This window comes from Terriglobus sp. 2YAB30_2 (genome assembly GCF_052114765.1).
Lineage (GTDB): Bacteria > Acidobacteriota > Terriglobia > Terriglobales > Acidobacteriaceae > Terriglobus.
On sequence record NZ_JBFRFJ010000018.1, the window covers coordinates 1 to 57,671 of the forward strand.

A 57,671-nucleotide genomic window follows, 5' to 3' on the forward strand; every position below is an offset into this window, starting at 1 on the left:
CCGCCGCCACCGCCTACAACCTCAAACGCATCTACATCCTCCAGAAATCCCACTAAAACAGCTCCCATCCACACTCAACAATGAAATCCTCCAACAACGGCTCACTCATCCAGAGAGATGATGCCTCTCTCACACAGACTCTTCAGCCCTTGATCTCTCAATGTGCCCGATACCTGGGGCCGTTGCCCCAGGCTGGTATAGAGCGCGCCTTTCCACCCCAATGAACAAGTTCATTGGGGACCCCGGCCTTCAGCGCTCAGAGCGGTGGCACCTTTTGATTTGTCATTTCGAAGCGTAGCGGAGAAATCTGCTTCTCATCTCTGCCGGGTGCCCACCCTCACGGAGTTAGGGTGGGTTAGGAATGCCCAAAAATCCTAGCAAAACAGCAGAACGAATTTGTCGATACAGCTTAGATCTTGGTATGCACAAAACACATATTCGATATTCGCACTATGTATTGGATTTATATTCTGGGCCGGCGCATTCTTCATTCATAAGTCAGCTTCGAGCAACGAAGCTGCCTGGAAGAGGAGAACGATCATGGCAAAGACAGCAATTGTTACTGGAGCATCCCGCGGCATTGGCCGCACGATCGCGAAGCGGCTGGCCGCCGATGGATTTGCAGTGGTAGTGAACTATGCGGGGAACAGTGAACTAGCGCAGGAGGTTGTGAACGAGATCCGCAATGGCGATGGCGAGGCTCTGGCAGTGAAGGCGGATGTGAGCAACGCTGACGATGTGAAGCAGTTGTTCGACAAGACGATTGAGGCTTATGGACACGTCGATGTGGTGGTGAACAACGCCGGCATCATGCCTCTGTCACCAATCTCGAAGGGCGATGTGGAGACCTTCGACAAGGTGATCCAGACCAATCTGCGCGGAGCCTTCCTGGTGCTGTCGCAGGCGGCGCAGCATGTGGCGGAGGGTGGCCGCATCATCGCCTTCTCGTCGAGTGTGCTGGCGAAGTCATTCCCGACCTATGGACCGTACATCGCGTCGAAGGCCGGTGTAGAAGGCCTGGTGCCGGTGCTGGCGAATGAGCTGCGCGGACGCAACGTCACGGTGAATGCGGTGGCTCCGGGGCCGACGGGAACTGATCTGTTTCTGAATGGCAAGACGCAGGAGCAGATTGCGCAGCTCAGCAAGCTGGCTCCGCTGGAGCGGTTAGGGCAGCCTGAGGATATCGCCAACGTTGTCTCGTTCCTTGCCGGACCAGACGGCGGCTGGGTGAATGCACAGGTGCTTCGCGCGAATGGCGGCTTCGCCTGAGATGCGGCCATAACGTACAGGTCATCACCAACGCAACAGGAACAGAAAGGGAACTGCGATGAAGAACGTTATTGTGATCACGGGAGCATCGAGTGGGTTTGGAGCGCTGATGGCGCGCGCTCTGGCCAAGGCAGGACACACCGTCTACGCGAGCATGCGCGACACCGCCGGACGCAACGCACCGCAGGTGGAGGCGGCGAAGACGTTCTCTGAGGAGAACGGAGCTGACCTCAGGACGATTGAGCTGGATGTGGCCTCACAGGAGTCGGCCGATGCGGCCATCGCCAGGATCGTGGCAGAGAACGGGCGCCTGGATGTGGTGATCCATAACGCCGGTCACATGGTCTTCGGGCCTGCGGAGGCATTCACACAGGAGCAGTTGGCGGAGCTGTATGACATAAATGTGCTGAGCACACAGCGTGTGAACCGGGCAGCGCTGCCGCAGTTGCGCAAGCAGCGGAAGGGGCTGGTGATCTGGATCTCCAGCAGCAGCGCCGCGGGTGGCACGCCTCCGTATCTGGCGCCGTACTTTGCGGCGAAGGCGGGGATGGATGCGCTGGCGGTGATCTATGCTCGCGAGCTGACGCGCTGGGGCATCGAGACCTCGATCGTGGTTCCGGGAGCGTTTACAGGTGGGACGAATCACTTCGCGCACTCCGGGCGACCTGCCGACCAGGAGCGGGCGGCGGAGTACGAGGCGGGGCCGTATAAGAACTTCGGCGAAGAGGTGATGAAGGGCTTCGCGGCTATCGTTCCGGAGGATGCCGATGTCGCTGCGGTCGGCGAGGCGGTGGTGAAGATTGTCGATGCACCGTTCGGTAAGCGTCCGTTCCGTGTCCATGTCGACCCGACCCAGGATGGAGCCGAGGTGGTGAACGGCGTGCTCGATCGTGTGCGGGCGGAGATGCTGCACAGGGTCGGACTTGCGGACCTGTTGACGCCTGCCAAGGTTGGCTGACGAATCGGCGTACCCGGTTGGGGGGGAGCATGGAGGGAAGCCTGCTGGCCCCAGCCATTTATGTCAGGCATCCGGCACAGGTCGAGTGCCGCTCGTTAATACGAGTGCCGCTCGTTAATATAAGAGGCGCCTGTTTCCGTCCCCAAAAAAATGCCCTAGATAGCGAACTATCCAGGGCCCAATGGAAGCTTGTTGATCGGACAGTGGGGTTTGTCCGAGATATCGAGAACGGCGGCAGATTGGCCGATCGGACGCGCCGGTGAGCCAAAGAGGGGTGGCCGGCGACTGCGGGCGAACGGGAACCAGGAACGCAGCCCGCCAACCAGATACACCGTAGCTGTCTCGGTTGCGAGACTTCCAGACAATTCACCGAAACAGAAAATTTGCCCTGTGTTTTCAAGGAGATGTGCGATGTTAAATCACCCGTTATTGCGACCAAAATAGACGTGTATCCGTCATTTAACGGGCTGGCGTAGGATAGCGATATCGCCGAACAGTTATCGCCAGGCTGTAATCGCCAGGCAAGGGAAAGGTCGATCACCCGGTGTCAGATCTCGAAGCAGTGCCGCCGCTTGCGAAGCGTGAATTGGTCAGCCGGATTATTGCTTCGAAGGACTTCCATCGATCGGAACGCCTCTCGAGCTTTTTGCAGCACATCTGCGAGCTCGAGATCCAGGGAAGGGTCTCGGAGATTAACGAGAAGGACATCGGGCGGACGGTCTTCCAGTTGCCGACCGACTACGACCCCAGTATCGACGGCATTGTGCGATCCCATGCCAGCCGTCTGCGCCGCAAGCTGGAGACGTATTACCAGCACGAAGGCCGTGAGGAGACGATCCGCCTGGTAATTCCGCGCGGCGCCTATCAGCCTCGCTTTGAGTTGTGCGTTCCAGAATGTGTTCCCGGAGACGGTCCGAGACACGGTCCAGCAGAAGCGGGGGTGCCCTCGGAGGAGCAGGAGATCGAGGATGTCTCGGCGGACGATGCCGACAGCCGGGACGATGCCTGGGAGAAAGAGGCTGCTTCAGGCCTAAGAATGCTCTGGATCGGTGGCGCCGCGGTTGCTCTGTTTGTGGTGCTATCGCTTGCCGGTATCTGGTTCTACCGCGCCCACCGTGGAAATCTCGCCACGGAGCGCGGGTTATGGCCCCAGATCTTCAGCAGTCAGCGCCCGACGATCCTGGTGCCGAGCGATAGCAGCCTCGCCGTGTGGCAGGAGTTCAAGCGTACCAACCTCACTTTGGCGGACTATCTGACCTTTCCCTATGGGAAGGAGGATGGGCCTTCCAGTCCGGAGCAGCACCTGGCATCGACGGTGTTCGCGCGGCGTTACACCTCCGTGGTGGATCTGGAGATCATCCAGAAGCTTTCGCACGTTGCGCGAGGGCAGAACGTCGAGCCGTCGCTGCGTTATGCGCGCGATGTCAGGCCGAACGACCTGAAGCAGAGCAACGTTGTGCTGATCGGGAGCAGTGAGACCAATCCATGGGGCTTGATGTTCCAAGGCGGCATGAACTTCATTCTGAAGAAAGACTGGGAGCGGGGAATCTACAGGATCGAGAACCGAAAGCCGTTGCCGGAAGAGGCCGCGGAATGGATCTCAGACCCCAATGAGCGAACCCGTACGGTCTACTGCAAGGTCTCGTACCTGGCCAATCCCAGCGGAGCGGGCAACATCCTGATCCTGGAAGGAACCTCCATGGCGGCTACGGCGTGTGCATGGGAGTTTGTCTCGAACCAGGAGCGTCTGAGGCAGTTCTGGCAACAGGCGAAGGTGACGGGCGACAGGTCGCCCCACTTCGAAGTTCTGCTTAAGACGAGTAATCTTGACGGCGATGCGTCCGCGAGTTCCGTGGTCGCATGGCGTGTGAACCCGTAGGTGAGAGATTGTTCGAAGATGGTGGGAGCAGCCCCCAACGACTCCCATCCCTAGGTGCATCGATGGCTTGGTGGACCTGAGACAGCCCAGAGCTCGAACCGTTCACCCAACCGAACCAAGCCCACTGAGGACCCGGAATATCCCACCGCGTCGTTTGTCATTCGCGCGAACAAATTCGCCGGTGATTGTTTGCCGATTAGATGTATTCCGTGTTTATGAATTATCGCTAATCTTCGTCGCAGTAACAGCCGTACGTTGATGAACTTAACGCGAGATGTAAGAGCTTTCATTCGAACGACTTGCCGGCATCTTCACGGTAACTTCACAGTGAAATCGCGCTATCACGGTGAAATACTTTGCCAATTATTTTTGACCTGCCGATACTCCCTAACACCCGCCCCGTAGCGCATGACCGGCAGGCCAGGAGGTCATACATGAACCGAAGAAAGGCAAACCTGATTAAACAGATTCTCGAGGGCTTGGCACTGCCCCCGTTGAGTCTGGCATTCCTAAGCGGGAGGCATCTTCTTGCGCATGATATGACCGCAGCGTTTGCAGCAAGCCTGACGGGTCGCGGCGGTGTAAGTGTTACCGATGCGACCGTGACCATGACGCACACTGGTACCAAAATTGCAGGCGGCCGTCACCATCGTCATAGTCTATGGATATACGACTTTCATCGCGCTGCCGAGCGGGAAGTCATTGGTTCCACGCATTTCGTTGCGAAGGATAGTCACCGTTTCCTTCGAGCTGCACTCGATACAGCGTTCGACATGCAATCGCCACAGTTCAAAGGCATTACGTTGCTGATGGGCCAGGCGAGGGAGCTCGTCACTTTTCCCGTCCGCAACACGATTGAGGTTACGCCGGCTATCAAGTAATAGCTCGCGAACCTCCGTTCCTGCACGGCAAGACATAAGTGCACTATAGCGGATACACATAAACATTTTTCTCATTGTTTCAAATCTGGAAGCGGCCCCTATGACCCGAAAGAATAGAATTCGCAAAACAGCTACTCCCTGGTATGCCAGCGGCAGATCCCCGAAACTAACCCAGATAATGGAGAGACTCCATATCCCTCACGATTACGAGCTGCAGATCTTCCATAACGAACAGGTCTTTGCTCACGAAGGCCCGGATGACTGTACTGCTTGGATCGTAGAGACGATGCCGGATGATATCTCTTGCAAGGCAATCTCCAGTTTCGAGACCATCCTTCACACTCTGGAGCACAAGCTGGGAATCCCAGACTCATCTCTCATTCAGATCATGGATGACTATGTGAGATTTGGATGTTCCAGTTTGAGACTCAAGACCACACCGGCCAAGCTGCATGACGCGGGGCTTCTAGTTATCCATTGATGGGATATCTAGTTCAACAGCCTTTTTGTTTGTCATTTCGTAGCGGTCGGAGGAAGCGGAGAAATCTGCTTTTCTTCCCATGTATTTTGGCGCCCATAGGTAAGAAAAGGCGGTCGCGCGCGGCTCTATAGATCGGGCCTTTTAGCCCTGGGCCTTTATCTTCTTCGGAAGGAAGGGTCAGGGCTATAGCCGCTGCTCCCACCCATCCCATCCAATAGCGACATCGTTAACGCAGGTGGAGTATAAAAGACGTCTGTGATGCGACATCTTTTCCGCAATACTCTTGTTTTTGTTTCGTGTATGTCTGCCGCGTTGTGGGCGCAGAAGGCTTCTGAGATCGATCCCATGTTGGGCGCCGATAAAGGCGGGAATGTTTTCGTGGGGCCTACGCTGCCCTTCGGCATGGCGAAACCCGGACCTGACTATGGGACCAACCAGGGCAACGCCGGATGGGCGGCTACGGGTAATCTGAACGGCTTCTCACAACTGCATGTTTCAGGGACGGGCGGTGGGCCGAAGTATGGCAATATCTCGGTGCAGCCGATGTTGGGTAAGGCTGATCCGGCGCACAGCTCGGTGCCGCGCAAGGATGAGCATGCCGAGGTTGGTTATTACACAGTCGGTCTAGGTGACACGGGCATCCGTGCGGAGATCACGACGGCGCGACGTACGCCTGTGTATCGGTTTACATATCCTGACGGGCAGCAGCGCACGTTGCTGGTGGATGTTGGCCATCTGCTGATGAAGCTGCATGATTCGCCTCATCGTTATGACGAAGGCCAGATCGTTTCTTCGACCGAGGTGCAGGTGTTATCGCCGACAGAGATCGCCGGCGAACAGGACTCAGTGATCGGATGGAATATCCAGACCACGCCGATGCGGGTGTACTTCTACCTGGTGACCGATACCCCTGCAGTGACCAGCGGCATCTGGGAGGACGGCAAGGCTCCACAGGATGGCGCGAAGACGGCGAGCTACAAGATGCCGTTCACGATGAAGACGCTGCCGAAGCCTCCGGCGCCGATCGTCAGCACGGGAGCGTATCTGACCTTTGCCCCTGGCGCAAAGCCAGTGATCGTGAAGGTGGGTGTTTCGTTTGTCTCGATCGAGCAGGCGAAGAAGAATGCGATGACTGAGGTTGCCGGCTTCGACTTCGACGGCACACGCAAGGCAGTGGTTGCGGCGTGGGACAAGGAGCTATCGACGACCAAGGTGGAGGGCGGCACAGCGGATGAGCGGCAGCAGTTTGCCACGGGGCTGTATCACTCCATGCTGATGCCGGTGGATCGCACTGGTGAGAATCCGCTGTGGAAGAGCACTCTTCCGTACTACGACGACTTCTACTGCATCTGGGATACCTTCCGTTCTTCGACGCCGCTGCTGACTCTGATCGCGCCGAAGCGCGTGGCCGGCATTCTGCAGTCGCTGCTGGAGATTCAAGACCACGACGGTTTCTTCGTCGATGGCCGCTCCGGCAACTTCGCGGGAAGAACGCAGGGCGGCTCTGACGCAGAGATGATGTTCACCGACGCCTATCTAAAGCATGTTCCGGGCCTCGACTGGGAGCGTGTGTACAAGGCCATGCGGCATGACGCCGATGTGGAGTCGACCGATCCCATTCGCTTCGGCCGCGGTGACATGGACGAGTGGAAGAAGCTGGGATATCTCTCAATCGAGCACTCCGACCCTGCCGGCGGAGCGGACCGTCCAGGTTCACGCTCAATGGAGTACGCGGCGAACGACTATGCTGTAGCGTTGCTGGCGAAGGGGCTGCAGCACGATGCCGATGCGAAGCTCTTTGCGGAGCGCTCGAGCAACTGGAAGAAGCTGTGGTATCCCGAAGCGGTGGACCACACCGAGGGCGGCGACATCAAGGGCTTCATCTGGATGAAGCATGCGGATGGAAGCTGGAAGGCGCAGTTCAATCCGCGCCTGGTGGGCACCTGGTATACGGATAACTTCTACGAGGCCAGCACCTGGACCTACTCTCTTTATGTACCGCAGGATGTGCGTGAGCTGATCAAGACGATCGGCGGCGATGCGGCCTTCAAGAAGCGGCTCGACCTGTTCTTCTCTGAGGCCGGAGAGCATCGCTTTCGCTATCGTTACGATGTAGGCAATGAGCCCGGCTTCCTGACGCCGTATCTCTATAACTGGATCGGCGAGCAGAGCAGCACCGCGAAGACGATTCATGCGGTGCTCGATGCCAGCTATCACTCCGGCAAGGCCGGGTTGCCAGGTAACGATGACTCGGGCGCGATGGGCTCGTTCTATGTCTTCAACCGTATGGGCTACTTCCCGGTCGCGGCGCAGGATGTCTATCTGATCGGCTCGCCGTCGTTTCCGCGTTCGACGATCACGCTGGGTAACGGCAAGCAGTTCTCGGTCCTGGCGGAGAACCTGTCGTCGAGCAATATTTATATTGCGAGCGCGACGTGGAATGGTAAGCCGTATCAGCGTTCGTGGTTCACGCATGAACAGCTTGTTGCCGGCGGAGAGTTGAAGCTGGTGATGACGGATAAACCAACGCACTGGGATACGGGTGAGGCGCCGCCATCGATGTCGGACAAGTAGGAAGAACGAGGGCCGGACGACTGTCCGGCCCTCGTGTTTGTACGGCATGGATGTTCGGGCGTATTGAATTTGAACCTCAGCGGCTAAGGCCGCGTGTCTCTCGAACGTTGTACGGGACGGCTAAAGCCGTCCCCTCAAGCAAGACAATCGCACTTGGGTGCGATTGGTTGCGCTACGCACAACGGTTCAATAAGTTTTCTCGTGAAGCGATGCGAAACAAAAGCATTGTCTTTCTTCGCGCTTCGCGCGAATGCTTTGCTTAAGGGCACGGCCTTAACCGTGCCGAACAAGCGCCTAACACACGCGGCTTTAGCCGCTGAGGGCTTGGTATCGGAGAAGCAGATCTTCCCGCTGACGCCACGAAATGACAAACAAAATATATTCGGAGCAACGAAGATGCTCATCGCAGCCACTATCGCGTCTGCGACGGCTCGCTCGCAAGAAATTCGAATTCTGCATGTGTTGTGTCTAGTGTGACCGTTATCGGGTCGTCAAGGTGAATCAGCTTCTTCTCTTTGTCGTAGCGGGGCCACGTCGGTAGACCGTTGCCGTTTGGGTCGCCGGTGCGAGCGAAGTTGGTCCAGTAAATAACGACTTCATCGCTCAGCTTGCGGTCGGCTGACTGCCATGTCGCTCCCTGGCGCACGTCGAGCGTGCCGAAGACATACTCAAGCTCGGTGGAGTGGAAGGCGTATTTGCCCGTGGGGTGCAGAGGCTCGGCCGGGGCAGGGCGGTCGAAGCGGAAGCGATAGACCGGTGACTGTCCTGTCTTACTTTGCGCCTCGGCCCATCTCCATGCGCCCATGGCAATGAAGCCGTTGGTGGTGAAGTCGTCCGCCGAGCGAATGGCCTGCTCGTCGGTGCTTGCCGGGAAAGCTGCGAGGAACTCATCAGCCTTTGCGCCATAGTGCTCTTTGGCGTAGGCCTTCCATTTTTCAGCGGTCATGTCTTTGGAGAGCGTGCCGGCGCGTTCGTCACGATTCCAGCCGATGATGGAGGGCACATGCGTCTGCCGGCCTGCGGCGTAGGCATCTGGCAGGGACTCCGGAAGGAAGGCTCCGTCGACAACGGCGGAGAAGCCGATGCCGCTCTGCTTCTGTGTGGCTTCCAGAATCTTGCCGGCGGGTAGGGCGCGAAGTTCTTCGAGATTGTTTGCGCCGAGTGCGGCGACGAAAGCCTGATCGCGTTTGGCGCGTTCGTTGGCCGCGGTCATTGGAATGGTGCTACCGAAGAAGGCTCCGCTCTCTCCGATGACTTTGTGAAAGAGTCCGCGTGCCGAGGGCGCTACGGTGAGCGCGCTCACCGCAAAGGAGCCGGCGCTTTCACCGAAGATGGTGACGTTGTTTGCATCGCCGCCAAATGCTGCGATGTTAGCCTTCACCCAGCGCAGTGCGGCCACCTGATCCATAAAGCCATAGTTACCGGCGTGGCCGCCCTGTTCTCTGGCCAGGTCTTCACTGGCGAGGAAACCGAAGACGTTCAGGCGGTAGTTCAGCGTGACGACGATGACACCCTTTGCTACGAGCGCGGGATTGGTATAGCGCGGCTCAGAAGCTGCACCGGCGAGGAAGCCTCCACCGTGGATCCAGACCATGACGGGGAGTTTGCTGCCCTGCTTCGCCGCCGCAGGTGTGTAGACATTGAGATAGAGGCAGTCTTCGGAAGGACCGGCGTCAGTAAAGATGTAATCGTCCCAGATATGCCATTGCTGACAGCGATGGCCGAACTTCGTCGCATCGCGAGTGCCGCTCCATGCGGAGGGCGGCTCAGGAGCTTTCCAACGAAGATTGCCCACAGGAGGCGCGGCGTAGGGCAAACCGAGGAAGGCCTTCTCTTTGCCGTCGTGAATCCATTTACCCACGGCTTCGCCCTGTGCGGTTTTTACTTGCGGTGCTGACGCCTGCGCGTGAACTAATCCCGCAGAGAAGCAAGCGAGAACGCCACCAAGCAATGTAGTACGGATTTTCATGTCTTACCTCTCGCGGGTCGTGTCAACGATAGAGCATTTTTCCTGTAGGTGTCGTGTAGGTTTGCGCATCGATGGGCGTTTTCCGTAGTGAACCCGCTGCACGTTCCTCCCGGGATACTTTTGTTTGTCATTTCGGAGCGTCAGCGGAGAAATCTGCTTCTCCGATACATTGCCCTCGGCGGCTAAAGCCGCATGTCTTTTGACCTTGATACGGTACGGCTAAAAGCCGTCCCCTCAAGCAAGGCATTCGCACCTGCGGTGCGAAATGGTTGCGCTACGCGCAACGGGAGGACGGAGCTGAGCACGATCCGCCCTGTATCCGTTCGCGCGTAGCGCGATGTCGTGCTTAAGGGCACGGCTTCAGCCGTGCCGATACAAAGGTGAAAGATATGCGGCTTTAGCCGCTGAGGTGCGATCTGTTGGAGAAGCAAGTCCTTCTTATTACGAAATAGCAAAGAGTTTTTATAATCATGGTTTGAAGACACAAGTTCGCAGCAGTTCCACCAAGACACACGCACTGGCCGTTGCCACGGGCATTTTGCTCAGCCGTGTTGTCGGATTAGTCCGCGACCGGATCTTTGCCCATTATTTCGGCAACTCCGACGCCGCCGACGCCTTTCGCGCAGCATTTCGCATCCCGAACTTCCTGCAAAATCTCTTCGGAGAGGGCGTGCTTTCGGCGTCGTTTATCCCGGTATACGCGCGCCTGAATGCGGAGGATCGGCACGAAGAGGCCTCCGAGCTGGCCGAGGCCATTTTTTCTCTTCTGCTGTTCGTTGGAACGATCTTCGTCGTTGCCGGAGTCCTGATTACGCCGTGGCTCATCGACCTGATTGCGCCCGGTTTTCATGGTGAGAAACGGCTGCTGACCATTCACCTGGTACAGATTCTCTTTCCCGGTGCAGCGCTGCTGGTGCTCTCTGCGTGGTGCCTTGGCATTCTGAACAGTCATCGCCGGTTCCTGTTGTCTTACGCTGCTCCGGTGATGTGGAACGTTGCCCTGATCGCAACGCTGCTCTGGGGAGGCGGTCATCACTCCGAGTCCCGTCTGTCCGTGCTGCTCGCGATTGGCTCGGTTGTCGGCAGCGCGTTGCAGTTCGTGGTGCAGCTGCCGACGGTGATCCGCTTGCTGATGCCGTTGCGTCTGCAGCTCAAGCTGGCGACGGTACACGTCCGCACCGTCGCGAAGAACTTCTTCCCGGTCTTTCTCAGCCGCGGCGTTGTCCAGATCAGCGCCTATATCGACTCCTGGCTGGCCAGCTTTCTCGGCACCGGAGCCGTGGCTGCACTGGGGTACGCGCAGACGCTTTACACGCTGCCGGTCAGCCTGTTCGGAATGGCAGTGTCGGCGGCGGAGCTGCCGGCTATGTCCAGTGCTTTAGGCACGCAGGCTGAGATTGCGGAGGCTCTTCGCAATCGCCTGAAGCAGGGGCTGCAACAGATTGCGTTCTTCGTCATACCGTCCGCGGTGGCGTTTGTTGTGCTGGGAGACGTTGTGGTATCGACCATCTACCGCACCGGCCATTTTCAGGGTGGCGATGTTCTCTTCGTTTGGGCAATTCTGGCAGGGTCCGCGGTAGGTTTGCTCGCCTCTACTTCCGGACGCCTTTATTCCTCTGCCTTTTATGCTCTTCGGAACACGCGCACGCCGCTCAGATTTGCGCTGGTTCGGGTGACGCTCACGCTGGCCCTTGGGTATCTTTGCGCGCTGAAATTGCCACCTCTGATTGGCATCGACCTGCGTTGGGGCAGCGCGGGCCTGACTCTTTCTGCCGGCATCGCCGGATGGCTGGAGTTCCTTTTACTGCGCCGGGCGCTGCACCGTCAGATCGGCGCCGTTCCCTCGTCCAGATCGCGGACCGCTAAGTTATGGCTGGTTGCGATTATGGCTGCGGTTGCCGGCTGGGGACTTAAGCGGGTTCTGCCTTTCCATGCGCCGTTGCTGGTTGGGCCGACTGTGCTGGGGACGTTCGGGGCGATTTACCTGGCGGTGACCCAGTGGATCGGTGTCGGCAATATGGGCGCGGTTAACCGGATCATCAAACGTCGCGGATAACTATAATCAGCAGATGCCGCCGCGGAGTCTGTTAAAAGGTCATTCGCTCATCGATGGTTCTCTGGGCCTTGAGCTCGATACGGTATCGCCTCATCCGGTTCACAAAGTGCCTACCTACTTCTTCCGCATGGTTGATCTCAATACGGGAGGCGAGGTTGGGAGAATCAATCTGAGGGCAGGCTTTGGAGAGCACGTCGAACGGTATGCCGGGCACGTTGGCTATTTTGTCGAGCCTGCATATCGCGGTCATGGCTATGCAGCGCGCTCCTTGCGTCTCTTAGTGCGTATCGCTCGTGGATTGGGAATTGATCCACTGTGGATCACCTGTGACCCGGACAATATTCCATCACGCCGCACCTGTGAGCGTGCAGGAGCGAAATTCATCGAGATCGTCGATGTTCCTGCCGATTGCGTTATTTATCAGGGTGGTCATCGCAGAAAGTGCCGCTACCGGCTGGACCTGAGGGAAACAGGCCAGCCCCGTCCTACTCGTACGGAATAGCAGAGGGGGCTCGTCTCGACTGTCTCGATCTCAGCGGCTAAAGCCGCCGTCTTTGGGGCGCTTGTACGGGACGGCTGAATCGAGAATGGATTTGCTCCGGTTTCTCTTCCCATGAAAGAGGTTCCTGTGTTTGACCGATCTGTGCTGGGTGGCGTCTCTGCCTTCGCGAACCTTCCTGATGACCAGCTTGAGTGGTTCCTGGGTCATACGGAAGAGGTTCATCTTCAGGCGGGAGAGCCGTTCGTGCGGCAAGGCGATCCTCCGGCCTGGCTGTTTGTGCTGCTGGAGGGACAGTTCCAGTGGCGAGGAGCGTTCGGCGGTGACACGGTTGTACTGCCTGCTCCTGCCGGCGATGTCGTTGGGGTATATCCCTTCTCACGCATGAAGGAGTTCACCGTCACCGGTTTGGCGCTGACCCAGGGAAGGCTGTTGCGATTTCCTGCTTCGTTGTATTCGGAGCTGATTCCGAAGATGCCGGAGTTTACGGCGCGGCTGGTTGCGATGATGTCCGACCGGATCAGGGAAGGCACACGCATCGAGCAGCAGAAAGACCGGCTGTTTTCTCTGGGAAGATTGTCGGCAGGTCTGGCGCATGAATTGAACAACCCGGCAGCTGCGGCTGCGCGTGCTGCAAGTCAATTAGAGGAGCATCTGGACCGGCTGAAGTTCGCTTCCTTTGAGCTTGGCCGGTGCGCGCTCTCTGAGGAGCAGCGGTTGGACCTGGTGCAGCTCGAGAAGCACCTCGTACCGGGGTTTGATCCTGATCCGCTGGCGCTGGGCGATCTGGAGGACCAGATTGCATCGGTGTTGCAATCGCTGGGAGAGCACGAGACCTGGCAATCCTCTTCCGCACTGGCAAGGTGCCAGGTCCAGCCGGAGGCGTTGCGGTCGATCCTGCTCAGGCTTGATCCCGTCGCCGTGCATGCGGCTGTGACGCGGCTGGCCGCGACGGCGGAGCTTGCTGTGCTCTCCCGCGCGATTGTGGCCAGCACCACGCGCATCTCGGAACTGGTGGGCGCCGTCAAGGAATACACCTACCTGGATCAGGCGCCCGTACAGGATGTCGATATCGTCCGCAGCCTGGAATCGACGTTGGCGATCTTCGATCACAAGGTGAGGGAAGGGATTACGGTTGTACGCGACTATCAGCCGCTTCCGCTGCTGGTGAACTCGTTCGGAAGCCAGCTCAACCAGGTATGGACGAACCTTATCGTCAACGCCATTGAGGCGATGGCCGGCAAAGGTGAGCTGCGCCTGCGGACATTAGTGCAAGGCGAGATGGTCATCGTCGAGATCGGTGACAACGGTCCAGGTATTCCGGCGGAGATTCGGTCGCACATCTTCGAACCGTTTTTCACGACCAAGGCTATTGGCGAAGGAACAGGACTCGGGCTTGATACGGCGCTACGAATTGCCCGGAATCACCAGGGTGAGATCCATGTTGAGTCCTGTCCTGGGGATACACGTTTTCAAGTGTGGCTTCCGTTGGTGGCCGAAGGAGAGGGGTTGTCTTAGGGGTTTTCCAGTTCAGCCTCCCCAAGCCAGGGGTGGTGTAGCTCTTGCCTTCGTTCGCGCATCGCGCGAATGTATTGCTTAAGGGGACGGCTTTCAGCCGTCCCATATGGAGTCTGAGAGCAACGCGGCTTCAGCCGCTGAGGGCAGGGTTAGGGAGCGTCGGCGAATTTGCCCTTTACTTTGGAACTATAGAGCGGGCCTTCAGCCCTTTAACATCTTGTGGGCACTGAAACCTGGGGCGTTGCCCCAGGCTGGTATGGAGCGCGCCTTTCCACCCCAACGAAACAAGTTCGTTGGGGACCCCGGCCTTCAGCGCTTTAACCACCCACCTTTAGGGAGATACGGACTCCCAAATATCTGGCGAAAAGAGCCCGAATTTCAAGAGTTCCTCAATTGCCCAAAAGCTTGATTTTCACCATGTAAGCGGCGCACAATTACGGCCTCGAAATACGGTCCCCGAAGTAAACCGCTACTGCTCCCGATCTCTCATCGCAAAAAGGAGATTGTTATGGCGACGACACAGGCTCCTGTCATCAATATGGATCAACTAAACGCCTTCTTGGGAAAATTCATCGACGATCTGGGTGCATCCGTGCATGCCGGCATGGTTGTGATCGGCGAAAAGCTCGGGCTATACAAGGCACTTGCCGGTGCACCCGCAACGTCGGCTGAGCTGGCAAAAAAGACGGGAACAGACGAGCGATACCTGCGCGAATGGCTGGCTTCACAGGCAGCAGGCGGATACATCACATACGACGCATCGACTCAGCAGTTCAGCCTCAGTCCGGAACAGGCGTTCACGCTCGCCATGGAGGATAGTCCGGCGTATCTGCCCGGCGCCTTCGAACTGGCACTAGGCTCGTTGGCTGCCGTGCCGCGAATCGCGGAATCTTTTCGCACCGGGGCCGGCATGGGCTGGCATGAGCATGCTGATGGCGTGTTTCATGGGTGCGAGAAGTTCTTCCGGCCAGGCTATGCCGCGAATCTCGTCAGCTCCTGGATTCCTGCACTTCAGGGCGTCCAGGCAAAGCTTGAACAAGGAGCCCGGGTCGCCGACGTTGGGTGTGGCATCGGATCATCAACCATCCTGATGGCCAAAGCCTTTCCGAAATCGGAGTTCTTTGGATTCGATTACCACGACAAATCCGTCGAAGCAGCGCGCGAAAAGGCGCAAAAGGAAGGTCTGTCCGATCGGGTTCACTTCGAGGTGGCCAAAGCCAAAGAGTTTCCTGGCAACAACTACGACTTTGTCGCCGTGTTCGATTGCCTCCACGATATGGGCGACCCCATCGGGGCAGCCAAACATGTGCGGCAGTCTCTGGCTCCAGGGGGTACCTGGATGATTGTCGAGCCTTTTGCCAACGACGAACTCAAAGACAATTTGAATCCAGTCGGCCGGGTCTATTATTCCTTTTCGACGCTCCTGTGCACGCCCTGCTCCCGATCACAGGAGGTCGGAATGTGCCTTGGCGCACAGGCCGGCGAGGCACGAATTCGCGACGTGGTGAGCACCGCGGGGTTCACACATTTCCGGCGGGCCACGGAGACGCCGTTCAATATCGTCTACGAGGCAAGAACGTAGGTCTTTCGACGAGTTCGTTGGGAACTCGAGGCGAGGCGTGTGGTCGATATATAAGCGCTGAAGGCGCGTTCTATACCAGCCTGGGGCAACGCCCCAGGTTTCTTGGCACATGAAATGACAAGGGCTGAAGGCCCGCTCTATAGTTCTGCAGTCGGTTGTTGTCTTGAACGGTATGGGTAGAGAAGCAGATTTCTCCACTTCCTTCGGTCGCTACGAAATGACAAATCAAAAAGGCATTCGCGCTACGCGCTACCGTCCCATGTCCCCGAGGGACATGGGGCACCCAGTGCACGGTCAAATAGCCCAGACGTCCATCGCAACTGCTATGAGAACGCAGCAGCGCGTACCCACGGTAACATCTCCCACCCGTCCTGCTGCCGCTGGAGTGCAACCCACATCCAGTTTCCGGAGAGAGAGCCGCACCAAATGCCTTCCTCTACAAGCGCCAGCGTGTGGTTTGCGTTGAAGAAGACCTCTGTGAACTGATCCGCATCTATGAGCGTTTTCATCGCGGAAAGCGCCCATAGCTGCGAAAGTCCTACACGATACCTAAGGAAAAATAGACTAGCGGCGCCGCACGACTAAAAGGGTTACATCATCAGCGGCTGGAGTTGCTCCGCGGAATTGTCCGAGATCGTGTAGCACGGCATCACACATGGCTTGTGCGCCGTGCGGGAACCGTTGTCTGAGGGTCTGGATCAAACGCTCATGCTGGTAGTCGTCTCCCGATGGACACGTGGCCTCGGTGATGCCATCGGAGTAAAAGACGAGACACTCTCCGACACGTGGAGCGTGCTGCGTCACGGTGTACTGAGCGCTGGGGGAGATACCCAGGGGGAGACCGTTTGAATCCAGACATTCGGTTCCATGATGAAGCAGAAGGAGGGGCGGACAGTGCCCGGCGTTGCATATCTCGATTCCGTCCGTGGTAGCTCGACCGCACACCAGGGTTGCATAGTGCGCCGGCCCAGTGCTTTCGCAGAAGAGGCGGTTCGCTCTTGTGACAAGCTCTGCAAGTGAGAGGTTCATCGACAATAAGCTGCGAAAGATGGCGCTGAGGTGCATCATCAGCAAGGACGCCGCGACTCCTTTGCCGGCCACATCGCCAACTGCGAAAAAGAGGCACTGGTTGCCACTGGCGGCGTCGCCCTGCAGGCTTACCTCGCAGTAGTCGCCTCCCACGGCCCCTACAGGCTCGTAGCGGTACTGTGCCTCCCATCGTTCCAGTGTGAGATTTCTCGGCGGCAAAAGCTGAAATTGGATCTGTGTTGCCAGATCAAGGTCTTTTTGATGCTGTGCCCGTTCTTTGTCGTCCAGGTGATCGAGACAGAATCGGCAAAGAGGGTCGAGCTCCAGCCGATCTTTTTCAATAGAGTCATTACATGTCTCACACAAGCCGTAACGTCCGACCTCAATCTTCGCGAGAGCAGTATCTACTTCCGCAAGAAGCTCTCGAAGATAGTCGTCAGGTACCGATCCTGAAGCGGCCTGGAGTCGAGCGCGACGCTCGACAAGCTGAGGCCGGATTATGTATGGCGCCGTTGCCATAGCGTATTTCTACCTCGTAGCGAGCAATAAAGTATTTCTTCAGCAACAGGGAAAATGCTCTTGCCGGCAATCGCATCAAACCACGTTTTTGATGCTGCCAATAAGGGCAAGTACCAGAATTATTTCTGGTTCCAGCTTGTGAGTTTACGTCGGCAAGACGGTCAGGTGAAAGGGGGCTGCGAGGTGTTTTAGACAGATCAGGACTTCCGCGAGGGCGGTCTATGAGCGTTTTCCGCAATGAAAACGCCGCTGCGCTCCTCTATCGGGATACCCAGCAACAGGAGAAATGCTCTAAGGGTATTCCGAACCCACCCTAGCGTTGCGAGGGTGGGGCACCCAGGTAGGATAAGCGCTGAAGGCGCGCTCTATACCAGCCTGGGGCAGCGCCCCAGGTTAGGTGCCAAGAAAGCGTTAAAGGGCTGAAGGCCCGCTCTATAGTTCTACAGTGAGGGAAGGCGCCCTAATCTTGACCTCAGCGGCTAAAGCCGCGCCTCTTTTGGGAGCTGGTACGGCATGGCTGAAGCCATGCCCTTAAGCAAGGCATTCGCGCGTAGCGCGAACGGCTTCGCTCGAATCTCCCACCCATCGCTATCGCGATGGATGGGGCACCCAAGTGTATTGCCTAATCCTTCGGCAGTTGCACTGAGTTCCAGCCGCCGCCGATGGCGATCTGCAATCCGACGCTCGCTACGATTCTGTCCGCGACCAGTCCGGCGGCGACACGCTCGTTGGAAAGTTGGATCGTCTGGTTGGTCAGCACCTCGAGGTAAGGTGCGAGGCCGCGCTTGTAACGAAGGATGGAGAGCTCAGTCGAACGCTCGGCGCTGGCGACGGCGCGCTGCTGCACCTGGGCTTCGTCTGCAAGGATGCGCAGAGACGAGAGCTGATCTTCCACATCGCGGAAGGCCGAGAGGACCTGCTGCTGGTAGAGAGCCGCTGCCTGTTCCCGCTGCGCCACTGCAGCCTGTACATTTGCCTTCCTGCGGCCCGCATCGAAAAGAATCTCGCTTGCCGAAGGGCCTGCGTTCCACAGCGTTGAGCCTGTATTCATCAGCGTGGTGATGTCGCTGCTTTCAACGCCGCCGTTCGCGCCCAGGGTGATGTTTGGGTAGTACGCCGCTTTCTGAACGCCGATCAGTGCGTTCGCTGCCGCGACACGGCGCTCGGCTGTGGCGATGTCCGGACGGCGCTGCAACAGCTCTGAGGGGATACCGACAGGAACCGCGGGCGGATCACCGGCTAACGGTTTTTCTGCAAGCTTGTAGGCCTGTGCCGGAACGGCGATCAGAACGGCGATCGCATGCTCCAGCTTTGCGCGCTGCACGCCGAGATCGATCAACTGTGCGCGTGTCTGTTCCAGTTGTGTCTTCGCCTGTTCGACATCGCTCTCTGATGCCAGACCGCCCTTGCGTCGGTTCTCTGTCAGACCCAGCGTCTCTGTGTATGCATCCACGGTCGATTGCAGCAGCTTGGTCTGCAGATCGATCCCGCGAATCTGGAAGTAGGTTGCTGCAAGCGTTCCCTGCAGGCTGAGGCGCGTGTTCGCGAGGTCCGCTGCCGAGGCCTGAGCCGTGGCGGAGGCAGACTCAATCTGGCGGTGGACACGGCCCCAGATATCAGGCTCCCAGCTTATAGAGAGAGGGATCAGGAAGTCCCAGTAGTAGTTCGGAGCTGTTACCGGACGCAGCGGCCTGTACGACGAGATCCGGTTGCGCGTAGCCGAGGCTCCGATGGACACAGAAGGGAAGAGCGCCGAGTGAACGCTCTGCACCAGCGCGTGCGACTGTTCATATGCCTGTGAGGCAGCGGCGATGCTCAGGTTGGCATTCGCGCACTGTTCCTCCAACTGGTCCAGAGTGGAGTCGCCATAGACCGTCCACCACTGGCCGCGGCTCTTATCGTCGGCTGGGGTGGCGGCGCTCCAGTTACCCTTGGGCGCGCCATTAGCTCCGTTCTCCGAGTAAGCAGGAGGAGCCTGCACCGCCGGCGCCTTGTAGGCAGGGCCGACCTTGCAGCCGCCCATACCCAGGGCAGCGCCAAGCATTCCTGCGGCAGCGAGACTTGCCCTGCGCTTCACTTGGCGCCTCCCGCGTTGTTCTGCTTCGGCACGACAACGCGAACGACATCGCCTTCAGCGAGTGAGTCTGTAGGATTAGAGACAACCTTCTGGTCTTCTCGCAGGCCGCTCAGCACTTCTACGTTGGCTCCGAAGTCACGGCCGGTGGTGACTTGCACCATGTGGACCTTATTCTGCGCATCGACGGTGGCTACCTGTTGTCCGTCCGCGTTAAGAATGAGCGCGGTTACAGGAATGAGCAGCACCGGAATCTCGCCACTCGACTTCAGATGAACTTCGGTGTAGCTCCCCGGCAGCAACTCACCGGTTTTGTTGTCGACATCTACTTCCACGAGTAAGGTCCGCGTGCCAGGATCAACGGCACTTGCCGTGCGCACAAGCTTACCGGTGAAGGTCTTTCCGGGATACTGAGGCAGTGTCAGCGAGGCTGTCATGCCAACAGCAGCATCGGGCGTGTACATCTGGGGAATGTTCACGAAGACGCGCAGCTTGCGAATATCTGACAGGTCAAAGGCCTGCCGGCTGACAACGTTAGTTCCTGCGCCGGCGGTCACGGTGCTTCCCGTGGCCGTGATCAGTTGTCCCACATCCAGGTTGCGAGCCGTGATGACTCCGTCAAAGGGAGCGATGATGCGCTCAAAACCGACGAGTTCCTGCAGTCTGCGAACATTCGCTTCGGCCGATTGCACAGCGGCGTTTCGTTGCTGCGTCACGCTGACTGCACTGTCGGTATCCTGCTGCGAGACGGCGTTGCTGGAGACCAGGTCCTGATATCTATCCGAGGTGACCTTCGCGATACTGGCATTCGTCTTCGCGCTTTCCAGATCGGCCTTCGCCTGTGCAAGCTGCTGGTCGAGCTCCGGAGTCTCGATGACTGCAAGCAGCTCGCCCTGCTTTACATGGGAACCGATGTCATGCGTCCACGAACGAACGTAGCCGCTGGTTCTGGCGTAGATAGGCGCCAGCGTAAACGCCTGCATATTACCTGGAAGAACGATCTCTTTGCCCGCACCTTGCCGCTTTGGAGCGACCAGGTCTACGGTGGGCGCGGCGTTGTCTGCGGTGTATCTCTCCAGCTCTTTGTTGTCTTTGCCGCGCGTGAGCACACCCGCCACGGCGCCAATCACCAACAGCAGCAGGACGAGGATCAGACCGAGGACGACGTTGCGGGAGCTCCCTCGCTGGGGAATCTGCTCCGGATGCTGCCCGCCACCGATTTCATTGTGCTTTGATTCGCTCATATCTCACTCTCGTCCAGCGTTGCTTCCACCACTGGCTTGTCGTTGCGATGCATGAAGGAGAAGAACATTGGAACGAAGGTCAACGTTCCGAAGGTCGCCAGCAGCAGGCCACCGATGACGGCGCGGCCAAGAGGTGCGTTCTGCTCGCCACCGTCTCCAAGGCCAAGAGCCATCGGCACCATACCGATCATCATGGCGAGGGCCGTCATCAGGACCGGCCGGAAGCGTGTGAAGCCTGCCTGCAGCGCGGCGTCGTGCGCGTTCTCTCCCGCAATCATCTGATCCTTGGCGAAGCTGATCATCAGAATCGAGTTGGCCGTCGCGACGCCCATGCACATGATCGATCCGGTCAGGGCAGGAACGCTGAGATGGGTGTGCGTCAGGAAGAGGAACCACACGATACCGCAAAGCGCGCCGGGCAATGCGGAGATGATGATGAACGGATCGAGCCAGCTTTGGAAGTTGACGACAATCAGCGCATACACAAGGACAACCGAGAAGAGCAGGCCGAAGATGAGTCCTTCGAACGAGTCCTTCATCGTTTGAACCTGTCCGCGGATAAAGATCTGGGAGCCGCGCGGGAGCTCTTTCTGGTGTTCCGCTACGATCTGGTTGATGCGCTTAGCGACGCTCGCCAGGTCAGTGCCTTCCACCGCGCCATCAATGTCGATGACAGGACGGGCGTTGTAATGGCTTACGGTGCCTTGTTCGCTCCCGCGTTCGATAGAAGCAAGATTGCCCAGAATCTGCGGGTCGCGGCCGCTTCCATTCAACGCGATGGGGAAGTTCTGCAGATCCGAGAGGTTTTGCACCTTCGATTCCGGTGTCTGCACCGCGATGTTATAGCTGACGTGATTCTGAGGATTCAGATAGAACGTCGGCGAGGTCTGGAAGCTTCCGCTCAGGCCGACCAGTACATTCTGCACCACGTCGCGTTCGCTGTATCCAACCTGCTGCGCGCGGGTGCGATCGACGTTCACCTTCCAGGTAGGAAGATTGAACGGCTGCTGGATGCGAAGATCGGTGGTTCCGGGGACGTGACGGATCTCCCGCATCAACGTCTCCGCGAACTGGCGGTTCTGAGCGACCTGCTGCCCAACGACCTGAATATCGAGCTGCGCAGGCAGGCCGAAGTTGAGAATCTGGCTGACCATGTCGGTCGGCAGATAGTAGAACTCGACAGCGGGGAACTGCTGCAGCAGCTTCTCGCGCAGTTTCCTGGTGTAATCGCCGGTGGGATGATGATCTTCCGAGAGTGAGACCAGGATGTCCGCATCAGCTGTGCCGACCGGGGCAGAGTTGGAGTAGCTGAGATTCAGTCCTGAGTAGGGAAGCCCGATGTTATCGATGACCGAGGTTAGTTCAGCCGACGGAATCTCCCGGCGGATCAAGTCTTCCACGTGGTCGCAGAGCGCCGCGGTGTCTTCAATTCGGGTGCCGGTATGGCCCCGGAGGTGCAGCTTGAACTGGCCGCCGTCGACATTGGGGAAGAAGTCCTGTCCCAGGAAGGGATAAAGCAGTGCGATCGATATCGCCCAGAACGCGACCATACCCAGCATGACAGGGACGCGATGATCAACACACAGATGCAACAGCTTCATGTAGCCGCTGCGCAGGTGTTCGAATCCTCTCTCGAATGCCTCAGACAACCGTGTGAAGATCGATCTCTTTTTGTGTGCGCTCTCTTCGTGCGGCTTCAGCAGGTACTTTGCCATCGTGGGAACGATGGTTCGCGAGAGGAAGTAGGAGGCCAGCATGGCGAAGACCACCGCCTCGGCCATGGGAACGAAGAGGTATCTCGCGACTCCGCTGAGGAAGAACATCGGCACGAAGACGATGCAGATGCAGAGCGTGGAGACAAACGCCGGAACTGCAATCTGGGCGGCGCCGTCGAGAATCGCCTGTTCGACTTCCTTGCCTTCTTCGATATTGCGATTGATGTTCTCGATCTCGACGGTCGCGTCGTCTACCAGGATTCCGACGGCAAGGGCGAGTCCGCCCAGCGTCATGATGTTGATGGTTTCACCCAGGGCGGCGAGCATCAGCAGGGAACAGATGATAGAGAGCGGAATCGAAACCGCGATGATGATCGTCGAGCGCCAGCTCCCCAGGAAGACGAGGATCATGATGGCGGTAAGCGCCGCGGCGATGATCGCCTCGCGAACCACCCCATTGATGGCCCCACGGACAAATACCGACTGATCGGCGATCGGCTTGACTTTGAGTTGCGGCGGCAACTGTGCCAGGACAGCCGGCAAGGCGGCACGGATGTTGGAGATGATATCCAGCGTGGAGCTCTTACCGATCTTCTGGATGGTCATGAGCGTTGCGCGCTGGCCATCGACACGCACGATATTGGTCTGCGGCGGGAACCCGTCGCGTACGTTGCCGATATCGCGGATGTAGATGGTGGCCCCGTTAGCCGTCTTGATGGGAAGATTGTTCAGCCCCTCGATCGTTGAGGGAGCGCTGTTGGTCTCCACCTGGTAATCCAGGTGGCCCATCTTCACATCGCCGGCCGGCAGGATAATGCTTTGCTGGGCGATGGTGTTTACCACATCCGCCGCCGATACCCCGAACGACTGCATCTTCTGCGTATCGAGATCGACCTGAACCTGGCGCTGCTTTCCGCCGTAGGGGAACGGCATCTGCGCTCCCTGCACGGTAGCGAGCTGCGTACGGATGAAGTTCAGGCCGAAGTCGTTCAGTTGCTGTTCGGTCAGCCCTTGTCCCGACAGGCCAAGCTGCAGGACAGGAACACTCGATGCGCTGTACTGAATGACAAGCGGAGGAGTCGTGCCCTGCGGGAACAGGCGAAGCGCTGTCTGGGAGACTGCCGTCACCTGCGCCACCGCCTGAGCAATGTTCACATTCGAGTGAAAGAAGATCTTTACGACCGAGACGCCATTCAGCGTCTGCGATTCGGTGTGATCGATGTCGTTCACCGTGGTGGTCAGATTTCGCTCGAACGTCACCACGATGCGATCGCTTAACTGCTCGGGCGAGAGGCCGGAGTAGTTCCAGATGACAGAGACCACCGGGATATCGATATTCGGAAAGATATCGACCGGCGTCCGCATCATCATGACCGGGCCAAGAATAAACAGCAGCAGCGACAGCACCACGAAGGTGTAGGGTCGTCGGAGCGCAAGGCGAACAATCCACATGGGGGTCCCTCAAGTGCAAAGTTTATGGGGCGCGTCTGGCGAGAGTCTCACAGAATCATGCGACTTTATGCCCGGGCTGCAGTCTCAATGGGAAGACGCATCCGCGAGCCTTCTGGTTTGGAGCTAATTTCTTTGAATCAAAAGCAGATATCAGATCATCTAACGTAGATCGCTTTTGGAAGGAACGGCCTGTTGCCCATGCCCCAGACGATAACAGCCTCTCATGAATCACTGACGTCCGTCATCTCTCCGGGACCCTCGAGGGTCCTGTTCACCAGCCGGGAAATCGATTTTCCTGAGCCGGTGTTGATGGAGCGGTATGTCTGTGAGCCGGGAGAGCGGGTCGAGGCTCAACTGGATGCCCATATCGTCTCCATGCATCTGGCGCGTTCTACGGTGTTCGAGCAACGCACACCATTGGGCCGGTTCAGAAGCATCGTCAAGTCAGAGGGCGCGATCACGCTGTTTCCGGCGGGCCGGATTACGGAGGTAAAGGTGAAAGGGCCGGCGGAGTTTGCCTACTGTGCCTTCACGCCGGAGTACATGCAGCAGGTCATGGAAGAAGAGTTCAGCGGACGTGCGGTCCCGCTGCACATTCGCACCAATCTCCACGACAGACGGCTGCGCCAGCTCTTCGAAAGGCTCATCGCACTCCTGCAGAGTGGCGCTCCGAGCAGCCGGCTTTATGTAGATTCGCTCACACACGAGCTTGCGATCCGCTCCCTCGAACTGCATGCGGAGAGAGCCTCAGCGTATCGGGAGAAGATCTCTGCGTTGCCGCCGTACATCTTCCGCCGGGTCGCGGAGATGCTTCGCGCCAACCTACATGAGCGGATCCGGCTGGGCGATCTTGCTCAGCTGTGTGGTTACAGCAGAGCCCATTTCCTCCGCATGTTCCAGGTCACTACCGGTGTTACGCCATATGAGTACCACATGCAGATGCGCATCCAGCATGCGATGACGCTGTTGACATCATCGGGAAGCCCGCTCATCGATATCGCCGCGGCATGCGGTTTCTCCAGCCAGTCGCATCTCGCAAGTGTCTTCCGGAAACGTATTGGCACAACTCCGTCAGAGTTCCGGCGTCAGTTGTGATGATGTTTCGCCGCCGTCCCAAGTCACTCAGCGAACACGTTCGTTGAAGTCCCCGAGCGTGGGCAACCGGCAACGTAAGCGCTGAAGGCGCGCCCTATACCAGCCTGGGCAACGCCCCAGGTTAGGTGCCCACAAGGTATTAAAGGGCTGAAGGCCCGCTCTATAGTTCCCAAGTTAGTAGAAGCCGAAGAATTCCATCTTGGAAAGGAAAGACCGTCCGATATCCCCTACGAACGTGTTGGAAGGAACATCCGAGCGCAGCTCCAGTTCGCGCATTAGCGCGAATGCCTCGCTTAAGGGGACGGCTTCAGCCGTCCCATATAGACGCCTGAAAGCAACGCGGCTTTAGCCGCTGAGGTCAAGATTGGTGGGGAATATCGACGAATGAACTATAGAGCGGGCCTTCAGCCCTTTGTCGTTCAATGGCCAAGAGACCTGGGGCGTTGCCCCAGGCTGGTATAGAACGCGCTTTCAGCGCTTATAGCGCAAACTCCACCCATCATCGATAGACAAACCCCAGCGAGTATAGAAACTCCACCATCAGCGCATTTGTCTCGGAGAGATACGGCTCCTTCTTATAGAACGAGTGCACCTGTCCGGGATAGATATGCAGCTCGCACCGCGCGCCTGCGGCTTTCAACTGTGAGGCATATTTGCGCAGGACATCCGCATGGATCACCGGATCATCGCTGCCGCTCATGATCAACATCGGCGGAGCGTCTTTGTTCACATAACTCATCGGTGAAAGCTTTTCGTCGTGATGAAACAGATTGCTTGCATAGTGAACATCGAGCGCCGGGTTCAGCAGCACCAAAGCATCCGGCCTCGCGGAGACGCGCAGATCGTCCTGCGAATCGTCCCACCCCGCTCCGACGGCAGCATACGCAGCGTTGTATCCACCGGCAGAGCTTCCACCTGCTGCAATCTTCTTCGGATCAAGATGGAGTTCCGCTGCATGCGCGCGAATCCATCGCATCGCGCTCTTCGTATCTTCAACGCAGATGCGCGGTTCCTCGTGCGACGTAGGAGCAAGCAAACGGTACTGCAGCAGAATCGCAACCGCGCCATGTGCGGCGACCGCCTTCGCCTGATCGTTGTGCACACCGGGAGCGCCGTTTACCCAGCCACCGCCGTGAATCAGCAATACGGCCGGTCGCTCCGCGGCATAGTCCCGCGCGCCAACGTCCTTCGGCTCAAGAATCCATAGCCCAAGCTCGCGTCCATCCACCTTCTTATAGATGACACGGCGGCCAACCGGCGGGTCCCACGTCTGCGCCGCCGCGGAGATGGTCAATGCCGCAATCAAAACTGCACACCAGCGAAACAGGTTCTTCCTCATGCAAAGAAAAGGAGGCCACATGAGTGGCCTCCTCTGCAACCACTATGTTCTTAGAGTCATATCTGCATTTCCCTGGGTATCCCGGAAGAGGCATCTTGCCTCGGGGGTGATTCGTTGTTTCAACGAGCGCTCTTCGCACCGCAGGTGCGAATGTCTTGCTTAAGGGGACGGCTTTAGCCGTCCCGTCCCCGCACTGAAATACATGCGGCTTTAGCCGCTGAGGTACCGAGGCTATGCCCTCAGCGGCTAAAGCCGCGCCTCTGTGGGATATCCATACGGCACGGCTAAAGCCATGCCCTTAACAGGACAAAGCGCCTCTGGCGCTTCGGGTCAAAACAAGAACGCATCTCCCCCAGCGCCTTCAGCGCTTAGAGCGTGGCACCTTTTATTTGTCCTTTCGGGATGACAAACGAAAAGAGATCGCGGCGAAAGACAATCGAGAGTTTTACTGTGTGAAACAAACTCACGTCCTGGTCGAGGCACCTATTGGCCATCTCCAGAAACAGCGCTCCATTCGGGAAGATCCGCATTCCTGTTGGGAATTCCTTCGCTCAAAGAATCGCGTTCTACCCACAGAGCAAACGTGAAAAATGAAACGTATTCCACCAGAGAAGTTAGGTGAGGCATCCGTATTGACTCGCCTTTGCACCGCAAGTTAGAAGGCTCGTGGAATTTACAACGCCACCGTGCTACAGCCTTCTCGCTCATTCTTAGAAGCAGAAGGCTTAGGAGATCCCCTATGCCTGCAAAACGAGGTTGGTCAGCATTCTTTGCGATCACCTGTCTTTTCCTGCTGCTGATAAGCGCGACGATCAGCCATGCCCAAGCGACTTACACAACGACGTGGGTAGGTAACACGTATTCGACTACCCCCACGTATGTGGGCAATGCCATGCGGTCCATGTGGGTGGCGCCTGAGGGAGTTATCTATACCGCTTCCATGTGGGACGAGAGCCAGGGAAGCATCAATATCTACCAGAACGGCCAGAAAACAGGAACTATCGGCGCGCATGGCGAGACCATGGGCGGGGCGATCAGTGGCGATAGCACCAATCTCTTCGCCGCACTGCAATTCAATACAGCCCTCGGGGGCAGCGGCTATATTGGCCGTTACAACCGCAGCACCCACACGCGGGATCTGACCTGGTCGGCGAGTACAAATAAGACCGAGAAACGCGCGGACGTTATCACCGGCATCGCCGATACTGGAACGCTGGTGTATGTCAGCGACCATCCTGACAACCTGGTGCGGTGCTACACAACCGCCGGCGTGTGGCAATCGGATTGGACCCTCACAGATCCCGGCGCGATCGCGATCGATGGATCGGGGAACGTATGGGTGGCCCAGATGCAGGAGGGAACGATCCAGGAGTTCTCCTCGTCGGGAACCGTGCTCAACACCATCAACATGGGCTCCAGCTCCCGGCCTTCGGCGTTGTACTTTGACAGCGCCAATAACCAGTTGATGGTCGGCGATCAGGGGCCGAACATGAACATCCAGATCTACGGAAATCTGTCGAGCACTCCGACTCTTGTGGGCTCCTTCGGTGTGCAGGGCGGATATCTCGACACGACTGCGGGAGTCAAGGGGCAGACCGGTAGCCAGCGCTTCACGCGCATCGTCGGTATCGGGAAAGACAGCACCGGAAACCTGTACGTCCTCAACAATCCGTGGGGAGGAACCTGGGACCTGGGACGCAATGGAAAGACCGATCTTCACGCTTACAACAGCTCCGGCGTACTGCAGTACACGCTGCAGGGACTGAACTTCGAAGGCAACGCCGCTTTCGACCCGGGTACCGATGGCGCTTACTTATACGGTGGTCAGGACGTATTCTCGGGTACGGGCGGTGGAGGATACGTTGGCAACAGCGTCGATGCACTCGACTATCCAACAGATCCGCGCGTGGACGTGACCAACAACAGCCGCGGATTTGATTTCGGTCTCATGACCAGCGTCAACGGTCATCGCATCCTCGCAGCCACCGGCCAGAATCCTGACCTCTTCATCTTTTCTTATTTCCCCACCGGCCAGTACGCATCGGTCCCTTTCGGCACGCTGCCGGGCCAGACCAGTCCAGCGGGTTATACCAACTACTTCAATACTCTGGCTCGTGTCCGGAACGGCTTTTGTCTCGACACGAATGGCGATATCTGGGTGGGCCTGGATAAGACCAACGCGATCACCCATTACCCGTTGACGGGCTTTGATGCCAATGGCAAGCCGATCTACGGAACGCCAACAACCACGCCGACTCCGTCGACCATTGCGCCACTGGCAGGCATCGAGTACATCCCCTCCACCGACACGATGGTCCTGATGAACGGGAACGGCACCGATTGGACCTCGCTGGGCGGCCGGGTTGAGGTGTACCACGGCTGGATGGCGGGCCACACCACCACTCCCGACAAGGTCATCAACCTGAAGACCACGCAGAACCCCAAGGGACGCGCGGCGGCGGGCAACTATCTGTTCATCTCGTATGTCCACACCGTGCCCGATATCGACGTCTACAACCTGACGACCGGCGCCAATGACCTGACGATGACCACTGCCAACTCCAATGTGGCGGTGGGCAACGATGTTGATTCGATGTACGGCATTCGGGCTTATCAGGCGAGCAATGGCGACTACCTGGTCAGCAAGGACAATTACAACAACAACTCGATCATCATTCACAGAATGACAGTCGGCACTCCGACGCCTGACTTCAGCATCTCGGATACACCGAGTTCGCAGACGGTAACGCAGGGCAACAGCACCACCTACACAACGACGGTCAGCGCACTGAATGGCTTCACTGACACGGTGAATCTGAGTGTAAGTGGACTGCCAACCGGAGCTACCGCCAGCTTCAGTCCAACGTCCGTCTCCGGCTCGGGAAGCTCAACGCTGTCGGTGACGACTGCGACGACAACCCCAGCAGGCACATACACACTTACGATCACGGGCACCAACGGCACTCTGACGCACACAGGTACAGTGACGTTGATTGTGCAGGGACCGTCTAACTTCAGCATCTCGGCGACTCCAAGCTCGCAGACAGTGACGCAGGGTAATAGCACCACTTACACAACGTCGATCAGCGCTGTGAACGGCTTCACCGGCACGACGAGTCTGAGCGTGAGCGGCCTGCCTACCGGAGCTACCGCCAGCTTCAGCCCAACGTCAGTCGCGGGTTCAGGTAGCTCGACGCTGACGGTCTCGACCGCAACGACAACTCCAGTGGGCACATACACACTGACGATCACGGGCACCAGCGGCAGCTTGACGCACTCGGCGACCGTGACGCTGGTGGTGCAGGGACCGGCGGACTTCAGCATCTCGGCCACACCGAGTTCGCAGACGGTGACGCAGGGCAACGGCACCACCTACACAACAACGATCGGCGCGCTGAACGGCTTTACCGATACGGTAAGCCTGAGCGTGAGCGGACTGCCTACCGGAGCCACAGGTGGCTTCAGCCCAACGTCGGTTGCCGGCTCGGGAAGCTCGACCCTAACGGTCTCGACTGCAACGACAACACCAGCGGGCACCTACACCCTGACGATCACGGGCGCCGACGGTAGCTTGTCGCACTCGGCGACGGTAACGCTGGTGGTCAATACGGCCACAGGTGGTCTGCCGACGGGTTGGACGGACCAGGACATCGGAGGCGTCAGCATTGCTGGTAGCGCCAGCTACAGCAGTGGCACGTATACGGTGAACGGTTCCGGCAGCAGCATTAGCGGCACCGCCGATCAGTTCAACTATGCGTACCAGACAGCGGGAACCAGCTACACCATCACAGCCCGGGTAGTCAGCATGACCAACACCAACAGCGGAGCCCAGGCAGGCGTGATGATCCGCGAGACACTCGCTACGGGCTCGACGATGGCGAACATCAACGTCACCCCGGGGAACGGCGTCACCTGGGTCACACGCACAACGACCGGCAGCGCTACGAGCGGCAGCAGAACCGCCGGCCTCGCGGCTCCCTACTGGGTTCGTGTCGTGCGCAACGGCAGCACCTTCACCGGCTACTACTCCTCGGACGGTGTGACCTGGACCCAGCAGGGCACGGTCACCATCTCAATGGCGAGTAGCGCGTACATCGGACTGGTCGTCAGTAGCCGGAACAACGCCCAGCTGTGCACCGCAACCTTCGATAACGTGTCTATCACCACACCTTAGCCCGGAGAAGGGCAGGCGGAACCACCGAGATCTCGCTCGTCTGGGCGAGATCTCGGCGTTTAACGGTTTGGCTCTGCGTTGCGAGCGTTTACCCAGCGAATAAGCGCTGAAGGCGCGCTCTATACCAGCCTGGGGCAACGCCCCAGGTATCCGGCACATTTGTAGTTCAAGGGCTGAAGGCCCGCTCCATAATTCTGAAGGCAAATTTGTCGATACATCTCGTCTTGACCTCAGCGGCTAAAGCCGTACTCCTTTTGCACCTTGTACGACACGGCTGAAGCCGTGTCCTTAAGCAAGGCATTCGCGCTATGCGCGAAAGAGGCTTCGCTCGAATCTCCCACCCATTGCATGGGCTCTGTCGAATTCGTCAATACACACTAAGGCAAAGTAACGAAATGCGCCGCCTGATCGGCAAGGGAACTGCCGCCGATAAAAACCGTGTACTCCGCCGGTTCGATCACCCGCTGACTCTTCGCGTTATAGAAGGAGAGCTCCTCAAAACCGAGTGGGAACTCGATCTTCCTTGACTCGCCCGGCTTGAGCGTCACGTGTGCGAACCCTTGCAGGCTGTGTACCGGTCGTTCAATGCCCGCGACACGGATGTTGGTATAACGCTCGACGCCTTGAATGGTCACTAAAATTTCTGGCTCATCGAAGGAAGGTGCGGGATATGATATCTGCTATCCCCGAGACCTTCCGATCTTTTGTGGCCAGTCATTCCTCAGTGCCTCCTGGGCTCATGTGCAGATCGGCTGCCGATTTGGGATGCAAGGAGTTCGCGAAGATGGACACGCTCATCCTGCTTGAAGACGACAGCGAGCACACAAAAAACGTCAAGGAAGGGGATATTCAGAACCCTGACGGCATTACGAGCTTGCAGCCAATCACGAGTAAATTGCAGATGTACGATGCCAATGCTGCCAAGGCTGCATTGGGAGACGCGGCGGCATCTCTGGGCGGGGCGTATTGCAACCATATTGCCGCCAAGATCGTGGAATTTGCCGATAAGGTGATGCAGAAGGATCGCTCCGGGCCGAACCGAAAGGACTTTTCGGACTTTCAGATCGTTATCGAATTCCATCAGACCAATCGCAGGCTGGCTCGGGAAATTACCAGAGCGTTTCTGAAGCTGAGGGATGACAAGTCATTCAAGAAGCTATCGGACAAGAATAAGATTGCGGTTCGAGTGCACCGGGTTTTTCTCGTGTCGTGTGAGAGTGCAGGGAACCGGGAACCGAACGCGAAGGTTTCGCCGAAATACTCAGCTCAAGCCGCTAATATGCAGAATGCAGTCGGTCAGGGCTGCATCACTGAGAAGGTTTACCCTCCGTCGAATCCGCCGGAATACTGGACCGCCGATGTATACACCTTTGGGACGGGAGACATCGTGACCGGGAGCCTCACCCTGAACCCTAATCACCTGAGGTTTGCAAAGACCCCAGATTGGACCGTGGATAAGGATGGAAATATTCATCCCACACCGGGCGGCGACCCGAACAAAACGGAGCCTAGCGGAGGGACGATTTACCGGATCGACTTCAATTCGAATCCTGGATCTGGGGTGGTGACTCCTATACCGATAGGACCAAGTGTGGAGTTTAACCTGCTAACCAGCAAACTACCTTGAGCTTCACAGGCAAAGAATCAACCGTCGTTCCGGTTGCTCTGCTTCCAGGGGCGTAAACGTGGAATCCATCTGTGGACATTGGCACAGAAGACGTCGTACGCAGAGCCGTAGGTGTTTCTTAAGGTGGGCTCTTCGTAGACGAGAACAAAGAGATGGAATGCCGCCCAGATTGCAATGCCGTATTCAAGAACGCGGAGATTGCCAAAGAACAACCCTTGGCCCAGAATCAACGACGCGACCGCTACATACATAGGATTTCGCACATACCGATAGAGACCGCTGACGACGAGCTGGCGTGTTGGAAAGATCGGCGCAGGCGTGCCGAAGCCCTGCATCGCGAAGCGTGCGAAGGAATCCAGCAGGACAGGGAGCCCTGCGACCATCAGCAACACTCCGAGAATTCGAAACGCAAAGAATCCGGCCAGTGGCTCCTGCATATGCCACCGGCAGATCCACCAGGGGATGTAGCCCGCAACCGTTCCCGGCGCAATGACCAGGAAGATTGCTGAGCCGGCAATGGCGAGGGTCCGCTTCATCGAAGAGAATTCTACAGCTCCGCCGGACGATGGCCGTCAATCTGACGGTTTCACATCCAGGAGCTATTCAGAGCGCAGTGCCTCGACCGGATCGACCGAAGCAGCCCGTCGTGCCGGGATATAACTGGCGAGCAGTGCTGAAGCTGCAAGCATCACCGCCACAGCGGCGAGCGTGCCCGCATCCCACGGCGCTGTAGCGAACAGCAGCTTTCGCATCATCCACGCTGTGGCCACCGAGCAGACTGCTCCACTCAGAATGCCGAGGGCCATCACCCTGCCTGCCTCCTTCAGAATCAACCGGTAGACGGAGTTGCGTTGCGCGCCCAGCGCCATACGCACTCCTATCTCGCGGGTTCGCTGGCTTACCGAGTAGGCGATCACGCCGTACAGACCGACGATGCCCAGCAATAGCGCCATCGCCGCGAATCCGCCTACAAGCCATGCGGAGGAGCGATGAAGATAGGTCGACTGCAGGTTATGGATGCGGTCTTCCGCCGTCTCAGCGTTATAGGTCAGAATGTCGGAATCGATCCCGCGCACCGTTCCTTCCAGTGACTTCAATAACTCCTGCGGCGCATGAACTGTCCTGACGACGAGGCAGAGGGCGTTGTCAGGTTCCTGGTTGAACGGGGTATAGAGTACCGGCTGAACCTCAGCATCGAGCGGTCCTTCCTTGATGTCGTCCACAATGCCGACGATCTCGATCACGGGAGACGATGCGTCGTATCGAATATGCTTGCCGATCGCATCTTCCCCGGGAAAATACTTTTGTGCGAAGGTCTGATTGACGATCATCACGCGAGGCTTCGAAGCATCCTCCGTCCCGGTGAAGTAGCGTCCCCGCACCAGCCGCGCCTGGATGGTGGCCAGGTAACCCTCGCCAACCTGGCGATTGGTGGCTTCGTAGACGGTTCCATGTTGCGGCCTGCCGATGATCTCGAAGGCTGTATTGCCTCCAGCCACATTCGCCACGGGCGCCTGGTGCGCTACTGCTACCGATTGCACTCCGGGCAGCCTGCCTGTCTCCTCCATCACACGCCGCGTCAAGGCAACTATCTGCTCGGGTTTCGCATAGCGGAAGTGCGGCGATCTCAGGCCTATCATCGCCAGGTGATCCGGCTGCAGGCCGATATCGACATGCAGCAATCGATAGAAGCTCTTGCCCAGCAATCCCGCTCCTACCAGCAACACCATCGCGGTACATAGCTCCAATACCACGAGATTCGCTCCGAGATGTTTCCATGCCGTCCTGGCGCCGCCACGGCCGCCCTCCACCAACCCGGCGCGCAGGTCAATCAATGACAGGCGAAGTACAGGTGTGAGAGAAAACAGAATTGCCATCGCCAGGCCGGTCGCTACGGCGAAACCGATGACGTGTGGGTTCAGCCCGAGTCCACGCAGGTAAGGCATCCCCTCCAGCATGTTCGCCGGCACAAGTCTCAACAGGAGATGGATTGCACCGTAAGCAGCGGCGGCCCCCAAAACACTTCCTGCGGCGGCGAGCAAAACTCCTTCCGTGACGAAATGGCGGATGAGCCTCATACGCGACGCGCCCAACGCGCCGCGGACCGCGATCTCATGCCGGCGGTTCTCCGAACGAACTAGTATCAGGCCGGAGACATTCACGCAGGCAATCAACAGCAGCAATACCGCTCCGCTCAACAGCAGCAGAAGAATGGGGCGAAGATTGCCGACGATCAGCTCGGACAACGGAAGGACAGTAGCACCGCGCCCGCCATCGGAGTCCGGATACTGTCTCGCCAGTTGCTGTGCGATCGAGCTCATGTCGGCGGAGGCCGTCTGCGGCGTCGTTCCGTCTTTCAGGCGCGCAATCGCCCACAATCCATGGTCCCCGCGATTGTTTGGGTCAGAGGACTCATGAAGCGATGTCCAGAACTCCGACGGTCCCGCAGGCGCGAAGTGAAACTGCCGCGGCAGAACGCCGATGATGACATACGGAACGCCTTCCAGGGTGACCGCCTGGCCCACCACATCCTCGCGACTGCCGTAGCGGTTCTGCCACGCCGCATAGCTCAGCATTACGGTGCGCGGAGCACTCGGAGTATCCTCGCCATCATGAAAATCGCGCCCAAGAATGGGGGCAACGCCCAGCGTGCGGAAGAAGCCGGAGCTTACTGCAGCGCCTGGCACCCGCTGTGTCCCTGTCGCTGTGCTCAAGGCAAAGAATCGATTGTCGTATGCGTCCAGCGAATCGAAGACCTTGTTCTGTCGCTTCCAGTCCAGGTAGTCCAGATACGACAGATGAAAACGAGGTCCTAGCGATGTGCTCTCAAACAACGCAACTAGCCGTGACGGACTTTGATAGGGCAGCGGCCGGATCAGTACTGCATCGACAAAGGCAAAGATCGCGACACTGGCGCACATGCCCAGCGCCAATACAAGAATGGCCGTCGAGGAGAACCCGGGATTCTTCCGCAACTGCCGGCCTGCGTACCGTATATCCGACCAGACGCTGTAGAGCGTCAATGCAGCATCTGCGCCGGTGACATTCTCCTTCGTGCTCGACAGATTGCCGAAGCGCAGCAGGGCGTCGCGCCGCGCCTCTTCCGCCGACATGCCGTGAGCCACGTTCTCCTCGATCCGCATGTCGATATGGAAACGAAGTTCGGCATCAATCTCCCGATCCACCTTCGATCGAGAGAAGAGATTCGCAATACGTAGAAGCAGCGACATGGCTTCACCTCACGCGTAGCGCAGAATGGCGCGTACGCCTTTCACCAGATGCTCAAAGTTCTTCTCTTCTTCCTGTAGGCGCTTTCGCCCCGCAGCGGTCAGTTTGTAGTACTTCGCCTTGCGGTTTGTTTCGGTCATGGCCCAGTCCGCGGCGATCCATCCCTGTTGCTCCATCCGATGCAGCGCCGGGTACAGCGACCCTTCCTCAACGCGAAGCAGATCGTCCGATGCCTGTTGAATGTGAGCCACAATTCCGTAGCCATGCATCTCTCTGACCTGTGAGAGCGTCTTCAGGACCAGTAGATCCAGCGTCCCCTGCAAGTCGTTCTTCGCCACGCCGCCTCCCCTAAGTAACTAGGTATGGGGAGTACGTTAAGCCTAGATGTTTAGGGGTGTCAAGCGGAGAATGCACAGTCTTCAATCTTCCTGAGCCGGAAGTTCTCCGACTACTTCTTCAGATCGAGCGTCCAGGTCTGGCCGACCAGATCCTTCCCGAAAGAGTGGTGGCGGTTTTCTCCCTGCAGGGTGAAGCCGGCGGCCTGATAGATCTTGCGGGCTGAGACCAGTATGTCGTTGGTCCAGAGTGTGAGTTTGCTATATCCCAGTTCGCGTGCGCGTTCGATGCAGGCGTGTACCAGGCGTGAGCCGACCCCCAGACCTCTGGCAGCCGGGTCGACGTAAAGCAGCCTCAGCTTCGCGACTTGTGGATCGTCGGTCTTCATCAGGAACACGGAGCCAACAACCTGATCGTTCAGCTCCGCAATCCATGCATCCTCGCGTTTTGCGTCGAAGTTTGCGGCGAACTCACCGAGGATCTGGGCCACCAGGCCTTCGTAGGTCCAGTCCCAGCCGTACTCCTGCGTGTAGAGAACCGCCTGACGATGCGTGATCCAGCCCAGGTCACCCACCTTCAGGGGACGAAGCCGCACGTCCTCTGCCGATGCAGGCTTTGGCTGAAGGAGAGATTGAACTTCCCGCATACCCTTTGCCAGGCGCTTGCGGTTTTCGGCGCTGAGCGGCGCGAGCAGCGTCTCGATCTGCGACTCGGTGCCATCGTTCATCCGCTTGAAGGTGCGTTTCCCGGCGGCGGTCAGCGAGAGCAGCTTGTGCTTGCCGTGCTCCGGGCTGATACGGCTTTTCACCAGGCCTGCTGTCCGAAAGCGGGCGGTAATGCGGCTGACGTGGGCCTTGTCCATTCCGAGCGTGCGGATGATGTCTGCCGCGGTCTGCTCGCCCGCCTGCGCCAGTTCGTACAGCACGCGCGCTTCGGCGAGGGAGAACTCGCTCTGAGGCAGGTGCTCGGCCAGCAAGCCGATCTCACGGGTATAGAACCGGTTGAAGCTTCGCACTTCTCCAACAAGAGACATCCGCCACCTCCGCAAATGTGTGTTGTCACTGACAACATAGCTCGAATGGGCGATTTTGTGCAACTCCGGCAGCAGCTTGCTCCAGGCAAACTTGGGGAGAAGTAAGAGCTGTGGCTTTCCTTACCCGCCCTGGCGTTGCGAGGGCGGGGCACCCCGGTAGAGAGAATGGGCGAGAAGCGGACTTCTCCGCGACCCTTTACTCAGCCAGCAGGCCGCCGGGATATCGGTACACCGGAGGATAAGCGCTGAAGGCGCGTTCCATACCAGCCTGGGGCAACGCCCCAGGTTTCAATGCCCATAAGATGTTAAAGGGCTGAAGGCCCGCCCTATAATCCGTCAGTAGTTGTCGCCCTGAACGGTATGGGTAGAGAAGCAGATTTCTCCGCTCCCTATGGTCGCTACGAAATGACAAACAAAAAGTTCGAGCGTGGCTTATCTGAGTTCTTCGCCCGTCAGCAGCGCAGCTACTTCTTTCGGATTCGCCGCATCCGCCGCAAACGTAAAGGTTCCTGGCCCAGCCATCTCATGCGCCGCGCGCAGAAACGCGCCGAGCGCTGTGCGATAAAGCGAACTGCCCACGCTAATACGTTTTACGCCAAGCGCAGCCAACTCCTCGCGGCTGAGTTGTACTCCTTGCAGACCCATCACCACATTCACCGGACGATCGACCGACGACACCACGGATGCGATGTCCTCTTTGGTGCGAAGGCCGGGGGCATACAGCACATCGGCACCGGCCTCCTGATACGCCTGCAGTCGCGCGATGGTATCGGCCAGGTCAGGCCGACCATGCAGATAATTCTCCGCGCGAGCAGTAAGGACGAATCCCCCCGGAACGCTCCGTGCTGCTTCTACGGCTGCACGCACACGCTCCGTAGCGAGCTCGCGTGCATAAATAGGATTCGCAGCATCTCCGGTCGCATCTTCGATGGAGCCGCCAGCGACACCGGCGTCGGCAGCCAGGCGGATAGTCTCCGCAGCCTGCTCAGGGGCGTCTCCGAATCCGTTCTCCAGGTCTGCATTGACCGGCAGGTTGGTAGCGGCCGCAATGGAAGCGATATGAGAGATCGCCTGTTCGCGGCTCAGCGTGTTGTCTTTCTGTCCAACCGAAAAGGCGTAACCCATGCTGGTGGTCGCCAGCGCTTCAAACCCAAGACGACTAAGCAGACGCGCGGTGCCAACATCCCATGGATTCGGAAGGATGAAGGCTCCAGGCCGCACGTGCAGGTTGTGGAACAACTCTACCTTCGCGTGACGATCTGGAGCCATAACCTTCCTCCGTGTTTCCTGTGATTGCTAACTCACCAGCTCCAGCGCGATCTTCTTCGTGGCAGCGTCCATCGTTGCGATGGTGAACTTGCGCACCTGTCCTACCTGAAACGGCTGCGCCTGCGAGGCGGATGTTTTTGTATCGCCCTTCCACCGCGCATTCAGCATGGAGCTCAAGGCCGAGAGGTCGAGTGCCGGAGCAGTCGGGCTGGATGTTGCAGCCTCAGTTTTGGCAGAGACAGTGCAGTCGGCGAGAATACCTTCTCCAAGCTCGACGACGGCATGGTCTCCGCTCTGCTGGATCACGCGGCCCGAGACCGTCTCGCCGGCCGTGTGCTCGGTGAAGAACTCATCCAGGTGAGTAGGAATCAGTTGCTTGATGCTCAGCTTGATCTGCCGCTTCTCCATATCGACGGCAAGCACCTGGGCTTTGACGATCTCTCCTACCTTCAGCACATCCTGCGGATGGTTGATGCGCTTCTCTGCATCGATCTCGCTGATGTGCACCAGACCTTCCACGCCTTCGGCCAGCTGCACAAAGGCGCCGAACTTCGTCAGCCGCGTGACTGGTCCTTCAATCACGGAACCGGCAGGATACTTCTGCGGAACAGCAGCCCACGGATCACCGAGTGCCTGCTTCAAGCCAAGGGAGAGACGGCGCTCCGCCGGACTGATGCCGAGGACGACTGCCTCCACCGTGTCATGCAGCTTCAGCAGATCGCTGACCTTGCGCACCTTATTGACCCACGACATCTCGGAGATATGGATCAGGCCTTCGATGCCGGGCTCTACTTCGACAAAGGCGCCGAAATCGGCAATGCGCTTCACGATGCCGCTGACGCGTTGGCCAAGGGGGTAGCGTTCCGCGGCTGTATCCCAGGGCTCAGGCTGCAGTTGCTTCAGGCCGAGCGAGATGCGCTTGCTGTCGGCATCCACCTTTAGAACCTTGACCTGCACCTGCTGGCCGACCTGAAGGACCTCCTCGGGGCTGCCGATGCGCTGCCAGGCGATATCGCTGACGTGCAGCAGCCCATCCACGCCGCCCAGATCGACAAACGCGCCGTAGCTGGCAAGGCTGCGAACCTGACCGGTGACGATCTCTCCTTCGCGTACTTCGGAGTATCGCTGCTGCTGAAGCTGGCGCGCCTGATCTTCCAGGATGACGCGGCGGTCCACGACGACGTCTTCATCGGCCGCATCGACTTTGGTGAGGCGGCAGGTGATCTCCTGGCCGACCAGCTTCTCCAACTCGGCGGCATCGCGGGTGCCGCTGCGTGATGCGGGCAGAAAGGCGCGAACGCCGACATCGACCGTCAGGCCGCCCTTCACAACTCCGGTCACAATACCAACCACGGGCGTCTTCTGCGCGAAGGCCTCTTCCAGCGAAGCCCAATCCGTCGGCTGTGCAATCTTCAAACGCGAGAGCGCGTAGTAGCCCTCTTCGTTGCGTCCTTTGACCGAGACCGGGAAGCGGTCTCCCACGGCGACGCCATCAGCGTTGTTGTCAAAGGCCGAGCGCGGCAGCACGCCTTCGACCTTGAAGCCGATATCCAGAAACACAGACTCCGGCGAGATCGATACCACGATGCCTTCCTTCTGGGAGGGCTCTGACTTCGATCGACCGGTATGTTCCTTCTCAAACTGCGAGAGAAGCGCGCCGAAGGATTCCGTGGACTCGTCAGCGGTTTCGGGTGTGTCGGTGGGGTCGGGAGTGGTGTTCCGGATGTCTTCGTTTGCCATAAACAGTTCCCTCCATTGTAGTCACGTTCGCCGGGTCTGATGGGTCCGGCACAAACCGACGCGCAGGGTGATTAGAATGTGTGCTGGCACGTGACCTCACCCCAAGGAGAAGCGGATGGTCCACGATCCTCGCCTCACTCCCGCAACGGCGCTTGCGGCAAAGAACCAAGCGCACTTTCCCAACGAAAGCCCCGAATACCGCCAGGCTCGCAATGCTCTCCTTGCAGAGGAGATTGAGCTTCGGCGCAATATCGAACGCGTTGCCGAGCTCCGCCGTGCACTGCCCCTCGGAGGTGCGATCCCCGAAGACTATACCTTCCAGGGGCCAAACGGCGAGGTGCATTTCTCACAGCTCTTCGGCGATAAAGACACTCTGGTTGTCTATAGCATGATGTTCGGCCCGCAACGCGAGCGGGCGTGCCCGATGTGTACCGCCATGCTCACCACCTGGGACGGCACGGCCAGGAACCTTCGCGAACGGGTCGCTCTCGCCGTCACCGCACGCTCGCCCATCGAACGGCTTTTAGAGTTCAAAGACGATCGCGGCTGGAGGAATCTGCAGCTCTACTCCGATACCAGGGGCGACTACACCCGTACCTATGTCAGCGCCGACGATGGTGATGTTCCCGGCATGAGTGTCTTCACGAGTCGTAATGGCACGATCCATCACTTCTGGAGCGGTGAGATGAGCGGCGAGATGGCCGACCCCGGTCAGGACCCGCGCGGAGCTCCCGATGCCGATATTTTATGGAGCATCCTCGACCTTACCCCGGCAGGCCGCGGCGGCAATTGGTATCCGCAGCTCGAATACCAAGGCCTGGCATCCATCAAATAAAAGATGAGTTGATAAGTTCGAGATAGCCATACACCGGGTGCCCCATATATGCGAAGCATATGTGGGACGTTCGAGCGAAGCTCGAATAGGCTTTTGCTTACGGGAACGGCTTTAGCTTCAACTCTTCACTGCTGCTATATAGATTGAAGGATAAGCGAATGGAGCGCCGATGAAGGCGGAGATACTGCGATTCGATGGCGCCGTGGAACGCGATGCTGCCATCGATGCATGGATGAACAAACATCGCGGAGAGCTAGGCGCCATCGCGCAGAAGTGGTTTGAGGTGATGCGACAGTGTGGGGACGAAGTGCGCGAGCTCCTGCACGACGGCTGCCCGGTCGCGTGTCTGGGTGACGCTCCCTTTGGCTACGTCAATGTCTTCGCCGCGCATGTCAACATCGGATTCTTTCACGGCGCAGCGCTGCCAGATCCAGCGCGGCTATTGAAGGGTACGGGCAGGTTCATGCGGCATGTGAAGCTGAGGCCGGGCATGGAAGCGAACACCGCTGTGTTGAACAGGCTGATCGAGGCGGCGTATGCGGATATCAAGGCGCGTGTCGAACACGGTTAGGGAGTGCACCCAAAACCCAGCCTACGACTGCGGCCAGTAGCTCATATCTCTCCGAAACCGTGCGAGCTCCAGGCGTGTGTCAACAACCGCATCCTGCGGCATGGCTGCAACCAGCCGGCGGAAGATCTCTGCGTTCTCCGGCAGGTCGATGCTGTTGCGTGCCGGCAGCAGCAGAAGATAATCAGTCGCTCCAGTAACCGGCCGCAGGATGGCATGCGGCCCACCGATGCCGCGCATCACGCCGATGGCCGCGTGCTCAAAGGCGCTTTCAGCTCCGGGGCGCAGGCGCAACGTGAAGAAGCTCAACAGCGGGTACGATTCGATGTCTTGCGGCCGGAAAACAGTCAGCGGCGACATCACCTCATAGCTGACAACAGAGCGAATCTGGCCATACGGCAGAACGTTCATGGCGTTATCGGCCGCATCTTCCGCCGGCTTGACGGGGTTGTCGAAGTCGGTCCACTGATGAAACATGGTGGCGTCGATGAAGGCTCCATAGCGGTCGCCGGAGATGATGGTCCAGCCATACCATGTCCACGGATCGGACGCGGAACGATGCCATGCAAGGTGGCGCTTGTAGCCGTCTTCAAAGGAAGATACGTCCATCGGCTGCCAGGTGACGAAGCGGGCAGCGTTCTCCCGTATCTGTGAGAACGCTGTTGTGGCAAGCAGAAGGACAGCAGCGAGATAGCAGCGATTCATTCGTTACTCCAGAGGCCTCGGCGGTTTGACGCGCACGAACCTCAGAAGGATATCGTGTGATCCTGCTTTGCGACCTTCATGTACTCGCTACCTCATCAACTCAACCGATAGAACTTGGCAGCGTTGTTATAGAAGATGTCACGCTTCTCATCCGCGCTGAGGAACGGAGCGGACTGCACTGCATCCACTGCCATGGCGATGCCTTCCGGCCAGTACATCTGGTCCGTGCCGAACATCAGCCGCTTGCCAAAGCCGGCCCGCATCAGCGCCTGCAGGTAGTGATAGAACTCCGCGCGTGGAAGCAGCCAGTCGATGGCGCCCAGGTCGGCATTGACCTGCGGATAGTGGAACAAGGTGGAGATGGTGTCGTCGAGATACGGCCAGCCGGCATGCATCAGGTTCAGGCGAAGCTTGGGATAGCGGTTGAGCGCCTCCTCCACCAGAATGGGATCGCCCAGGCGCGCGCGTGCAGTGCGGCAGCATGGATCGAACGACATTCCCGGGGGCATGGTGCCGGTGTGTAGCGCTACCGGGATATCCAGCTCTTCAGCCAGTGCCAGATAGGCAGCGTACTTGGGGTCGTCGAGCGTAATTCCCGCGTACTGTGTTGTGACCTCTCCCAGTACGCGCAGGCGGCCGTCCTTGAACGCACTGCGGAGTACATTCAACTCCGGCAGGGGAGTATCGGCGGAGCCACGCACGCCGGCGCCGGCAATGATCTTGTTCGGCTCCGCGTTGCACCAGGAATACGCGGCGGCAAGACGATCTCCGTCTCCTCCGCTGACGACTGCCTTGACGATATTCAGGCGCTTCATCTCTGCCAGGCAGGCGGCGCGATGAGCTGCTCCATCCTTGAGCTGTACGGCTTTGCCGGTAGCGGGATTCACCGCGGCGGGGATGGGCAGGTCGTCCGGGTAGGCGTGCAGATGCACGTCAATGATGGGTTGCTGTTGCTGCGTCATCTTTCCCAGGGCAGAAGGAACCAGGCTGATGGCTGCCGAGCTTGAGCTGAGCTGCAGGAATCGCCGGCGGTCAATGATCATAAGAAATGCTCCTTCAAGGAGGAATACCGGAGGGGAGGTAATGGTGGCAATTACCTCAGAGGTAAAGCAGACGTTTCAGAGCAGGGCATAAGATGGCTCAATGCCCTCTGAGCAGCGCCGCCAGCACTCCCCAAACTCCTCCGACATTGTAAGCAGAATCGGCGAGCTTGTTCGCCAGTGGCGCACCCTTCGCCACCTGAGCCAGCTTGAGCTCGCGCTCGAGGCAGGAATCTCCGCTCGCCATCTCAGTTTTATCGAAGGCGGCAAGGCTCTGCCCAGCCGGGAGATGGTGACACAGCTTGCTGAGGCGCTCGCTATCCCGCTCCGGGAGCGTAATGCTCTGTTCCTCGCAGCAGGGTTTGCTCCCACGCACCGCGAGACCGGCTTGGCGCAGCCGGAGATGGCGCTGATCAATCGGGCCATCGAGTTCATCCTCAAACAGCAGGAGCCCTATCCCGCGCTGGTCCTCAACCGGCACTGGGATATTACGCGTGCGAACGAGGGCGCAGCCGCGTTCATGAACTTTGTCTTCGATACTCCGCCGGACGATCCCAACATGATCCGTCAGATCTTCAGCGACCACCTGCTGCGCCCGTTCATCGCTAACTGGGATGAGGTAGCGTCTGACCTCATACGACGTCTGCATCACGAGATCGACTGGGCGCCGACGGATGAGAAACTGCGCGCGTTGCTGGAGTTCGCCCTGGCCAGTCCACATGTGCCGGAGAAATCAAAGGTGCGGCCCATGGAGGTTTCCATGTCGCCGACACTGAACTTCGTCATTCGCAAGAACGGCGTAGAGCTCAGCTTCTTTTCAACATGGACCAGCTTCGCCGCACCGCACGACGTCACGCTGGATGAGCTGCGGATCGAGTCATCGTTCCCAGCGGATGACGCGAGCGCGCGATTGTGGGAGAGGATCATCGCCGGTGAATTCAGACGATGAGCTTGTCGTACCTTCACTGTGTAGTCTTGGATCGGCGGATGATCAAGACGTGTTGAGCCTCCGCATCCCTTGTCTCCAATTAACTTAACCTTGACTCAAAATCCATTGACAATCACCACCCCTCTCATTACTCTTCGAGACTGATATCTTCTTCCACGCTGAGCTGTACTAAGAAGAAGAACATCAATGCAATGTAGGTACATTGCCCTCTTGCCTTCGGTTTTCCCACGGGTGTGCTGTGTCGTTTAAGACACGCGAGGAGAACCTATGAATGCGGCAAGAAGTTCGCACACACTGCCCTAGCCGACCCAGGACTACCTTATCCCCCATTGCAGAATCTTCGCGGTTCTGCGCGCAGCGCGATCAGTTGTGCGATCGCCTGTGAAGTAACGTTCGGGCCATAGAGTATTTTCCCTGTAGGTGCAGAGTAGGGCTTCCGCATCTATACGCGTTTTCCGCAATGAAAACGCTCCTGCACTCCTCTTCCGGGATACCAGCAACAGGGAAATGCTCTACACGGTCCCTCCACCTTCGTATTCGCTCCAGGAGGTAACGCTTATGTCGACCACTGCCTATGCACCGTCTTCTCTTTCCTCGAAGGGAAAAGCAACCTGTCAGGTAAGCACGAACCCGCCGGCACTGCCCCAATCCGTTCCAGCGGGCTTTGATGCTCAGCTCGCGTATGTTCTTGGCCTGTGCTGCAACGCGGCGAACGATCAGTACTCCGACTACGTGACCAACACTCCCGCTGATCCTAAGAACCTGCTTGGCCCTAAGAGCTGGCAGATACAATCCGTTGCGCCCACCCCTTGGGATCCTGATTTTTCCCAGATCGTCGCGCAGGGATACACGCTGAAGTCACATACCAACCTGTCAGTTTACGAAACCGATATAAACGGCAATTCCGTGCAAATTCCGGCGGGATTTATCGCGCAGCTTGAACCGACAGGCACGAAGAAGAGCAGCATCATCGTCGTGGCTTTCCACGGTACCCAGAACAGCTACGAGGGGGGCAAGATTGATATAGACGTCATCCCTGCTACGTTTGGCGGGCTGCTTGGAAATCTAGGATCGGTGCACGGAGGCTTTTATAAACAGTACACAACGGGCTCCAACGGACAAGGCAATTTGATTGATCGCGTTGACGGGTCACTCGCGCAGCAGATCTACCAGTATTTCAAGGAGAACGAAGATCCAACTATCTCAGTGAAGGTCACGGGACATAGCCTGGGTGGAGCATTGGCGACCCTGTGTGCACTGGACATCGCCTTCAACTTTGAGTCCAAATTCGATGCGATCTCGATGTACAGTCTGGCAAGTCCACGTGTGGCTGACTCATGGGCATCAGATCCCTCTGGCGTCAGCACGCTCGTTTCGAACTACCAGGAGTACGTCCCCGACAGCTATCGCATTGTTAACACCTTGGACTCGGTACCGGGGCGTCCTAGCGCGCTGACTCCTCCATGGCCCCCGGTGCAGAATTATTGTGCTCACGTCTTTGCTGACGATGTTGCGATACAGCTTGGAATAGTCAACCCATCCGCGCTCTACAAAAACCTTATCAGCTTCAGCGATGCGAATTCGCAGAATGGTACTGATTCGCCGCCGGAGTGCCAGGGAGCCCATTCCTGTCCTGCAGTGTACGTCCCTTTCCTGAAGAGACTCGCAGCCCAGTTCGCGTGATTTGACGTTCGTAGATAGCAATGTCGCGGACTTAAATCGCATTGATAGAAAACTAGGGCCAATCGAGCGAGGCATGAAGAAATCTTTCATGCCTCGCTCGAGGATCTGTCTGCCCACACAGTGCATCCCGTTTCGCACCGCAGGTGCGAATGCCTTGCTTAAGGGGACGGCTTAAAGCCGCCGTTTCTGCGGCATCTGTGCGGCATGGCTGAAAGCCATGCCCTTAACAAGACCTTCGCACTTGCAGTGCGAATGGTTGCACTAAGACCGTGTAAGAGCCGGGGCGATGATAGATGCGTCTTCCTCGATAGTTCGCGCAGACTATGATTCAAAGCCGCGGATATACGGAGTATTTGGCGGCCGAGGGCCGGTCTCAAAGAGTGGACCGTGTGTTGAGCGATATCTCATGTTCATGAAGGGCGTCTCGACGCGGCGTCCAACGGCGGAGTAGCGGCCGTTCTCCCAGTTCGATTCCATGTAGTGGTTCACGATGCCGGTCGACAGAAGCAGCCGTTCCGCATTGAACGGCTCCTTTCGGGTCAGCATCATCTCGATGAGCCAGTGATCGAAAGCATTGGCAGCGTGATACTGCGAAACGGGTCCGGGCCAGCCAAGCATGGAGATGATTGTTGGATCCTTCTGCCCTTCGATCTCGCCGGCATAGGTCCAGCCCACACCCTCGCCCGAAATTACGGCCCCATAGGTCCCGTCGTTGTACTCCACAATGCAAACGGCCGGCCGGTTGCTCTCTTGAAAATGCCCCGGCTTCAGGTCGAAGTTCTTTCGCACTGATTCAAGCAGGTTACCGGCCCAGGGAGTGCGTTCGACCCATTTCCGAGTCTCAGGCCCGCGAATAGACTGCACCGACCTGACGCCCGTCTCCCCACCCTTGCGGCGGTCGACAAAGGACTGAAGCACGTCGATGCAATGGAAGATGGCTCCCTCATCCGGAGCGGCTCCAACCACGATCGAGTTCCTGAGCGGCGTATCCACCGCAAGATCGATCTCAGGCTTGCGGAAGTAAGTCGGTATGGAAGAGCCGCCGGTCAAGGGGAAGTTCAGCTCGCGTGACTTATCAAACATCCACTTGGCGTCATCCCAGCTGTAGGAGAGATGCTTATCGTTAAACACAGGCACGGAACGGTTGCTTTGCTCGAAGACCTTGATGACCTGCTGGTAGATCCACCAGCGCGGCAACAGCCAATGCCCCTTGAGATCGGTTGGATAGTTCCCGTGTTCCGCGACGATAACGACACCATCCACCGCAAGGTCCTTGCCGCCAAGGGTGACGGCTTCTCCCGGCGTTTTAAAGATGGGGATATTCTTTGCCTTGCATACTTTCTGCCCCAGCAAGCTCGTGTCGAACTGATGGATGTAAACGGACACCACGTCCACCTGTGAAGGAGTATGGGCGCCCTGCCACCAATAGCCGTCCAACAGCTTATTGACGATCCAGTCTGCATGGGATGTCGGCAGACCCCAATAGCTGACGAGACAGGCAATCCGAGGCCGTCTTCCGCTGGTTTGCGCAACGGCGCCGGGTGCGAAACCTGTCAAACCGGCTAAACCCGCCATGCCGGCCATTCCCAGTACCTCACGCCGCGTGAAGAGAGAGTTCGATCCAGTTGGCCCAGTGTTTAAAGATGTATCCGCCGCCGTAGCTGCAATTTCAAGATGTCTCTTTTTCATAGTCCGATGCGATTGTGTACAAACCAGCTTTGGTCAGTGCTGTCATCGTACTACCGGCGTACCGCCTTTGGCTTTTTCACCTATCGCTATCCGGATATCAGGCTGGAGCGTAACGTCACCGGCCGCAACGCTCCACCTCGTCTAAGCTTCGGAGAGTTGCGAGAGCTTTCGGCTCAGCAGGACTCCGCCGATAAGGAAGTAGACCGCACCGAAGATGGCATACCCTCCAAGATCCTTCGCATGTAGCTTTCCGCTAAGGCCGCCCAGTACAAAGGCAACGCCTGCGGCAGTCGATTGCGCACCGCTCAGGATCATCGCCCATTGTCCACCGAGTTGCTTGCGGCGAATGAGCCCGGCAACAAGCTGCAGCAGTCCGGCTCCGAGTGCCCATGCACCGAAGATCGCGATGGAGATCGCCTCTCTACTGAAGACCGTCAAGGCGATCCCAACAGCAGTCGCGGTTCCCAGCAGTGCATTGATCACCTGCGAGGTGCGTGCGCTGCCGGTGGGCCGAGAAGCGCCGAGATCGTACAGCGTGCAGGCTACATCCCACAGTGGGTACACGATGAGCAAAACGGAAGCGAAATGTGGCTGCGTAAGCGCCGCCGAAATCACGGCTCCGGCCCAAAGCAGCTGAAACGCCGTCCGGACGAGATACAGGTTGCGCAGGGAGCGGGCTGATTCAAAGGAATTGGTTTGCATAAAGCACCTTTCTACCTTCTAGTTGGTAGGTTTAATTGGCAGAGCCAGGGACACATGTGGCTCTGCAGTTTAGTGTTTGGGGGCAGCGATCCGCTTGAGCGCCGCTCCTGTAACTTGCTTGAAGACATCACACTTGCCAGTGGCGCGCGCGGAGAGCATTGCCCCGTGGACCACCGCCATCAGTGTCTGGGCTTCCGTTGCTGCTGAATCCTGCAACTTGATAACGCCTGCTTTTACGCCGGCCTTCAGAGTTCGTTCCAGCCATTCCCCCAGTACACTGAAGTGCAGGCGAACCTCGGCTTGCACTTCCTCTGGCAGAGAAGGAAGCTCCGCTCCCATCAGGGCAGCCACACAGAAGGGGACTGTCCGTCCTCGGATACACCCCTCCCAATACTGGACATAGGCATGAAGGCGCTTCCAGGGATCTTCGATCTGCCTGTCGAGCTGTTCAGTTCCTTCGATCGTTCTTTCGCGATGCGCTCTGAGAACGGCCGCGGCCAGACCAGCCTTTGTCGGGAAGTGGTGATGGATGCTCGGTTTTTTGATCTCCACCGCTTCCGAGATATCGGCGTAGCTGAAGGCCGAGTACCCTCTGTCGATCATCAGGGCCTCCGCCGCCTTCAGAATGCGTTCTGCCATCTCTCCTTGCATTACCAAAGTAGACTACCAACTAGTCGGTTTGGTTACAAAAACTTTGTGACCTTCAGCACCTATGGGGGTCGAAGAGGAAAATAGGGTGACAGGAGAGTTGCATGGCAGACACGAAGACCTTGATTGAGCAAGCGTACTCTGCATTCAATAAGCGTGACATCGACAGTGTCTTAGCACTGATGACGCACGATGTGAACTGGCCCAAGGTTTCGGAGGGCGGCAGAGCTGTAGGCAAGGAAGAGATCCGCGCCTACTGGACTCGGCAGTGGGAAGAGTTCGATCCCCATGTCGAGCCACTGGAAATCACCGAGGAAGATGGAGGCAAGGTCCGTGTCAGGGTGCACCAACTCGTCAAGAACCTTCACGGAGACCTTCTATTAGACAGAGAGATTTTTCATGTGTTCACCATGAAGACCGGTCTGATCGCGGCTATGGAGCTTGGGGACGAGGCTGACCCGGCTGCAGCATTCTCACATCGACCCTGACTCGCTGCCCGCAAGACAGCCAGCAAAGCTGGCCCACAGGAGATGAATCCCCTGAAATGAATTGACGAATACATCACCGAATGCTCTATCATGAGCCTCGTGATGTTCTTCTCCGTTATCTAAACCGGACAAAACAGGCAGGCTGCGATCAGCAGTTGCGGCCTTGTTGTTTTTGTATCTCGGCGGATTACTGCATGCCGCTTACTCGCCGGTTTAGAAAACAGGAGAAGTTTATGTCTTGGTCTGAACGTTTTGTTCAGCATCACAAGCGACAGACGGACTGCGCCATTCACCGTGCATTCATGCAATTGGCAGTGGATCCGCTCGCCTTGGAGAAGTTTCATGAAGTGCTGCACTGCGCGCGCAAGCGGGCGGCGCGCTTGTTCGAAGCGCCAGTCTTTAACGGCTGTCATCCCGGCATAGACGCGCTTGCCAATCTGTCTCGATTTCGAAACGCACACATCCGTCCAGTGATCGACTGGGCGGGCACATCTTCATCATGGCGGCCAGCGGTTTCGTCGTTGGCGCGCCATCTTATTTGCGAGTACAACGTTCCAGCGTTTCTTGCCTCTGCGTGGTACGCGGCGGACTCTACTGCGGATAAGAAACGCAGCTGGTTCGTCGCACATTCTCGTGGAGCCAGCTTTCGATCACTCAACCTGCCGATCATGATGACGCGGAAGATGGAACACATCTTTCTGGCGTCCCAGGATCATCTGCCAATCGAATATGCCATCCGTAAGGCGGAGCTACTCGCCCTGGGGGCGCCTGTCAAATTTACGCAGGCGATTCTGTCTACTCCATTGGCGACCGACCTGCGTCATAGCGAGTTCTGGCGCACTGTTTGGATCTTTCTGATCGCAAATGCCAGTGATATCGATCCCACGCAGATCGGACCCATGATCGACTTCCTTCAGGCGGTTCGTCACGATCGAGTCGCAGTAGAGACGCCGGAGGGAATGACGGACCTTGATCCACCGGAGTCGGCCTTTTCCATGAAAGGTCGAACAGTGCAGTCAATGCTGCGGTTGATGCAAGCCTGGCATCGGAGTCTTGGAGGCAGCAGTGCCGCGTTCTCGTGGACGCGGTCACCGTTTCAACCCTTGGTCTTCGAAGAGCCAGGCCGGGATGTTTCAGAGATGCCAAGACGCTGGCACATGATGGAACTTACCAATAGCGCTCAGCTCCGGAAAGAAGGCGCCGCGCTGCACCATTGCGTCGCCAGCTATGCGTATCGCTGCGATCGCGGAACCTCGAGCATATGGTCGCTCAGCTTGTGGCAAGGAGAGAAGGTTCGCCATGTATTAACGGTCGAAGTCGATCCGAGAAGACGTGCTGTCATTCAGGCTCGCGGCCGGGCGAATCGCGCAGCTTCAGGAAAGCCACTCCTGCTGTTGCAGGAGTGGGCCGGTCGAGAGAGGCTACGCATGGCTATTTAATGTGCTGACGTATGCTCGCTTATGGTTAGTCGGGATCGACGATGCGGTTGTGTAGACCGTCCACACAGTGCATCCCGTTTCGCACCGGAGGTGCGAATGCCTTGCTTAAGGGGACGGCTTTAGCCGTCCCGTATCAGCACTGAACGACACGCGGCTTTAGCCGCTGAGGTCAGATCCAAATGCGAAGCACAGCATTTGGAGGTTCTCAGATATATCGCCCTCAGCGGCTAAAGCCGCCACTTTCCCTGGCGTCTGAAGCGGCATGGCTGAAGCCATGCCCTTAAGCGAGACGTTCGCACCTGAGGTGCGAAATGGTTGCGCTACGCGCACCAGATCAGAGTCATGGCACTATATCCCAGCGTGCCTGTTGCAGAAGCTCCAGTTCCCACCTGCCGCCGACCAGCCATTAAATCTTAAGATGTCGCCGTTCTGCGTTACGGCTGATGCGAAGCAGACGGCTCCTTCGTCCTGACTCCCGGCTCCAACAACGCATCGCTGCATTCGGAAGGCGCATTGACCGGGTTGCAGCGTGCTGCGAAACCTCCGGGTAGACCGACGGTGTAACCCGTCCACGGCGCAGGTTCAGAGACAGGGAAGTCGGTGCTGACCATCTGGGCTCCGGTTGCCAGCGTCAGGTCGCGTCGGGTGGTGTCGTTCGTGCGGCCCTGGTCAGTGTTGAAGTCTGCACGGGTGCGTACAAGATAGCCGCTCTTCACCAGCGCGCGGATCTCATCCTGCGAACCCTTGTCACGCTCTACAAACGCGGCGTCGGGCTTGCCGGGCTCAGAGTTGGTGAACAGTACGCGTCCCTGCAGTACCGGGTGGCCCTCTAAGTAAGCAGGAGCAGACGGCCGGTTGTAGAGAAGAAAGAGGACCTTGCCGCGCGACTCCGCCAGAGTTGGCCATGCGCCCGCGAGCACTGCGGCTTCCAGCGTGGAATACTTGCCGCGCACATTGTCCGGAGTGATGAGTTCCTGCTCGGGGAAGACCGAACGGATCTCGGCATCCAGCGAGTTCCATGTCTCTGCGGTCCAGGGCTCTGCGGTCGTCGCTCCGGGAAGCTGGCTGAGCCGTCCCTGTTTGTCTTCGATCAACAACAGAATTGGAACGTGTTTGGGATGCGCCTTCGACCAACCGCGAATGTCTTGCAGGCAGTGTACAAAGGTCTGGCAACTGCTGCGCTGGTTGACGTCGCCCAGATGAATGACCTTGAAGCCGGGCTTATCCATCTCGTGCTTCGGATCGAAGTCAGGATCGGCGGGAAGGCCGGCTTCCTTTGTCAGTCCAACGATCTTCGGATGCGAAAAGCGGCCGCCGGTGGGGTCAGTAACAATATCCAGCTCCAGTTGACGGACCCCGGCATCAAGTTGTTTCGGCAGCGACTGATGATGGTAGTCCACGCCATGAAAGGCGTCAGGAAAATGCCCGGAGAAGTACTTCTCTTCGCTGGGCGCAAAGCCGGTGTTGTAGCTGTTGTGTGAGCCCACAACCTGGATCTGGTTCAGATGGAGAAGCTTGTCCTGCTTACTGCTTGTCTGTGCTGCGGCGGCCACTGCCGCCAGCGCAAGCAGGCCCGCGCCCAAAGCATTTTTTCTGTAGATGTAGTGGAGGGTTTGTGCATCTATGGGCGTTTTCCGCAATGAAAACGCCGCTGCACGCTTCTGCCGGGATACCCAACAGCAGGAAAAATGCTTGAACGTGGAGTATGTCATTCCCTACCAAATCCCTTCATCTGCGCCAGAGATACATGTTCCTGCTCTGAGGGTATAGATCAGCAGACACGAATCAATAGGCCTCATGCCCTACGAGCAGGATCAAGCGGGAAGCCAACTGGCATGGGGCGCGCTTCAACTGGGCTTTGGCCAGACCCCGTGATAAAAGTACTGCCCCAGACCCACGGTAAACAGCCAGCAGCCGTACAGCGCATGCTCAACGCTGGAGACGAAGAGCGATTCCGTGTGCTGGTATCGCCAGGCAAACAGGAGTCCTCCGAGGAACGTCAGCACGACCGCCAAAGGGTTGCGGAAGACGATATGCATCCCGCCAAAGACAGCCGCGCTTGCAGCAACCAGCATCAGTCCGCCCTCGGGTGTCGCTGGAAACAGACAGGCATAGCGATGCATGAAGAACGCTCGATAGAGAAAGGCTTGTGGATAGACAGAGAGAATCGGGTATAGCACCATCACCATCGCCCAGAAGCGTGTGTGTCGGCGCGCGAAGCTCCATTCCAGATTTGGCGCCAGCCAGTGAACACCTGCCCACTGCAGTGCTGCCACGACCAGGAAGATCGCCAGGATGCCGGCCAGGTTGCTTCCCAGCGGAGCAGGATTCCATAGCTGCCTGCGATCGAAGCCCGGATCTCGGGCCAATTGCCACCATGCATACCCGGCCGCCAGCCAAAGTACCGGCAAGGCTGGAAGGCGTACCGGGGAAAGCCGGTATGCCGCCGGTACTCCGATGAATAGAACTACTAACTCAAACAGCAGCCCTGCGTGCGCCATTCCGGGTAGAGTACCTCTCGCCACATGACATGCTCGTGAATTATGCCGCAGCTAGGGCCGCGCAAGACGGATAATTTCCGCGAGCTCCTCCTCCAGGACCCTGGCGACGTCAGCCTCATTCGCTGTAGGGGCGATGGGAACCGTAATGATGACGGTGCTGCCACCCAGCGGGCGAGGTGTTACGCGGATGTACGCGCCGCCCCGCCTGTTGTCAGCCATCTCCCGAATGTAGTCCACGGCGAGGGCTGTGGGATGCAGGAAGAGCTCCGTGTTGAAGCTGTCGCCGTTTTTGGTGACACGGAAGTGAGTTTTATCGGTGGACTCAATCGAATCGGCGAAGGCGGGCGCCCATTTGGGGAGATTGCTGACTTCAGCAAGAACCTTGTAGATCTCGATCGGCTCAAGGTCAGACTCGGCGGCGCGGGTCAGGGTTTGGAGGGACATGGATGGTTAGATGAGGTGGCCGGCGGGGGCGTTCCACAGAAACCCAGCTTCATTCCGGCCGGTTTTTTGGCAAAATTAAGAACGATATGTCCAAGCAGCAATTCCAGACTGAAGTCTCCCAGCTCCTGCACCTGATCGTTCACTCACTTTACTCACACCCGGAGATCTTTCTCCGCGAGCTCATCTCCAACTCCTCCGATGCGCTCGATAAGCTGCGCCACCTCAGCCTGACCGACGAGAAGTACAAGGCCCTCGTCGGCAGTGGCATCGACTCGCCGCGCATCGATCTCGAGCTCGACGAGGCCAACAAGACCCTGTCTCTCTCCGATACCGGCATCGGTATGAGCGAGGAAGACCTGATCTCGCACCTCGGCACCATTGCCCGCTCCGGCACGAAGAACTTCCTGTCGCAGCTCTCCGGCGATGACCGTAAAGACTCCAACCTCATCGGCCAGTTCGGCGTCGGCTTCTACTCCGTCTTCATGGTCGCCGACAAGGTCGAGGTCGTCTCGCGCAAGGCTGGGGAAGAGAAGACCTATCGCTGGATCAGCGATGGCAAGACCGGCTTTGAAATCGAAGAGGTCACCGGCGATGCTGCGCGCAAGGCAGCCGGAACCACGATCCTGATCCACTTCAACGACGAGGGAGCGCAGTACGCCAACGGCTGGCGTCTGCAGGAGATCGTCAAGAAGTACTCCAATCACATCGCCTTCCCCATCTTCCTGACCTACGAGAAGAGTGAGTGGGACGACGAAAAGAAGGAGTCGATTAAGACCCGCACCACCGAACAGGTCAACGCCGCCAGCGCCATGTGGCGCCGCTCGAAGTCTGAGCTTACCGACGACGACTACAAGGAGCTTTACAAGTCGATCGCCGGTGAGTGGGAGGATCCCCTCTTCTGGTTCCACACCCGCGCCGAGGGCACACTCGAGTACACCACGCTGTTCTACATACCGGCCAAGGCCCCACTCGATCTCTACCAGGCCGACTACAAGGGCGGCGTCAAACTCTACGTCAAACGCGTCTTCATCATGGACGACTCCCGGGATCTGCTGCCGCAGTATCTGCGCTTCGTCCGCGGCATTATCGACTCGGAAGATCTGCCGCTGAATGTCTCGCGCGAGATCCTGCAGCAGAACAAGGTGCTCACCAGCATCAAGACTGCCAGCGTCAAGAAGATCCTCTCTGAGCTGAAGACCATTGCGAACAACGATCCTGAGAAGTACGCGCAGTTCATCACCGAGTACAACCGCCCGCTCAAGGAAGGCCTCTACGGCGACTTCGCCAATCGCGAGACGCTGCTGGAGCTGATCCGCTTCAAGTCGTCGAAGGTTGCGGGGCTCACCTCGCTCGCCGAGGCGAAGGACCGCATGCAGCCAGAGCAAAAGGCGCTCTACTACATCACCGGCGGCACCGAGTCGATGCTGCGGAACTCGCCTTTGCTTGAGATCTACAAGAAGAAGGGAATTGAGGTCCTGATTCTTGACGATGACGTCGACGAGATCGTCTTCTCGACGGTCGCGAAGTATGGCGACATCGATCTGAAGGCTGTCAACAAGTCGTCTACCTCGGAAGATCTCAAGGATGAAGCCGCACCGGAGAAGGCCGAAGAACTGAAGCCGCTGTTGGAGAAGATCAAGGCCACCCTCGGCGATGTGGTGAAAGAGGTACGCGCCTCATCGCGGCTCGCCGACAGCCCTTCGGTGATCGTCTCCGACGAGGATGAGCCCTCAGCCCGCATGCGCCAGATGATGCAGGCGATGGGACAGACGAACCTGCCGGAGTTGCAGCCAACACTCGAGATCAACCCCGATCACGAGATTATCCGCAAGCTGCTGGCCGATCCCAGCAACGGCAAGGTCGAAGACGCCGCCTGGCTGCTCTTCGATCAGGCTCTGCTGCTTGAAGGTGTGCCGCTGAAAGACCCAGCTACCTTTGTGCAGCGGTTGAACCGGGTGTTGAACCAATCGATCTAAACCAGACACATGCACACGCATAACGCCTCCCATAGGGGAGGCGTTATGCATTGTTGCTTCAGGGGTTGAAGAGCAGCGGAGAAATCTGCTTCTCCACAAGATTGCCCTCAGCGGCTAAAGCCGCACTTGCCCGGGCTGTTTCGGCACGGCTGAAGCCGTGCCCTTAAACAAGACATTCGCGCGCTGCGCGAACAAGAGGCGAGTTTGTTTGCTGGGCATCTCTTCCATATTGGTTCATCCGGATACAGTGAAGTTGGCAGAGGGTTGCCGCAGATCGAGCGTCACTACATTGCTCTATGATCGTTGCGCTGGCGCAACCATTTCGCACGCAGGTGCGAATGCCTTGCTTAAGGGGACGGCTTCAGCCGTCCCATATAGAAGCCCGTAGAGACGCGGCTTTAGCCGCTGAGGTCAAATCTACTTCCGAAGATTGGCTCAGAATTTGTCGATACAGCCTAACGCTCATTGGCCGTCTCCACCCATCCAAGGCTAGACTGTTGCGGCAGCATTCTCGCGCTGTGTTTTGGAGGCAGATTTGTTCCCCCGTTTTCGTTCAGGCCTTAGTCGTCGGCAGTTCATGAAGTATGCTGGACTCGCTTCGACATCACCAGCACTTGCTTCGTCATTTGACTGGCTAGGCGATCCAGCGAAGTCCATTCGTGCAGGTGAATTCCAGTTGCTTCCGCTGGGCAGGGTCCAGCCCAAGGGATGGCTCAGGCACCAACTGGAGATACAGGCGAATGGGCTCAGCGGACATCTGGATGAGACCTGGCCTGACGTTGGCCCCAAGAGCGGCTGGCTCGGCGGCACCGGCGAATCATGGGAACGCGGGCCATATTTTCTGGATGGTCTGATCCCGCTTGCGTATCTCCTCGGTGATGAACGCCTCAAGGCGAAGGCGCAGCGGTTCGTGGATTGGACGCTCAAGAGTCAGACTGCAGACGGCATGTTTGGACCGGCCTCGAACAATGACTGGTGGCCGCGCATGGTTATGCTCAAGGCGCTGGCCCAGTATCAGGAGGCCACGGCCGATCCCCGCGTCATTCCCATGATGCAGCGTTACTTCAAGTACCAGCTCGTAGCGCTGCCGAATCGGCCGCTCACCTCATGGGGAAGATTTCGCTGGCAGGACCAGGTGCTGACGGTGCTGTGGCTCTACGATCGCGCACCTGATCCAGCGCTGCTTGATCTCGCAAAGCTTCTACGCGCACAGGGTTACGACTGGATGGCGCAGTACGAGAACTTTCAATACAAAGAGAAGATGTCGTCCGCCCATCTCGATCAGATGGAGAAGACGCCGGGCTTCAAAGACATCAAGCTCGCGACGCATGGCGTAAACAACGGACAGGCCGTCAAGACAGGAGCCATCTGGTCGCGGGTCACCGGCGCCGATGCCGACCGGCAGGCCGTATTGAAGATGATTGCGGAGCTCGATCGATATCACGGCCTTCCCAACGGAATGTTCTCCTGCGACGAGCATCTCGCGGGCCGGAGCCCATCGCAGGGATCGGAGCTCTGCACGGTGGTGGAGTACATGTACTCGCTGGAGCAGTCGCTGGCTGTATTGGGCGATGCCTCGCTTGCAGACCGGCTCGAGAAGCTGGCCTTCAATGCCTTGCCCGGAACCATGACGGATGACATGTGGGCGCATCAGTATGACCAGCAACCCAACCAGGTTGAGTGCAGTCTGCATAAGGAGCCATGGTCGACCAACGGTCCGGAATCGAATCTCTACGGTCTGGAACCGCACTTCGGTTGCTGTACCGCAAACTTCAGCCAGGGATGGCCGAAGTTCGCAGCCAATCTGTTCATGACCTCAGCTCAAGGCGCGATCGTGGCCGCGGCGTACAGCCCGTGCGAGGCCCAGCTCAAGCTGCAGGGAACTAACGTCCATATCGCAGAGGAGACGGAGTATCCCTTCCGCGGCAGTATCCGCATGACCGTCAATCCGTCGAAGCCGGTGAAGTTTCCTTTCCTGTTACGAGTTCCCGGCTGGGCAGAGGGTGCAGAGATCCTGGTGAATGGCCACAAGGAAAATGCACCGAAGGCCGGCACGTTCGCGCGTGTGGAGCGGGAGTGGAAGCAGGGGGATGTGGTCACCATCAACTTCCCCATGCAGCCTCGCGTTATCACGGGCTTCAACAACTCGGTCTCGGTAGAGCGGGGGCCGCTGGTCTTTTCTTACAGCATCGGTCAGGACTGGCTGAAGCTCCGCGACCGGGGTATGACGGCGGACTGGCAGGTGTATCCGAGCTCGCGCTGGAACTATGCGCTCGCGGTTGACCCCGCAGCTCCATCGCAGAAGATTACGTTGACGGAACATGCATTGGGAGACCGCCCATTCGCGGCCGAAGGAACTCCGACGCACTTGAAGGTGAAGGCGAAGCTATTGCCTTCGTGGATGGCGAGTGAAGGGACAGCCGGCGTTGTGCCGGAGAGTCCGGTCGAGAGTGCAGAGAAGGAA

At 58.0% G+C, this 57,671-nt stretch carries 42 protein-coding genes (1 of these 42 running past the window's edge); 20 read left to right on the forward strand and 22 right to left on the reverse strand.

Features of this window, described 5'->3' with window-relative positions; all coding sequences use genetic code 11:
- The first annotated feature begins 540 nt into the window (after positions 1 to 540).
- The 5 genes from AB4Y89_RS20685 to AB4Y89_RS20705 all read left to right on the forward strand — a co-directional run bounded on the left by AB4Y89_RS20685 (position 541) and on the right by AB4Y89_RS20705 (position 8,042).
- Entirely contained in the window at positions 541 to 1,269 is a 729-nt protein-coding gene (locus tag AB4Y89_RS20685) for an SDR family oxidoreductase (RefSeq protein ID WP_442302837.1), read from the forward strand.
- A gap of 58 nt (positions 1,270 to 1,327) precedes the next feature.
- The gene (locus tag AB4Y89_RS20690) at positions 1,328 to 2,227 is read left to right on the forward strand and encodes an SDR family oxidoreductase (protein WP_442302838.1); all 900 of its coding nucleotides are present in this window, start codon (positions 1,328 to 1,330) and stop codon (positions 2,225 to 2,227) included.
- Positions 2,228 to 2,771: 544 nt separating this feature from the next.
- Positions 2,772 to 4,106, forward strand: coding sequence for a hypothetical protein (locus AB4Y89_RS20695; protein WP_442302839.1), 1,335 nt, complete (start codon positions 2,772 to 2,774; stop codon positions 4,104 to 4,106).
- A 434-nt stretch (positions 4,107 to 4,540) separates the two neighbouring features.
- Positions 4,541 to 4,987, forward strand: coding sequence for a hypothetical protein (locus tag AB4Y89_RS20700; protein WP_442302840.1), 447 nt, complete (start codon positions 4,541 to 4,543; stop codon positions 4,985 to 4,987).
- A gap of 781 nt (positions 4,988 to 5,768) precedes the next feature.
- Entirely contained in the window at positions 5,769 to 8,042 is a 2,274-nt protein-coding gene (locus tag AB4Y89_RS20705) for a GH92 family glycosyl hydrolase (protein ID WP_442302841.1), read from the forward strand.
- Between the two features lie 412 nt (positions 8,043 to 8,454).
- On the opposite strand, the gene AB4Y89_RS20710 is transcribed toward AB4Y89_RS20705, so the two are convergent.
- A complete protein-coding gene (locus AB4Y89_RS20710) occupies positions 8,455 to 10,011 on the reverse strand; it encodes a carboxylesterase/lipase family protein (protein ID WP_442302842.1) in 1,557 nt (518 codons plus the stop codon).
- A gap of 475 nt (positions 10,012 to 10,486) precedes the next feature.
- Between AB4Y89_RS20710 and murJ the strand changes: the two genes are divergently transcribed.
- The 4 genes from murJ (at position 10,487) to AB4Y89_RS20730 (ending at position 15,666) form a co-directional block, all read left to right on the forward strand.
- On the forward strand, positions 10,487 to 12,067 hold the full coding sequence (gene murJ / locus AB4Y89_RS20715) for a murein biosynthesis integral membrane protein MurJ (RefSeq protein ID WP_442302843.1): 1,581 nt from the start codon (positions 10,487 to 10,489) through the stop codon (positions 12,065 to 12,067).
- A gap of 13 nt (positions 12,068 to 12,080) precedes the next feature.
- The gene (locus AB4Y89_RS20720) at positions 12,081 to 12,569 is read left to right on the forward strand and encodes a GNAT family N-acetyltransferase (protein ID WP_442302844.1); all 489 of its coding nucleotides are present in this window, start codon (positions 12,081 to 12,083) and stop codon (positions 12,567 to 12,569) included.
- Positions 12,570 to 12,695: 126 nt separating this feature from the next.
- On the forward strand, positions 12,696 to 14,084 hold the full coding sequence (locus tag AB4Y89_RS20725; RefSeq protein ID WP_442302845.1) for an ATP-binding protein: 1,389 nt from the start codon (positions 12,696 to 12,698) through the stop codon (positions 14,082 to 14,084).
- A 508-nt stretch (positions 14,085 to 14,592) separates the two neighbouring features.
- Entirely contained in the window at positions 14,593 to 15,666 is a 1,074-nt protein-coding gene (locus tag AB4Y89_RS20730) for a class I SAM-dependent methyltransferase (protein WP_442302846.1), read from the forward strand.
- A 323-nt stretch (positions 15,667 to 15,989) separates the two neighbouring features.
- Here the strand turns inward: AB4Y89_RS20730 and AB4Y89_RS20735 are convergent, their stop codons facing one another.
- The 5 genes from AB4Y89_RS20735 to AB4Y89_RS20755 form a co-directional block, all read right to left on the reverse strand.
- Entirely contained in the window at positions 15,990 to 16,175 is a 186-nt protein-coding gene (locus AB4Y89_RS20735; RefSeq protein ID WP_442302847.1) for a hypothetical protein, read from the reverse strand.
- 55 nt (positions 16,176 to 16,230) lie between these two features.
- On the reverse strand, positions 16,231 to 17,214 hold the full coding sequence (locus AB4Y89_RS20740; protein ID WP_442302848.1) for a SpoIIE family protein phosphatase: 984 nt from the start codon (positions 17,212 to 17,214) through the stop codon (positions 16,231 to 16,233).
- Between the two features lie 622 nt (positions 17,215 to 17,836).
- A complete protein-coding gene (locus tag AB4Y89_RS20745) occupies positions 17,837 to 19,291 on the reverse strand; it encodes an efflux transporter outer membrane subunit (RefSeq protein WP_442302849.1) in 1,455 nt (484 codons plus the stop codon).
- Positions 19,288 to 20,532 (reverse strand): efflux RND transporter periplasmic adaptor subunit, encoded by a 1,245-nt coding sequence (locus AB4Y89_RS20750; protein ID WP_442302850.1) that lies wholly within the window; start codon positions 20,530 to 20,532, stop codon positions 19,288 to 19,290. The genes AB4Y89_RS20745 and AB4Y89_RS20750 overlap by 4 nt, the downstream gene beginning before the upstream one ends.
- Positions 20,529 to 23,699 (reverse strand): efflux RND transporter permease subunit, encoded by a 3,171-nt coding sequence (locus AB4Y89_RS20755; RefSeq protein WP_442302851.1) that lies wholly within the window; start codon positions 23,697 to 23,699, stop codon positions 20,529 to 20,531. The genes AB4Y89_RS20750 and AB4Y89_RS20755 overlap by 4 nt, the downstream gene beginning before the upstream one ends.
- 198 nt (positions 23,700 to 23,897) lie before the next feature.
- On the opposite strand from AB4Y89_RS20755, the gene AB4Y89_RS20760 reads away from it, so the two are divergent.
- Positions 23,898 to 24,794, forward strand: coding sequence for a helix-turn-helix domain-containing protein (locus AB4Y89_RS20760; protein WP_442302852.1), 897 nt, complete (start codon positions 23,898 to 23,900; stop codon positions 24,792 to 24,794).
- Positions 24,795 to 25,293: 499 nt separating this feature from the next.
- Here AB4Y89_RS20760 and AB4Y89_RS20765 read toward each other — a convergent pair whose 3' ends face one another.
- On the reverse strand, positions 25,294 to 26,154 hold the full coding sequence (locus tag AB4Y89_RS20765) for an alpha/beta hydrolase (protein ID WP_442302853.1): 861 nt from the start codon (positions 26,152 to 26,154) through the stop codon (positions 25,294 to 25,296).
- A gap of 718 nt (positions 26,155 to 26,872) precedes the next feature.
- On the opposite strand from AB4Y89_RS20765, the gene AB4Y89_RS20770 reads away from it, so the two are divergent.
- A complete protein-coding gene (locus AB4Y89_RS20770) occupies positions 26,873 to 30,307 on the forward strand; it encodes an SMP-30/gluconolactonase/LRE family protein (RefSeq protein WP_442302854.1) in 3,435 nt (1,144 codons plus the stop codon).
- A gap of 377 nt (positions 30,308 to 30,684) precedes the next feature.
- Here the strand turns inward: AB4Y89_RS20770 and AB4Y89_RS20775 are convergent, their stop codons facing one another.
- A complete protein-coding gene (locus AB4Y89_RS20775; protein ID WP_442302855.1) occupies positions 30,685 to 30,942 on the reverse strand; it encodes a fibronectin type III-like domain-contianing protein in 258 nt (85 codons plus the stop codon).
- 149 nt (positions 30,943 to 31,091) lie between these two features.
- Here AB4Y89_RS20775 and AB4Y89_RS20780 point away from each other — a divergent pair, with 149 nt between their 5' ends.
- Positions 31,092 to 31,934, forward strand: coding sequence for a hypothetical protein (locus AB4Y89_RS20780; protein ID WP_442302856.1), 843 nt, complete (start codon positions 31,092 to 31,094; stop codon positions 31,932 to 31,934).
- A gap of 17 nt (positions 31,935 to 31,951) precedes the next feature.
- Here the strand turns inward: AB4Y89_RS20780 and AB4Y89_RS20785 are convergent, their stop codons facing one another.
- The 6 genes from AB4Y89_RS20785 to AB4Y89_RS20810 form a co-directional block, all read right to left on the reverse strand.
- Positions 31,952 to 32,470: a methyltransferase family protein gene (locus AB4Y89_RS20785; protein WP_442302857.1), complete on the reverse strand. Its 519-nt coding sequence runs from the start codon at positions 32,468 to 32,470 to the stop codon at positions 31,952 to 31,954.
- Between the two features lie 63 nt (positions 32,471 to 32,533).
- Positions 32,534 to 35,164 carry an ADOP family duplicated permease gene (locus tag AB4Y89_RS20790; RefSeq protein WP_442302858.1) on the reverse strand — a complete coding sequence of 877 codons (2,631 nt, stop codon included), beginning with the start codon at positions 35,162 to 35,164 and terminating at the stop codon, positions 32,534 to 32,536.
- Between the two features lie 9 nt (positions 35,165 to 35,173).
- Entirely contained in the window at positions 35,174 to 35,500 is a 327-nt protein-coding gene (locus AB4Y89_RS20795) for a PadR family transcriptional regulator (protein WP_147650028.1), read from the reverse strand.
- Positions 35,501 to 35,610: 110 nt separating this feature from the next.
- Positions 35,611 to 36,531, reverse strand: coding sequence for a bifunctional helix-turn-helix transcriptional regulator/GNAT family N-acetyltransferase (locus tag AB4Y89_RS20800; RefSeq protein WP_442302859.1), 921 nt, complete (start codon positions 36,529 to 36,531; stop codon positions 35,611 to 35,613).
- A 432-nt stretch (positions 36,532 to 36,963) separates the two neighbouring features.
- Entirely contained in the window at positions 36,964 to 37,800 is an 837-nt protein-coding gene (locus AB4Y89_RS20805) for an isocitrate lyase/PEP mutase family protein (protein ID WP_442302860.1), read from the reverse strand.
- Positions 37,801 to 37,827: 27 nt separating this feature from the next.
- Positions 37,828 to 39,540 (reverse strand): 30S ribosomal protein S1, encoded by a 1,713-nt coding sequence (locus AB4Y89_RS20810; protein ID WP_442302861.1) that lies wholly within the window; start codon positions 39,538 to 39,540, stop codon positions 37,828 to 37,830.
- 115 nt (positions 39,541 to 39,655) lie between these two features.
- On the opposite strand from AB4Y89_RS20810, the gene AB4Y89_RS20815 reads away from it, so the two are divergent.
- A complete protein-coding gene (locus AB4Y89_RS20815; RefSeq protein ID WP_442302862.1) occupies positions 39,656 to 40,375 on the forward strand; it encodes a DUF899 family protein in 720 nt (239 codons plus the stop codon).
- Positions 40,376 to 40,544: 169 nt separating this feature from the next.
- Positions 40,545 to 40,946 carry a DUF1801 domain-containing protein gene (locus AB4Y89_RS20820; RefSeq protein WP_442302863.1) on the forward strand — a complete coding sequence of 134 codons (402 nt, stop codon included), beginning with the start codon at positions 40,545 to 40,547 and terminating at the stop codon, positions 40,944 to 40,946.
- Between the two features lie 21 nt (positions 40,947 to 40,967).
- On the opposite strand, the gene AB4Y89_RS20825 is transcribed toward AB4Y89_RS20820, so the two are convergent.
- On the reverse strand, positions 40,968 to 41,648 hold the full coding sequence (locus AB4Y89_RS20825; RefSeq protein ID WP_442302864.1) for a hypothetical protein: 681 nt from the start codon (positions 41,646 to 41,648) through the stop codon (positions 40,968 to 40,970).
- Between the two features lie 95 nt (positions 41,649 to 41,743).
- Positions 41,744 to 42,691 carry an amidohydrolase family protein gene (locus AB4Y89_RS20830; protein ID WP_442302865.1) on the reverse strand — a complete coding sequence of 316 codons (948 nt, stop codon included), beginning with the start codon at positions 42,689 to 42,691 and terminating at the stop codon, positions 41,744 to 41,746.
- Between the two features lie 100 nt (positions 42,692 to 42,791).
- Here AB4Y89_RS20830 and AB4Y89_RS20835 point away from each other — a divergent pair, with 100 nt between their 5' ends.
- On the forward strand, positions 42,792 to 43,637 hold the full coding sequence (locus AB4Y89_RS20835) for a helix-turn-helix domain-containing protein (protein WP_442302866.1): 846 nt from the start codon (positions 42,792 to 42,794) through the stop codon (positions 43,635 to 43,637).
- A 558-nt stretch (positions 43,638 to 44,195) separates the two neighbouring features.
- Entirely contained in the window at positions 44,196 to 45,320 is a 1,125-nt protein-coding gene (locus AB4Y89_RS20840) for a lipase family protein (protein WP_442302867.1), read from the forward strand.
- Between the two features lie 321 nt (positions 45,321 to 45,641).
- Here the strand turns inward: AB4Y89_RS20840 and AB4Y89_RS20845 are convergent, their stop codons facing one another.
- The 3 genes from AB4Y89_RS20845 to AB4Y89_RS20855 form a co-directional block, all read right to left on the reverse strand.
- On the reverse strand, positions 45,642 to 47,009 hold the full coding sequence (locus tag AB4Y89_RS20845) for a hypothetical protein (RefSeq protein ID WP_442302868.1): 1,368 nt from the start codon (positions 47,007 to 47,009) through the stop codon (positions 45,642 to 45,644).
- A 141-nt stretch (positions 47,010 to 47,150) separates the two neighbouring features.
- Positions 47,151 to 47,711, reverse strand: a complete 561-nt coding sequence (locus tag AB4Y89_RS20850) for a hypothetical protein (RefSeq protein WP_442302869.1) — start codon at positions 47,709 to 47,711, stop codon at positions 47,151 to 47,153.
- Positions 47,712 to 47,780: 69 nt separating this feature from the next.
- Positions 47,781 to 48,350 (reverse strand): TetR/AcrR family transcriptional regulator, encoded by a 570-nt coding sequence (locus AB4Y89_RS20855; RefSeq protein ID WP_442302870.1) that lies wholly within the window; start codon positions 48,348 to 48,350, stop codon positions 47,781 to 47,783.
- Between the two features lie 113 nt (positions 48,351 to 48,463).
- On the opposite strand from AB4Y89_RS20855, the gene AB4Y89_RS20860 reads away from it, so the two are divergent.
- Together AB4Y89_RS20860 and AB4Y89_RS20865 are read left to right on the forward strand one after the other, a co-directional pair.
- On the forward strand, positions 48,464 to 48,847 hold the full coding sequence (locus AB4Y89_RS20860; RefSeq protein ID WP_442302871.1) for a nuclear transport factor 2 family protein: 384 nt from the start codon (positions 48,464 to 48,466) through the stop codon (positions 48,845 to 48,847).
- Positions 48,848 to 49,080: 233 nt separating this feature from the next.
- Positions 49,081 to 50,286 (forward strand): PcfJ domain-containing protein, encoded by a 1,206-nt coding sequence (locus AB4Y89_RS20865; RefSeq protein WP_442302872.1) that lies wholly within the window; start codon positions 49,081 to 49,083, stop codon positions 50,284 to 50,286.
- 434 nt (positions 50,287 to 50,720) lie between these two features.
- Here the strand turns inward: AB4Y89_RS20865 and AB4Y89_RS20870 are convergent, their stop codons facing one another.
- From AB4Y89_RS20870 to AB4Y89_RS20880, 3 genes are all read right to left on the reverse strand, one after another.
- Positions 50,721 to 51,869 (reverse strand): phosphatidylinositol-specific phospholipase C1-like protein, encoded by a 1,149-nt coding sequence (locus AB4Y89_RS20870; RefSeq protein WP_442302873.1) that lies wholly within the window; start codon positions 51,867 to 51,869, stop codon positions 50,721 to 50,723.
- Between the two features lie 264 nt (positions 51,870 to 52,133).
- The gene (locus tag AB4Y89_RS20875; protein WP_442302874.1) at positions 52,134 to 52,787 is read right to left on the reverse strand and encodes a CPBP family intramembrane glutamic endopeptidase; all 654 of its coding nucleotides are present in this window, start codon (positions 52,785 to 52,787) and stop codon (positions 52,134 to 52,136) included.
- A 51-nt stretch (positions 52,788 to 52,838) separates the two neighbouring features.
- Positions 52,839 to 53,231: a hypothetical protein gene (locus tag AB4Y89_RS20880; RefSeq protein WP_442302875.1), complete on the reverse strand. Its 393-nt coding sequence runs from the start codon at positions 53,229 to 53,231 to the stop codon at positions 52,839 to 52,841.
- 86 nt (positions 53,232 to 53,317) lie between these two features.
- Between AB4Y89_RS20880 and htpG the strand changes: the two genes are divergently transcribed.
- On the forward strand, positions 53,318 to 55,207 hold the full coding sequence (htpG, locus tag AB4Y89_RS20885) for a molecular chaperone HtpG (protein WP_442302876.1): 1,890 nt from the start codon (positions 53,318 to 53,320) through the stop codon (positions 55,205 to 55,207).
- 577 nt (positions 55,208 to 55,784) lie between these two features.
- Positions 55,785 to 57,671, forward strand: partial view of a beta-L-arabinofuranosidase domain-containing protein gene (locus tag AB4Y89_RS20890; RefSeq protein ID WP_442302877.1) — the 5' portion only. Its footprint extends 78 nt past the window's final position; only the first 1,887 of its 1,965 coding nucleotides appear in the window; it begins with the start codon at positions 55,785 to 55,787; the stop codon falls past the right edge of the window.

What these genes read in the sequence shown, in the direction of transcription:
- AB4Y89_RS20860 (WP_442302871.1), top strand. Translation starts at nt 48,464, where the DNA reads ATGGCAGACACGAAGACCTTGATTGAGCAAGCGTACTCTGCATTCAAT.
- AB4Y89_RS20770 (WP_442302854.1), top strand. Translation starts at nt 26,873, where the DNA reads ATGCCTGCAAAACGAGGTTGGTCAGCATTCTTTGCGATCACCTGTCTT.
- AB4Y89_RS20805 (WP_442302860.1), bottom strand. Translation starts at nt 37,800, where the DNA reads ATGGCTCCAGATCGTCACGCGAAGGTAGAGTTGTTCCACAACCTGCAC.
- AB4Y89_RS20855 (WP_442302870.1), bottom strand. Translation starts at nt 48,350, where the DNA reads ATGGCAGAACGCATTCTGAAGGCGGCGGAGGCCCTGATGATCGACAGA.
- AB4Y89_RS20835 (WP_442302866.1), top strand. Translation starts at nt 42,792, where the DNA reads ATGCCCTCTGAGCAGCGCCGCCAGCACTCCCCAAACTCCTCCGACATT.
- AB4Y89_RS20735 (WP_442302847.1), bottom strand. Translation starts at nt 16,175, where the DNA reads ATGAAAACGCTCATAGATGCGGATCAGTTCACAGAGGTCTTCTTCAAC.
- AB4Y89_RS20880 (WP_442302875.1), bottom strand. Translation starts at nt 53,231, where the DNA reads ATGTCCCTCCAAACCCTGACCCGCGCCGCCGAGTCTGACCTTGAGCCG.
- AB4Y89_RS20865 (WP_442302872.1), top strand. Translation starts at nt 49,081, where the DNA reads ATGTCTTGGTCTGAACGTTTTGTTCAGCATCACAAGCGACAGACGGAC.
- AB4Y89_RS20740 (WP_442302848.1), bottom strand. Translation starts at nt 17,214, where the DNA reads ATGGCAACGGCGCCATACATAATCCGGCCTCAGCTTGTCGAGCGTCGC.
- AB4Y89_RS20830 (WP_442302865.1), bottom strand. Translation starts at nt 42,691, where the DNA reads ATGATCATTGACCGCCGGCGATTCCTGCAGCTCAGCTCAAGCTCGGCA.
- AB4Y89_RS20700 (WP_442302840.1), top strand. Translation starts at nt 4,541, where the DNA reads ATGAACCGAAGAAAGGCAAACCTGATTAAACAGATTCTCGAGGGCTTG.
- AB4Y89_RS20800 (WP_442302859.1), bottom strand. Translation starts at nt 36,531, where the DNA reads ATGTCTCTTGTTGGAGAAGTGCGAAGCTTCAACCGGTTCTATACCCGT.
- AB4Y89_RS20690 (WP_442302838.1), top strand. Translation starts at nt 1,328, where the DNA reads ATGAAGAACGTTATTGTGATCACGGGAGCATCGAGTGGGTTTGGAGCG.
- AB4Y89_RS20685 (WP_442302837.1), top strand. Translation starts at nt 541, where the DNA reads ATGGCAAAGACAGCAATTGTTACTGGAGCATCCCGCGGCATTGGCCGC.
- AB4Y89_RS20810 (WP_442302861.1), bottom strand. Translation starts at nt 39,540, where the DNA reads ATGGCAAACGAAGACATCCGGAACACCACTCCCGACCCCACCGACACA.
- AB4Y89_RS20760 (WP_442302852.1), top strand. Translation starts at nt 23,898, where the DNA reads ATGCCCCAGACGATAACAGCCTCTCATGAATCACTGACGTCCGTCATC.
- AB4Y89_RS20755 (WP_442302851.1), bottom strand. Translation starts at nt 23,699, where the DNA reads ATGTGGATTGTTCGCCTTGCGCTCCGACGACCCTACACCTTCGTGGTG.
- AB4Y89_RS20825 (WP_442302864.1), bottom strand. Translation starts at nt 41,648, where the DNA reads ATGAATCGCTGCTATCTCGCTGCTGTCCTTCTGCTTGCCACAACAGCG.
- AB4Y89_RS20840 (WP_442302867.1), top strand. Translation starts at nt 44,196, where the DNA reads ATGTCGACCACTGCCTATGCACCGTCTTCTCTTTCCTCGAAGGGAAAA.
- AB4Y89_RS20710 (WP_442302842.1), bottom strand. Translation starts at nt 10,011, where the DNA reads ATGAAAATCCGTACTACATTGCTTGGTGGCGTTCTCGCTTGCTTCTCT.
- AB4Y89_RS20705 (WP_442302841.1), top strand. Translation starts at nt 5,769, where the DNA reads ATGTCTGCCGCGTTGTGGGCGCAGAAGGCTTCTGAGATCGATCCCATG.
- AB4Y89_RS20765 (WP_442302853.1), bottom strand. Translation starts at nt 26,154, where the DNA reads ATGTGGCCTCCTTTTCTTTGCATGAGGAAGAACCTGTTTCGCTGGTGT.
- AB4Y89_RS20730 (WP_442302846.1), top strand. Translation starts at nt 14,593, where the DNA reads ATGGCGACGACACAGGCTCCTGTCATCAATATGGATCAACTAAACGCC.
- AB4Y89_RS20875 (WP_442302874.1), bottom strand. Translation starts at nt 52,787, where the DNA reads ATGGCGCACGCAGGGCTGCTGTTTGAGTTAGTAGTTCTATTCATCGGA.
- AB4Y89_RS20845 (WP_442302868.1), bottom strand. Translation starts at nt 47,009, where the DNA reads ATGAAAAAGAGACATCTTGAAATTGCAGCTACGGCGGCGGATACATCT.
- AB4Y89_RS20720 (WP_442302844.1), top strand. Translation starts at nt 12,081, where the DNA reads ATGCCGCCGCGGAGTCTGTTAAAAGGTCATTCGCTCATCGATGGTTCT.
- htpG (WP_442302876.1), top strand. Translation starts at nt 53,318, where the DNA reads ATGTCCAAGCAGCAATTCCAGACTGAAGTCTCCCAGCTCCTGCACCTG.
- AB4Y89_RS20790 (WP_442302858.1), bottom strand. Translation starts at nt 35,164, where the DNA reads ATGTCGCTGCTTCTACGTATTGCGAATCTCTTCTCTCGATCGAAGGTG.
- AB4Y89_RS20780 (WP_442302856.1), top strand. Translation starts at nt 31,092, where the DNA reads ATGGACACGCTCATCCTGCTTGAAGACGACAGCGAGCACACAAAAAAC.
- AB4Y89_RS20785 (WP_442302857.1), bottom strand. Translation starts at nt 32,470, where the DNA reads ATGAAGCGGACCCTCGCCATTGCCGGCTCAGCAATCTTCCTGGTCATT.
- AB4Y89_RS20750 (WP_442302850.1), bottom strand. Translation starts at nt 20,532, where the DNA reads ATGAGCGAATCAAAGCACAATGAAATCGGTGGCGGGCAGCATCCGGAG.
- AB4Y89_RS20815 (WP_442302862.1), top strand. Translation starts at nt 39,656, where the DNA reads ATGGTCCACGATCCTCGCCTCACTCCCGCAACGGCGCTTGCGGCAAAG.
- AB4Y89_RS20820 (WP_442302863.1), top strand. Translation starts at nt 40,545, where the DNA reads ATGAAGGCGGAGATACTGCGATTCGATGGCGCCGTGGAACGCGATGCT.
- AB4Y89_RS20850 (WP_442302869.1), bottom strand. Translation starts at nt 47,711, where the DNA reads ATGCAAACCAATTCCTTTGAATCAGCCCGCTCCCTGCGCAACCTGTAT.